56 protein-coding genes (2 of these 56 running past the window's edge) are annotated in these 56,225 nt (G+C 70.6%); 18 read left to right on the top strand and 38 right to left on the bottom strand.

Annotation, left to right across the window (positions count from 1 at the left end):
• The 3 genes from OG841_RS09010 to narJ all read left to right on the top strand — a co-directional run.
• Positions 1–846, top strand: partial view of a helix-turn-helix domain-containing protein gene (locus OG841_RS09010; RefSeq protein WP_328641913.1) — the 3' portion only. 18 nt of this gene lie to the left of the window's left edge; 846 of the gene's 864 nt are visible here — the last part of the coding sequence; the start codon falls outside the window, past its left edge; the stop codon is at positions 844–846.
• Between the two features lie 39 nt (positions 847–885).
• Positions 886–1,680 carry an SAM-dependent methyltransferase gene (locus tag OG841_RS09015; protein WP_328641912.1) on the top strand — a complete coding sequence of 265 codons (795 nt, stop codon included), beginning with the start codon at positions 886–888 and terminating at the stop codon, positions 1,678–1,680.
• Positions 1,681–1,984: 304 nt separating this feature from the next.
• The gene (gene narJ, locus OG841_RS09020; protein WP_328641911.1) at positions 1,985–2,470 is read left to right on the top strand and encodes a nitrate reductase molybdenum cofactor assembly chaperone; all 486 of its coding nucleotides are present in this window, start codon (positions 1,985–1,987) and stop codon (positions 2,468–2,470) included.
• A gap of 6 nt (positions 2,471–2,476) precedes the next feature.
• Here narJ and dnaK read toward each other — a convergent pair whose 3' ends face one another.
• From dnaK to OG841_RS09060, 8 genes are all read right to left on the bottom strand, one after another.
• A complete protein-coding gene (dnaK, locus tag OG841_RS09025; protein ID WP_328641910.1) occupies positions 2,477–4,333 on the bottom strand; it encodes a molecular chaperone DnaK in 1,857 nt (618 codons plus the stop codon).
• Positions 4,334–4,428: 95 nt separating this feature from the next.
• The gene (locus tag OG841_RS09030) at positions 4,429–5,187 is read right to left on the bottom strand and encodes a glycerophosphodiester phosphodiesterase family protein (protein WP_365122368.1); all 759 of its coding nucleotides are present in this window, start codon (positions 5,185–5,187) and stop codon (positions 4,429–4,431) included.
• Between the two features lie 7 nt (positions 5,188–5,194).
• Positions 5,195–6,541: a hypothetical protein gene (locus tag OG841_RS09035; protein WP_365122371.1), complete on the bottom strand. Its 1,347-nt coding sequence runs from the start codon at positions 6,539–6,541 to the stop codon at positions 5,195–5,197.
• A gap of 94 nt (positions 6,542–6,635) precedes the next feature.
• Positions 6,636–7,064: an OsmC family peroxiredoxin gene (locus OG841_RS09040; RefSeq protein WP_059209520.1), complete on the bottom strand. Its 429-nt coding sequence runs from the start codon at positions 7,062–7,064 to the stop codon at positions 6,636–6,638.
• Positions 7,065–7,128: 64 nt separating this feature from the next.
• Entirely contained in the window at positions 7,129–8,859 is a 1,731-nt protein-coding gene (locus tag OG841_RS09045; protein ID WP_371570630.1) for a vWA domain-containing protein, read from the bottom strand.
• Positions 8,860–8,918: 59 nt separating this feature from the next.
• Positions 8,919–9,980, bottom strand: coding sequence for an ATP-binding protein (locus OG841_RS09050; protein WP_266391880.1), 1,062 nt, complete (start codon positions 9,978–9,980; stop codon positions 8,919–8,921).
• A gap of 95 nt (positions 9,981–10,075) precedes the next feature.
• Entirely contained in the window at positions 10,076–12,151 is a 2,076-nt protein-coding gene (locus tag OG841_RS09055) for a phage holin family protein (RefSeq protein ID WP_371564372.1), read from the bottom strand.
• A gap of 68 nt (positions 12,152–12,219) precedes the next feature.
• Positions 12,220–12,621, bottom strand: a complete 402-nt coding sequence (locus tag OG841_RS09060) for a hypothetical protein (RefSeq protein WP_031045739.1) — start codon at positions 12,619–12,621, stop codon at positions 12,220–12,222.
• An 83-nt stretch (positions 12,622–12,704) separates the two neighbouring features.
• Here OG841_RS09060 and OG841_RS09065 point away from each other — a divergent pair, with 83 nt between their 5' ends.
• Both OG841_RS09065 and OG841_RS09070 read left to right on the top strand, forming a co-directional pair.
• Complete coding sequence (locus OG841_RS09065; RefSeq protein ID WP_328641904.1) at positions 12,705–13,478, top strand: MBL fold metallo-hydrolase; 774 nt, start codon at positions 12,705–12,707, stop codon at positions 13,476–13,478.
• Positions 13,475–14,089, top strand: coding sequence for a DedA family protein (locus OG841_RS09070; RefSeq protein WP_326662245.1), 615 nt, complete (start codon positions 13,475–13,477; stop codon positions 14,087–14,089). Before OG841_RS09065 ends, OG841_RS09070 begins: the two co-directional genes overlap by 4 nt.
• Here the strand turns inward: OG841_RS09070 and OG841_RS09075 are convergent.
• From OG841_RS09075 to OG841_RS09090, 4 genes are all read right to left on the bottom strand, one after another.
• Positions 14,086–15,162: an MBL fold metallo-hydrolase gene (locus tag OG841_RS09075; protein ID WP_328641903.1), complete on the bottom strand. Its 1,077-nt coding sequence runs from the start codon at positions 15,160–15,162 to the stop codon at positions 14,086–14,088. The genes OG841_RS09070 and OG841_RS09075 overlap by 4 nt on opposite strands.
• Positions 15,159–16,403, bottom strand: a complete 1,245-nt coding sequence (locus OG841_RS09080) for an aminotransferase class I/II-fold pyridoxal phosphate-dependent enzyme (protein ID WP_328641902.1) — start codon at positions 16,401–16,403, stop codon at positions 15,159–15,161. The genes OG841_RS09075 and OG841_RS09080 overlap by 4 nt, the downstream gene beginning before the upstream one ends.
• A 156-nt stretch (positions 16,404–16,559) precedes the next feature.
• Positions 16,560–17,261, bottom strand: a complete 702-nt coding sequence (locus tag OG841_RS09085) for a hypothetical protein (protein ID WP_328641901.1) — start codon at positions 17,259–17,261, stop codon at positions 16,560–16,562.
• A 234-nt stretch (positions 17,262–17,495) separates the two neighbouring features.
• Complete coding sequence (locus OG841_RS09090; protein ID WP_371564377.1) at positions 17,496–18,293, bottom strand: RNA polymerase sigma factor SigF; 798 nt, start codon at positions 18,291–18,293, stop codon at positions 17,496–17,498.
• Between the two features lie 238 nt (positions 18,294–18,531).
• On the opposite strand from OG841_RS09090, the gene OG841_RS09095 reads away from it, so the two are divergent.
• From OG841_RS09095 to OG841_RS09115, 5 genes are all read left to right on the top strand, one after another.
• Positions 18,532–20,328, top strand: a complete 1,797-nt coding sequence (locus OG841_RS09095) for a thiamine pyrophosphate-requiring protein (RefSeq protein WP_328641899.1) — start codon at positions 18,532–18,534, stop codon at positions 20,326–20,328.
• Between the two features lie 256 nt (positions 20,329–20,584).
• On the top strand, positions 20,585–20,971 hold the full coding sequence (locus tag OG841_RS09100; RefSeq protein ID WP_328641898.1) for a DUF2795 domain-containing protein: 387 nt from the start codon (positions 20,585–20,587) through the stop codon (positions 20,969–20,971).
• Positions 20,968–21,402: a CBS domain-containing protein gene (locus OG841_RS09105; RefSeq protein WP_328641897.1), complete on the top strand. Its 435-nt coding sequence runs from the start codon at positions 20,968–20,970 to the stop codon at positions 21,400–21,402. Before OG841_RS09100 ends, OG841_RS09105 begins: the two co-directional genes overlap by 4 nt.
• A gap of 143 nt (positions 21,403–21,545) precedes the next feature.
• Complete coding sequence (locus OG841_RS09110) at positions 21,546–22,088, top strand: type 1 glutamine amidotransferase domain-containing protein (RefSeq protein ID WP_328641896.1); 543 nt, start codon at positions 21,546–21,548, stop codon at positions 22,086–22,088.
• Positions 22,088–24,187: a catalase gene (locus tag OG841_RS09115; RefSeq protein ID WP_365122389.1), complete on the top strand. Its 2,100-nt coding sequence runs from the start codon at positions 22,088–22,090 to the stop codon at positions 24,185–24,187. The genes OG841_RS09110 and OG841_RS09115 overlap by 1 nt, the downstream gene beginning before the upstream one ends.
• A gap of 79 nt (positions 24,188–24,266) precedes the next feature.
• On the opposite strand, the gene OG841_RS09120 is transcribed toward OG841_RS09115, so the two are convergent.
• Positions 24,267–24,548 (bottom strand): DUF6158 family protein, encoded by a 282-nt coding sequence (locus tag OG841_RS09120; protein ID WP_365122392.1) that lies wholly within the window; start codon positions 24,546–24,548, stop codon positions 24,267–24,269.
• A gap of 78 nt (positions 24,549–24,626) precedes the next feature.
• Between OG841_RS09120 and OG841_RS09125 the strand changes: the two genes are divergently transcribed.
• Positions 24,627–25,730 carry a baeRF2 domain-containing protein gene (locus tag OG841_RS09125; RefSeq protein WP_371564382.1) on the top strand — a complete coding sequence of 368 codons (1,104 nt, stop codon included), beginning with the start codon at positions 24,627–24,629 and terminating at the stop codon, positions 25,728–25,730.
• Positions 25,731–25,760: 30 nt separating this feature from the next.
• Here OG841_RS09125 and OG841_RS09130 read toward each other — a convergent pair whose 3' ends face one another.
• On the bottom strand, positions 25,761–27,383 hold the full coding sequence (locus OG841_RS09130; protein ID WP_371564384.1) for an ABC-F family ATP-binding cassette domain-containing protein: 1,623 nt from the start codon (positions 27,381–27,383) through the stop codon (positions 25,761–25,763).
• Positions 27,384–27,474: 91 nt separating this feature from the next.
• On the opposite strand from OG841_RS09130, the gene OG841_RS09135 reads away from it, so the two are divergent.
• The 3 genes from OG841_RS09135 to OG841_RS09145 all read left to right on the top strand — a co-directional run bounded on the left by OG841_RS09135 (position 27,475) and on the right by OG841_RS09145 (position 30,091).
• Positions 27,475–28,956, top strand: a complete 1,482-nt coding sequence (locus tag OG841_RS09135; RefSeq protein ID WP_371564386.1) for a bifunctional phosphatase PAP2/diacylglycerol kinase family protein — start codon at positions 27,475–27,477, stop codon at positions 28,954–28,956.
• A 100-nt stretch (positions 28,957–29,056) separates the two neighbouring features.
• Positions 29,057–29,878 (top strand): class I SAM-dependent methyltransferase, encoded by an 822-nt coding sequence (locus tag OG841_RS09140; protein WP_371564388.1) that lies wholly within the window; start codon positions 29,057–29,059, stop codon positions 29,876–29,878.
• Between the two features lie 42 nt (positions 29,879–29,920).
• Positions 29,921–30,091: a hydrophobic protein gene (locus tag OG841_RS09145; RefSeq protein ID WP_266557339.1), complete on the top strand. Its 171-nt coding sequence runs from the start codon at positions 29,921–29,923 to the stop codon at positions 30,089–30,091.
• 13 nt (positions 30,092–30,104) lie between these two features.
• Here OG841_RS09145 and OG841_RS09150 read toward each other — a convergent pair whose 3' ends face one another.
• The 13 genes from OG841_RS09150 to OG841_RS09210 are packed head-to-tail and all read right to left on the bottom strand — an operon-like array spanning position 30,105 to position 40,077.
• Positions 30,105–30,389 (bottom strand): gas vesicle protein K, encoded by a 285-nt coding sequence (locus OG841_RS09150; RefSeq protein ID WP_057608230.1) that lies wholly within the window; start codon positions 30,387–30,389, stop codon positions 30,105–30,107.
• On the bottom strand, positions 30,386–30,574 hold the full coding sequence (locus OG841_RS09155; protein ID WP_057608231.1) for a gas vesicle protein: 189 nt from the start codon (positions 30,572–30,574) through the stop codon (positions 30,386–30,388). The genes OG841_RS09150 and OG841_RS09155 overlap by 4 nt, the downstream gene beginning before the upstream one ends.
• On the bottom strand, positions 30,571–31,341 hold the full coding sequence (locus tag OG841_RS09160; protein ID WP_371564391.1) for a GvpL/GvpF family gas vesicle protein: 771 nt from the start codon (positions 31,339–31,341) through the stop codon (positions 30,571–30,573). Before OG841_RS09160 ends, OG841_RS09155 begins: the two co-directional genes overlap by 4 nt.
• Positions 31,338–31,673, bottom strand: a complete 336-nt coding sequence (locus tag OG841_RS09165; protein WP_328641888.1) for a gas vesicle protein — start codon at positions 31,671–31,673, stop codon at positions 31,338–31,340. Before OG841_RS09165 ends, OG841_RS09160 begins: the two co-directional genes overlap by 4 nt.
• A complete protein-coding gene (locus OG841_RS09170; protein ID WP_328641887.1) occupies positions 31,670–32,791 on the bottom strand; it encodes an SRPBCC family protein in 1,122 nt (373 codons plus the stop codon). Before OG841_RS09170 ends, OG841_RS09165 begins: the two co-directional genes overlap by 4 nt.
• Positions 32,791–33,513 carry a DNA primase gene (locus tag OG841_RS09175; RefSeq protein WP_365122405.1) on the bottom strand — a complete coding sequence of 241 codons (723 nt, stop codon included), beginning with the start codon at positions 33,511–33,513 and terminating at the stop codon, positions 32,791–32,793. Before OG841_RS09175 ends, OG841_RS09170 begins: the two co-directional genes overlap by 1 nt.
• A complete protein-coding gene (locus OG841_RS09180; RefSeq protein WP_266391806.1) occupies positions 33,510–33,773 on the bottom strand; it encodes a gas vesicle protein GvpG in 264 nt (87 codons plus the stop codon). The genes OG841_RS09175 and OG841_RS09180 overlap by 4 nt, the downstream gene beginning before the upstream one ends.
• 7 nt (positions 33,774–33,780) lie before the next feature.
• Positions 33,781–34,551 carry a GvpL/GvpF family gas vesicle protein gene (locus OG841_RS09185; protein WP_328641885.1) on the bottom strand — a complete coding sequence of 257 codons (771 nt, stop codon included), beginning with the start codon at positions 34,549–34,551 and terminating at the stop codon, positions 33,781–33,783.
• Positions 34,548–34,979 (bottom strand): gas vesicle structural protein GvpA, encoded by a 432-nt coding sequence (locus OG841_RS09190; protein WP_328641884.1) that lies wholly within the window; start codon positions 34,977–34,979, stop codon positions 34,548–34,550. The genes OG841_RS09185 and OG841_RS09190 overlap by 4 nt, the downstream gene beginning before the upstream one ends.
• A 58-nt stretch (positions 34,980–35,037) precedes the next feature.
• The gene (locus OG841_RS09195) at positions 35,038–35,406 is read right to left on the bottom strand and encodes a gas vesicle protein GvpO (protein WP_365122409.1); all 369 of its coding nucleotides are present in this window, start codon (positions 35,404–35,406) and stop codon (positions 35,038–35,040) included.
• A 44-nt stretch (positions 35,407–35,450) separates the two neighbouring features.
• A complete protein-coding gene (gene ligD / locus OG841_RS09200) occupies positions 35,451–36,383 on the bottom strand; it encodes a non-homologous end-joining DNA ligase (RefSeq protein WP_371564399.1) in 933 nt (310 codons plus the stop codon).
• On the bottom strand, positions 36,380–38,227 hold the full coding sequence (locus tag OG841_RS09205; RefSeq protein WP_371564401.1) for a transketolase: 1,848 nt from the start codon (positions 38,225–38,227) through the stop codon (positions 36,380–36,382). Before OG841_RS09205 ends, ligD begins: the two co-directional genes overlap by 4 nt.
• Positions 38,224–40,077: an NAD(P)/FAD-dependent oxidoreductase gene (locus tag OG841_RS09210; RefSeq protein ID WP_371564403.1), complete on the bottom strand. Its 1,854-nt coding sequence runs from the start codon at positions 40,075–40,077 to the stop codon at positions 38,224–38,226. Before OG841_RS09210 ends, OG841_RS09205 begins: the two co-directional genes overlap by 4 nt.
• A 138-nt stretch (positions 40,078–40,215) precedes the next feature.
• Between OG841_RS09210 and OG841_RS09215 the strand changes: the two genes are divergently transcribed.
• Positions 40,216–41,175, top strand: coding sequence for an LLM class F420-dependent oxidoreductase (locus OG841_RS09215; protein WP_328641879.1), 960 nt, complete (start codon positions 40,216–40,218; stop codon positions 41,173–41,175).
• Positions 41,176–41,178: 3 nt separating this feature from the next.
• Positions 41,179–42,270, top strand: coding sequence for an enolase C-terminal domain-like protein (locus tag OG841_RS09220; protein WP_371564405.1), 1,092 nt, complete (start codon positions 41,179–41,181; stop codon positions 42,268–42,270).
• A 58-nt stretch (positions 42,271–42,328) separates the two neighbouring features.
• Here the strand turns inward: OG841_RS09220 and OG841_RS09225 are convergent, their stop codons facing one another.
• The 10 genes from OG841_RS09225 to OG841_RS09270 all read right to left on the bottom strand — a co-directional run bounded on the left by OG841_RS09225 (position 42,329) and on the right by OG841_RS09270 (position 53,001).
• The gene (locus tag OG841_RS09225; protein ID WP_371564407.1) at positions 42,329–43,336 is read right to left on the bottom strand and encodes an SDR family oxidoreductase; all 1,008 of its coding nucleotides are present in this window, start codon (positions 43,334–43,336) and stop codon (positions 42,329–42,331) included.
• Between the two features lie 32 nt (positions 43,337–43,368).
• The gene (locus OG841_RS09230; protein WP_328641876.1) at positions 43,369–43,833 is read right to left on the bottom strand and encodes a phage holin family protein; all 465 of its coding nucleotides are present in this window, start codon (positions 43,831–43,833) and stop codon (positions 43,369–43,371) included.
• A 335-nt stretch (positions 43,834–44,168) separates the two neighbouring features.
• Positions 44,169–44,492: a 2Fe-2S iron-sulfur cluster-binding protein gene (locus OG841_RS09235; RefSeq protein ID WP_327722104.1), complete on the bottom strand. Its 324-nt coding sequence runs from the start codon at positions 44,490–44,492 to the stop codon at positions 44,169–44,171.
• A 1-nt stretch (position 44,493) separates the two neighbouring features.
• Positions 44,494–45,735: an NAD(P)/FAD-dependent oxidoreductase gene (locus tag OG841_RS09240; protein WP_371564410.1), complete on the bottom strand. Its 1,242-nt coding sequence runs from the start codon at positions 45,733–45,735 to the stop codon at positions 44,494–44,496.
• Positions 45,732–47,132: a cytochrome P450 gene (locus OG841_RS09245; RefSeq protein ID WP_371564412.1), complete on the bottom strand. Its 1,401-nt coding sequence runs from the start codon at positions 47,130–47,132 to the stop codon at positions 45,732–45,734. Before OG841_RS09245 ends, OG841_RS09240 begins: the two co-directional genes overlap by 4 nt.
• Positions 47,068–48,411: a D-arabinono-1,4-lactone oxidase gene (locus OG841_RS09250; protein WP_328641873.1), complete on the bottom strand. Its 1,344-nt coding sequence runs from the start codon at positions 48,409–48,411 to the stop codon at positions 47,068–47,070. The genes OG841_RS09245 and OG841_RS09250 overlap by 65 nt, the downstream gene beginning before the upstream one ends.
• A 46-nt stretch (positions 48,412–48,457) precedes the next feature.
• Complete coding sequence (locus OG841_RS09255) at positions 48,458–49,729, bottom strand: MFS transporter (protein ID WP_371564415.1); 1,272 nt, start codon at positions 49,727–49,729, stop codon at positions 48,458–48,460.
• A gap of 42 nt (positions 49,730–49,771) precedes the next feature.
• Positions 49,772–50,974 (bottom strand): amino acid deaminase/aldolase, encoded by a 1,203-nt coding sequence (locus OG841_RS09260; protein WP_328643702.1) that lies wholly within the window; start codon positions 50,972–50,974, stop codon positions 49,772–49,774.
• A 112-nt stretch (positions 50,975–51,086) separates the two neighbouring features.
• Positions 51,087–51,953 (bottom strand): SDR family NAD(P)-dependent oxidoreductase, encoded by an 867-nt coding sequence (locus tag OG841_RS09265; RefSeq protein ID WP_328641871.1) that lies wholly within the window; start codon positions 51,951–51,953, stop codon positions 51,087–51,089.
• Positions 51,954–52,029: 76 nt separating this feature from the next.
• A complete protein-coding gene (locus OG841_RS09270) occupies positions 52,030–53,001 on the bottom strand; it encodes an SMP-30/gluconolactonase/LRE family protein (protein ID WP_266530350.1) in 972 nt (323 codons plus the stop codon).
• A 143-nt stretch (positions 53,002–53,144) separates the two neighbouring features.
• Between OG841_RS09270 and OG841_RS09275 the strand changes: the two genes are divergently transcribed.
• On the top strand, positions 53,145–54,686 hold the full coding sequence (locus OG841_RS09275; protein ID WP_371564418.1) for an aldehyde dehydrogenase family protein: 1,542 nt from the start codon (positions 53,145–53,147) through the stop codon (positions 54,684–54,686).
• A gap of 40 nt (positions 54,687–54,726) precedes the next feature.
• Positions 54,727–55,533 (top strand): class II aldolase/adducin family protein, encoded by an 807-nt coding sequence (locus OG841_RS09280; protein ID WP_371564420.1) that lies wholly within the window; start codon positions 54,727–54,729, stop codon positions 55,531–55,533.
• A gap of 140 nt (positions 55,534–55,673) precedes the next feature.
• Here the strand turns inward: OG841_RS09280 and OG841_RS09285 are convergent, their stop codons facing one another.
• Positions 55,674–56,225: the 3' portion of a TetR/AcrR family transcriptional regulator gene (locus OG841_RS09285; RefSeq protein ID WP_328641867.1), read on the bottom strand. 39 nt of this gene lie beyond the right edge of the window; only the last 552 of its 591 coding nucleotides appear in the window; its start codon lies off the right edge, out of view; the stop codon is at positions 55,674–55,676.

Raw genomic sequence — 56,225 nt, forward strand, 5'->3', positions numbered from 1 at the left:
GCGCCGACCGTGGGCCAGGTGGTGCTCGGCAGGCGGCTTCAGGAACTGCGGGAGGCGGCCGGCCTCAAGCGCGAGGAGGCCGCCCAGGTACTGCGGGTGGCCCCCGCGACCGTGCGGCGCATAGAAATGGCCGAGGTCGCCCTGAAGATCCCGTATGTCCAGGTGCTCCTGGAGACGTACGGCGTCTCCGAGGAACAGGTCGAGGCCTTCGTCCAGCTGGCCGAGGAGGCGAACAAACCGGGCTGGTGGCAGCGGTTCCACGACGTGCTGCCCGAGTGGTTCAGCCTGTACGTGAGCCTCGAGGGCGCGGCCGGGATCATCCGGTCCTACGAGCCGCACTTCGTGCCCGGACTGCTCCAGACCGAGGACTACGCGCGTGCCGTCATGGAGGCCGGGACCATCGGGCAGGCGGGTTCTGAGGCGCTGGAACGGCATGTGTCACTGCGCATGGCCCGGCAGCAACTGCTGGAGCGCCCGAACGCACCCCATCTGTGGGTGATCATGGATGAGACGGTGCTGCGCCGCCCGGTGAGCATCCGCTCCGAGGTGATGCGCGAGCAGCTGGACAAGCTCCTGGAGTTCACCGAGCGCGACCGGGTCACGCTCCAGGTGTGCGAGTTCGAAGAGGGCCCGCACCCGGGGACGTACGCGCCCTTCTCACTGTTCCGCTTCTCCGAGCCGGAGCTGCCCGACCTGGTCTTCACCGAGTACCTGACCGGTGCGCTGTATCTCGACTCCCGCCAGGAGGTCGCCACGCACCTGGAGGTCCTGGACCACATGTCGGCGCGGGCCGCGTCGGCCGAGCGCACGAAGAAGCTGCTGCGGGAGCGCCGCGAGGACTTCTGAGCGGGCAGCACGACCACATCACAGGGGAGAAGGCACCGCATGACCGGATCCGACGCACCCGGAATCGACACGAGCCGCCCGCACCCGGCGCGGGTGTACGACTGGTGGCTGGGCGGCAAGGACAACTACCCGGTGGACGAGGCACTGGCCCGCAAGATCCTCGAGGTGGACGCCACCGTGGTGCGTGGGGCGCGTGCCAACCGCCGCTTCATGCACCGGGCGGTGCGGACGGCCGCGGAGGCCGGTGTCCGCCAGTTCCTCGACATCGGCACCGGCATCCCCACCGAGCCCAACCTGCACCAGGTGGCGCAGGAGATCACCCCTGAGGCGAAGGTCGTGTACGCGGACAACGACCCGATCGTCCTGAGGCACGCGCAGGCCCTGCTGCACAGCACCCCCGAGGGCGCCACGAACTATGTGCACGCGGACGTCCGCGACCCGGACACCATCCTGCGGGCGGCCGCCGAGACCCTGGACTTCTCGGAGCCGATCGCGCTGTCCCTGGTGGCGCTCACCCACTACCTCGACGACGACGCGTACGGGCTGCTCAAGCGGTACGTCGCCGAACTCGCCCCGGGCAGTTTCGTGATCCTCTCCCAGGTCACCCCCGATCTGAGCCCCGAGGCCATCGAGAAGGCCGCCGAGCAGTTCCGTCGCAACGGCACCCCCTTCTTCCCCCGCACGCTCGCCGAGTTCTCCCGCTTCTTCGACGGGCTGGAGCTGCTCGGCCCCGGCGTGATCCCGGTGTCGGGCTGGCGTCCGGGTCCGGAGGACGTGGCGGCCCAGGCGGAGGGCATCGTGCCGGTCTACGCGGGGGTCGCGCGCAAGGTCTGACCCGTACGGGTGCCGTGAACGGGTGCGCTCCCACGCCCCGCCCTAGGTTCGAAGCAGCCACGGGCAAGCAAGGGAGCGCACGTGACGGACACCAGGACACCGCCGAGGGCGCCAGGCGCGCCGCTGCTGCGGGCGGGGCGGTCTGCCGGCCCGGCAAGGCCGCCCCCGACCTGCACGGCATGGGGCTGACCGGCGGACGCGACGGACGTCGTCCACCGCGACCGTGGTACGAGGACCGGTACGTGATTCCGACGGCGGCCGGGGGCGCACGCCCGGAGAACACGGACGACGCTGAGGAGATCTGATGCCCTCGGACGCAGTGCTGTACCAGGCGGCGGCGCTCTGCCTGACGTATCCCGACAGTGACTTCCGCGCGCGGCTGCCGCTGCTGCGTGAGGCGGCCCCGCAGCTGCGGGAGTTCGTCGACCACGCGGCGGTGACGCCCGCGCGGGACCTGGCAGCGCACTACGTCCAGGTCTTCGACTTCTCCCATCGACACAGTCTGTATCTGAGCTCGTGGCAGGACGGGGAAGCCCGACGCGAGGTGTCGCTGGTGCGGTTCAAGGACGTCTACCGGGCCGCCGGGCTGGAGTTCACCGGTGAGGAGCTGCCGGACTTCCTGCCCTCGGTGCTGGAGTTCGCCGCCCGCACCGGGGACATCGACCTGCTCACCGAGCACCACGACGCGCTGAAGCAACTCCGTTCCCGGCTCACCGACTTCGGCACGCCGTACGCGACGGTCCTCGACGCCGTGTGCGCCACGCTCCCGACTGCGGGGACACAGATCTGACGGGCCTCAGGCGGCCCCGCCCTTCTGGTCCTTCTCGTCGTCGACGATCTCCGCGTCGACCACTCCCTCCTCCTCGTGTTGCGGTGCGGACGGTTCGTCCTGCGGCGGCTGTTGGGCCTGTGCGTACATCGCCTGACCCATCTTCTGGCTGACGGAGGCGAGTTGCTCGACGCCGCCCCGGAGGGTGTCGGTGTCGGCGTTCTCCTCCAGGAGCCGCTTCAGTTCCGCGACCGCCGACTCGACCTCCGTCTTCGTGTCGGCGGGGACCTTGTCGCCGTTCTCCCGGACGAACTTCTCCGTCTGGTAGACGAGTTGCTCGGCCTGGTTGCGGGTCTCGGCGGCCTCGCGGCGGTTGCGGTCCTCCTCGGCGTACTGCTCGGCCTCGCGCATCATGCGGTCGATGTCGTCCTTGGGCAGCGCCGATCCGCCCGTGACCGTCATCTTCTGTTCGCGCCCGGTCGCGAGGTCCTTGGCCGAGACGTGCATGATGCCGTTCGCGTCGATGTCGAAGGCGACCTCGATCTGGGGGACGCCTCGCGGGGCGGGCGGCAGGCCGGTCAGGTCGAAGACGCCCAGTTTCTTGTTGTACGCGGCGATCTCCCGTTCCCCCTGGTAGACCTGGATGCCGACCGAGGGCTGGTTGTCGGTCGCGGTGGTGAAGATCTCCGAACGGCGGGTGGGGATCGTGGTGTTGCGCTCGATGAGCTTCGTCATGATGCCGCCCTTGGTCTCGATCCCCAGGGACAGCGGGGTGACGTCGAGGAGGAGCACGTCCTTGACGTCGCCGCGGATGACGCCCGCCTGGAGCGCCGCGCCGACCGCCACGACCTCGTCCGGGTTGACGCCCTTGTGCGGGTCCTTGCCCGTGAGTTCCTTGACCAGATCCGTGACCGCGGGCATCCGCGTGGAGCCGCCGACGAGGATCACGTGGTCGATGGCGGCGAGCTTGATGCCGGCGTCCTTGACCGCCTGGTGGAAGGGGGTCTTGCAGCGGTCGAGCAGATCGGCGGTGAGCTCCTGGAACTGCGCGCGGGTCAGCTTCTCGTCGAGGTGCAGGGGCCCCTCCGCGGAGGCGGTGATGTAGGGCAGGTTGATCGTGGTCTCGGAGGACGACGAGAGCTCGATCTTCGCCTTCTCGGCCCCCTCGCGCAGCCGCTGCAGCGCCATCTTGTCCTTGCCGAGATCGACGCCGTACTGCCCCTGGAACTTCTTCACGAGGTGCTCGACGACCCGCTGGTCCCAGTCGTCGCCGCCCAGGTGTGTGTCGCCGTTGGTGGCCTTGACCTCGATGACCCCGTCGCCGATCTCCAGCAGGGACACGTCGAAGGTGCCGCCGCCCAGGTCGAAGACCAGGACCGTCTGCTCCTCGCCCCGATCCAGGCCGTACGCGAGCGCGGCCGCCGTGGGTTCGTTGATGATCCTCAGGACCTTCAGCCCCGCGATGTCCCCGGCCTCCTTGGTGGCCTGCCGCTGGGAGTCGTCGAAGTAGGCGGGCACCGTGATCACGGCGTCGGTGACGTCCTCGCCGAGATAGGACTCGGCGTCCCGCTTCAGTTTCTGCAGCACCCGCGCCGACAGCTCCTGCGCCCGGTACCGGGTGCCGTCGACGGAGCCCTGGTCCGGGAAGCGCCAGCTTCCGTCGCCCATGTGCCGCTTCACGGAGCGCGCGGTGCGCTCGACGTTGGTCACGGCCTGCCGCTTGGCGACCTCGCCCACCAGGACCTCGCCGTTCTTCGCGAAGGCCACGACCGACGGTGTGGTCCTGGCCCCCTCCGCGTTGGCGACAACCGTGGGTTCACCGCCCTCCAGCACGGCGACCACCGAGTTCGTGGTCCCGAGATCGATCCCGACCGCACGTCCCATCGCTGTCCCCTTCCGCCAGGGATGTCCACGGGAGCCATCCCGCACTCCAGCACAAAACTTGAGTGCGCTCTTGTCAATGGCGCGGATGGCCCTGCTCAGTGGGACGAGTACCCCGGTGGACGCTCCTTGAGCGGCTCCCCGCGCAGCGCGACGGCCCGTCTCGGCCGGTCGGTGATCAGGACGTCCACCCGCGGATGGCCGAGGAAGGCCCGCATCAGGGTGTCGTCGTTGACCGTCCAGACCATGGTGAACAGGTCGTGCCGGGCCGCCTCGCGCAGCACGTTGGCGCGGGCCAGCCGCTGGTGCACGGCCACCCCGCTCGCGCCGCAGGCGCGCACCCGGCGCATCGGCAGCAGCTCGCTGAGCCGGGTGCCGGCAAGGCGGGCCCGGGCGATCTCCCTGCGGTCGCGCCCCAGCGACAGGGCGGTGCGCACGCGCGGGAAGGCTCGTGCGATGGCCGCGACGGAACGGTCCTCCAGAGTCGTGGCGACGAAGCCGTCCGCGCCGAGCAGGGCGACCGCCCGGTCGATCAGCTCCCGCTCGTAGCCGCTCTCCTTCAGGTCCAGGTGCCCGATCAGCTTCCCCGCGATCAGGGACATCACCTCGTCGACGACCGGCACGCGATGACCGGACCGTTCGCTGAGCTCGGCGTGGGTGATCTCGCTGAGCAGTGGGCCGGTGTGCCCCACCCGAGGGTCGTGGTGGACGACGAAGACCCCGTCCGCCGTACGCCGGATGTCGAACTCGACGTACTCCGCCCCGGACCGGATCGCGTCCTCGTAGGCCTCCCAGGTCGCCGCGCCGGCACGCTCGGATCCACCCCGGTGGGCGGAGACGGCGGGACGTCGAGGCATACGGCTCTCAGCTTCCGGACGGTGGACGGGACGGCGACCGCGGGGCGGCCGTCGGAGTCGCCAGCAGCGCGCCGGAGCGCCTGCTGACCCGCCTGAGCAGGAGGTACCCGATCACGGCGAGGGCGATGAAGGGAAGCCAGGCCAGCAGGTAGGCCGGGAGGTAGTAGGCGTCGAAGATGGACCGCCGATTGTCGACGTCGGAGGCGTTGGCCCCGAAGAACGCCAGCAGCAGCGTCGGCGGCAGAGCGATGCCGGTGGCCACCGCGACGAGCGCCGACACCGTACGGTCCCTGCGGTCGTCGCGCTCGGCGAGCTGGGCCTCCAGGGCGGCCGAGCGGGCGCTGATCACCGAGGTCAGACGCTCGACCATCCTGGCGGAGTTGTCCAGGCTGTCGGGGATGCCGAAGACGTCGCGCAGCGAGGACTGGAAGGCCTCCATGACCATCTCGGGGATCAGCAGGCTGTCGATGTACGCCTCGACGCCGAAGGCCAGGTCCAGCTGGAGTTCGTTCACGCCGTCGGAGAGCCGGGAGATCAGCCTGCGGATCTCGTACGGCGACTCGGCCGCGGCCCGTTCGTTGGCGCGCATGGTCTCGAAGGCGGCCAGCCGGGTGCGCTGGAGGACGGCGAGGGCGGAGATCATGCCGACGGCGACCAGGATCAGGCCGTTCTCCACGTGCGCGGCCCAGCCGGCGTGGACGGACACCCCTCGGCCGTGCGCGGAGAGCGTGCGGCCGTTCTTGTGGAGGTGGGGCGCCTCCGACGTGGACAGCCGGCCGCGGTACACGATCTCGTTGAGCAGGGTCGGCGGGCCGGTCTCGTCGGGGCCCAGCAGGTCGTTCGCCAAGTCGCCACCGGGAAAGACCAGTTGGTGGACGTTCTGGCCGAAGGCGAGCGGCTCCCGCGGGGCGAGCCGGCCGCCCAGCGCGTCGAGCAGGGCTCTGCTGCCGAGCGTGATCCGCTCCCGGTCGAAGCAGGTGTCGGCGAGCCATGCCGCGAGGGCGGCGGGAGGCGTCTGTCCGGCGAATTCGCAGTCCAGGGCCAGGGTGATGTCCCCTCGCGGGGTGGCGAGGACGGCGATCTCGACGGACGCGAGGTCGAGTCCGTGGTCGCCGTGCGGCAGCCGCAGGTCCTCGGGGGCCACGTCCTCGACGAGCACCGGCACGGGCAGCACCGCCTCACTGGACTTCAGGTGCAGCGCGAAGCGGCCGAAGTCGAATCTGTCGACGAGGCTGCCCAGCGAGGGCCGCCCCGGGTCCAGGCGGCCGGTGAGGCTGAACAGCACGACGACACGGGTGAGTTCACGGGTGCCGGAGTCGAGTGCCGCCGTACCCCCGGCCGTTCCCACAGTCATCGCGTTCCCTCCCGCGCCACCGAACCGACCCCCGAACCGCGCCGCGCGCAGACCGCCCCGGACGGGCGGCCTGCGCGACCTGGTGCCTTCGGGTTCAGGCGAGCTTCGCGTCCAGTGTGATCGGGACGGACTTCAGGGCCTGGCTGACCGGGCAGTTGGCCTTGGCGTCGTCCGCGGCGGCGGCGAAGCCCTCCTCGTCCAGGCCCGGCACGGTGCCCTCGACGGTGAGGTGGATGCCCGTGATCCCCTCGCCCGGCTGGAAGGTGACGTCGGCCGAGGTGACGAGCTTGGTGGGCGGGGTGCCCGCGCCGTTCAGGGCGTGCGACAGTGCCATCGAGAAGCAGCTGGAGTGCGCGGCGGCGATCAGCTCCTCGGGGCTGGTCTTGCCGTTGGCGTCCTGGGAGCGCGAGGCCCACGTGACCGGCTGTGCCTCGATGGCACCGGAGGAGTCGAAGTTGACGACACCGCTCCCCTCGAGGAGGTTGCCTTCCCAAACGGTGTGTGCGGAGCGCGTGGTGGCCACGGTCAGTCCTTTCGTGTGGTCCCGCTGACGGGGGTGTACGGGAACCATCCGATCACACTACGGCTCAGCTCACGCGGAAGACCGGCCCCCGTGCGGTGAACGGCAGTCTGGCCCCCTGCGGGATCAGGTAGGCGTGCTCGCGCCGCACCCGCAGTACATCGCACCAGCCGTCGGTGATCACCAGCACGGGCGCGCTCGTGGGGAAGTCGTCGGCGCGGTGCAGCAGGTCGATGCCGGGCTGCAGGACGGTGCCGCCGCGGCCGTGCACCCGGACCCGTTCGGCGATCTCGGTGACGGGCAGATAGCCGGCGTCGTGCGGGGCGGCGTCGCAGAAGACGACCCGGGCGGCCGGTACGTCCCGGGCCTCGGCGTACGAGGCGATCGCGCCGAGTGCCTTGCCGAGCAGGGTGCGGTTCATCGAGCCGGAGGTGTCCAGGACCACGCCGAAGGTGCAGCGGGCGATCTCCTCGGGCGGGAAGTACCGGCCTGCGCGCGGGATGTCGGGGGTGGACGACTGACGGCGCGAGGGACGGGCGTAGGACCGCACGGGCTGTGGGCTGGGCACGAACTCGTCGAACCAGCGGGCGAGTTGTGCGTCCCAGGGCAGCGGCGGATGGCTGAGCGCGCGGATCTCCTCGACCAGGCCGCCGGGCAGGAACCCGCGCTCCTGCCGCTGGTGCAGGTCGAGGCCCTGGGCGAGGCCACGGCGGTAGAACTCGTCGAGGTCGACGTAGTCGCGGGGCGAGCCGAGCGGGCCGCCGAGGATGTCGCCGGCGCCCTTGCCGCGGAGCGTGGCGAGCCGGCGCATGCGGCGCAGATCACCGGCGATGCGGTCGTAGACCTCCTCGGAGGAGAGGCCGGCGAGCTCGGGGTCGTACAGCAGGCCCTCGGGCATGGTGCCGATGCGCATGTCGTTGAGCCAGCCGTTGATGACGTAGTCGCAGGCGATGTTGAAGAGGTAGGGGTCGCGGGTGCCGCAGCGGTCGCCGTGGCGCAGGGCGGCGTGCAGCATCTCGTGGGCGAGGATGAACCGCCATTCCTCGTCGTCGAAGCGGCGCAGCGGGTTGATGTAGATCTCGGCGGCCTCGGCGTTGACGGCGGCGATCGCGATGCCGTGGGCGCGGGCGAGTTCGGCGTCGGCGACCAGCTTGATGCCGGCCGCGATGCCGCCGAGCAGCGGGTAGGAGGAGACGAACCAGCTCAGGGCCCGCTGCCAGGGGCGCAGCGTGGGCGCCTCGCCGTCGAGGGAGTCGCGGCGGCCGCCCGCCATGTCCATCGCCGCCGACACGGTCCGGGTCAGGGCGGTGGCGAACGCCAGCTGCCAGTCGGGCGGCTGGGACCAGCCCGCCCACCTCAGCAGCAGCTGGTCGGGCTCGGAGCCCGCCGTACCGCAGTGTTCGTAGACGCCCGGGATGCCGTCGCGCCGCCAGCGGGCGGCGAGTTGCTCCTCGTCGCCGTCGGGGTAGGAGGCGGGCAGGTGCTCGGGGGCCCTGCCGACGGGGAAGCCGAGCAGGAAGCGGTTGACCACGAGACACCGGGCGGCGAGGTCGAAGCGGTCGGGCTGGGTGCGTTCGCCCTTCACCGACGGGACGTGTCCGAAGCCGAGGTGCAGGACGGCGTGGGCGAGCGCCCAGGCCCAGGCCGTGGGCTCGGCGAGCCGGTCGGGGTGGGCGTGGAGATCGCCGTCGGAGTCGACGACCACGAGCCCGTCCCGGGGCGCGAACCGGCACTCCTCCCGGCGGCAGACGTCGAACTCGACGGCCGCGAGGGCGGGGTTGGCCCGCATCAGCTTCATTCCCTCGGCGAACGCCTCGCCCGCGAGGTCCCGCTTCTTCTTCTTTTCCGGGCTCCGGCTCACCGCCGCGCCTCCACCAGCCGGGGCATGTCACGAGCCGCCTCGACGAGGAACCAGGAGGGCAGTACGGGGTTGCCGTCGGCATCGGAGGCGATGACGGTCTGGGCGACCTCGACGGAGATCTCGGCGAGCTGGACGAGCAGCGACTTGGCTCGGTACGCCGTCTGGCGACCGGCCGCCGACATGTGCTCCTTGCTGACCGGGAGTTCCTTGATCAGACGGCCGCGGAAGGATTCGGCGAGGTAGTAGAGCAGGTCGCGGTCCTCCAGGCGGTTCGGCCAGCGGGCGTCGCCCTTGATGATCGCCTCGATGCCGAACCGGCTGCGCACGATCTTGACGTAGCCGCAGAACGCGGTCGCGTGCCTGGGCGTCAGGGTGCCGTGCGCGAGAACCTTCAGGGTCTCCTCGTCGAGGTCGCGGCCGAAGGAGTGCAGCGCGTCGGAGAGCATGTGCCAGGAGCGGGGCGTGGAGAAGGGCTCCTCGGTCTTCGGCGGCTTGGACCACAGGTGGTCGGGCCGGTCGGTGAGGTGGTCGAGGATCCAGGGGTGGATGCCGTTCTCGGCGGCCCAGACCAGCCAGTCCTTCGCGGACGCCTCCAGGTGGACATGGGTGAGGCGGTTGACGAGGGCGGAGGCGATGGGCCGGGCGAGGGCGTTGTCGGTGGCCCGGTTCCCGGCACCGATGACGATGGAGCCCTTGGGGAGTTCGTAGTCGCCGATACGGCGGTCCAGGATCAGCGAGTAGAACGCCTTCTGCACATCCGGCGTGGCCGCGTTCAGCTCGTCCAGGAACAGACAGTACGGCTCGTCGCGCGCGATGGATTCCGGCGGGCAGAACACCGACCGCCCGTCCCGGATCTGGGGCACCCCGATGAGGTCCTCGGGAGCGAGCTGGGTACCGATCAGGCTCACGCACTCCAGGCCCAGCGAGGCGGCGAACTCCCTGACGAGGGACGACTTGCCGATGCCGGGGGCACCCCAGACGAAGACGGGCCGCACGGTGGCGAGGCCGAGGAGAAGCTCGGGGATACGGGAGGGCGAAACGGTGACGGCAGCCTGCAAAGCGGTGGCTCCAGGGAGGTGTTCGAGGAGGGGATGACTCGAACAGTGTGTGCGTGGCCCCGAACGGACGCAGCTGATTTTCCCGGGCCGAAGGTCTACGCGGCCTTCTCCTCCGCCTTCCCCAACGGCACTTGAGGACCTCCCGCTTCGTCGAGCCACCCCCGCAGCACCCGGTGCACCTGCTCGGCCCCGGTGATGTCCTCAGGAGGCTCGGACAGGGCGAGCGGCGACAGCAGGAACGGCTTGGCCTGCGCACCCCCCAGCCCGCCGTGCGACCCGATCTGCTCCTCGAAGGCGAGCACCTCCCCCTCCGCCGGGTCGTACCAGGAGTTGACCATGATGTCGGCGGTGTGCGGAAAGGAGTGGGTCCGGCGCACGACATCGGCCGCCCCCGGCCCGAAGTCGGCCAACGGCCCCGGTGTCTCGTCCAGTTGCTCCAGCGGGATCTCCGTACCGAACGGCCCCAGCACCACCCCGCCGTACTCCTCGCTGCGCACCAGGAGGAAGCCGACACCAGGATGATTGGCGAGAGTGGTCAGCAGAGCCGGGTGCCTCGCGTCCATCTCCTCCTTGCTCATCCGGTGATGCACGTCCGGGAAGGAGACCAGCCCGAGGTTGCCGGACGCCAGCACGATCGGTTCGGAGTCGCGCGCGGGCCGGTACTGCTCACGCCCCTCCTTGCCCGGCCGGCGCAGCGCGGCACGGACGGCGGCGCGGGCCTCGGCCCCGCTGTGGGTGCGCTCGGCCTTGCGCGACACGGGCAGCCCGCAGCCGGCCCGGACCAGGTCGCCGAGGGTGAGCCCGTAGCGGGTGCGGAAGGTCTCGCCGGGGCTCTGGCCGTGGTCGGAGAGGACGACGATCCGGTACGGGCGCGGAGCGTGCTCGGCGACGTTCTCGATCAGCGCGAGCGAGCGGTCCAGGCGCTCCAGGACCTTCGCGGCGTCGCGGCTCGTGGGCCCGGAGTGATGGGCGACCTCGTCGTAGGCGACGAGGTCGGCGTAGACGGCCGTGCGCCCGGCGAGCATGTCGCCCATGACGGCGGCGACCACGACATCGCGTTCCACGACGGTCGCGAAGGCGCGGACGAGCGGGTACAGGCCCCCGCGGCCCACCCGGGGGCGTTCCTTGCGTATCCGGGCGCGGGTCGACTGGCCGATCTCGCGGCCGACCTCGGCGAAGAACGACATGGCGGTGCGGACGGCGTTGGCGGGGTCGGAGAAGTAGGCGAAGTAGCCGGCCCGGGAGCGGGTCTCGCGGCTGCGTCGGCGGGTGGCGATGGACAGGACGAGGGCCTGTTCCTCGGCGCCGCCGGAGAAGAGGTTGCCGCGGCTCGCGCCGTCGACGGCGAGCAGTCCGCCGTGTCCCGCCTGTTCCACGGCCCGGTGCTGGAGTTCGACGGCGCTGGTCGGACGGTTGCAGACCATCACCTCGCCGTGGTCCTTCTCGTACCAGCGGAAGGCGGGGACGTCGTGGTTGCTGCCGTGCAGGATGCCGAGCTGGCTGGCACCGGTCTGGCTGGACCAGTCGGTGCGCCAGGACGTGAGCCGGTGGGTGGGGCGTACCCCACGGCCGGAGTGGTCGCCGTGGCCCAGCCATCGGGCGATCGTCGGCATGAGTCCCTCACGCACCGCGGCCAGCAGGACGTCGTGGCCCACTCCGTCGAGCTGGAGGAAGACCGTGCCGGGGGTGGCCGGACCCAGGGGGCCGCCTCGGCGGCGGCGGTCGGCGAGACGGTACAGGCGGCGCCGGTAGGCGTCGTCGTCGCGCACCGCGAGGGCACCGCCGGTGGCGGAGGCGACCGCGGACATCACGGCGGCCACCACGACCGCGGTCTCCGGGGCTGCGTCGCCGCGCTCGGCGGGGTTCAGGCGCAGGGCGAGCAGCAGCAGCGCCCCGTTGAGGAAGAAGACGAGGAGCCCGAGCACCAGGGTCGGTACGAGCAGGAACAGCCGTACGAGCAGGGGCCATACGACGGCCGACAGCACACCGAAGGCACCGGCGCCGAACGCCGCCGTGACAGCGATCCGGGTCGCGCTGTCACCGGTCGGGGACTGGAGCCGGAAGTCCGGCAGGATGCCCGCCAGCACCAGCATCGTCAGGGTGGAGACGACCCATACCGTGACGCTCCGCCCGACCTGACTGGCCACCCGCCGCCAACGCCCCGCACGCACGCCCCGTACACCTCACGTCCCGGCCCGTCGTCGGTGCGGGCGCTGGGACCAGCGTGTCATACGGGTGGCTAACGGCCGTCGTATCCCGCCGTCGGCATCGACAGCCTGCGATGCACCCTGGCCTTCATCTGGGCGTCGTAGAGGGGCTCCGCGAAGCCCACCGTCTCGACCCGCACCCCGCGGCGGGCGCACTCTGCGGTGAACTCCTCCACGGAGGACAGGGCGCTCTCCAGGACCCTGCGGCTCGGGGCCACGAAGAGATCCCGCCCCGCCCGCACCCCGTCCCACAGCACGCAGTGGTCGGCCCTGAGCCCTCGCACCAGCAGTTCCCTGCGCACGGTGTACCCCCGCTCCGCGGCCCAGCGCGCACACATCGCGTGCTGGCTGCGGGAGTCCACCAGGAAGGGGTCGGCGTCCAGCTCCTCCAGCGGCGTCAGACTCGCGATCGCCGTGACATGGACCGCTCCCATGGTGTCCCCCTCACCTCCGGGTTTCGCCGCCGACCCTACTCCAGCCCGTAGGCTTCGGGGAGTCGCGCGAAGGAGGCAAAGAGGTGCCGGTGGAGATCGCCTGGTGGGGCCACGCCACCTGCACGGTGACGGATTCGGACGTACGTGTGCTCACCGACCCTCTGTTCGCTCGCCGTCTCGCTCATCTGCGCCGGCGCCGCGGTGCGGTACCGCCGCCCGGCGCCCGGCGTGCGGACGTGGCCCTCGTCTCCCATCTGCACGCCGACCACCTGCACGTTCCCTCGCTGGCCCGGCTCGAGCCGGGCACGCGCCTGCTCGTGCCCCGGGGCGCACCACGCCAGGTGCCGGGGCTGCGCCGGCTCACCCACCTCCGGGTGGACGAGGTGGCGCCCGGCGACGAGCGACGCGTCGGCGACCTCCTCATACGCGTGGTCCCGGCCTGGCACGACGGGCGCCGGCTGCCGGTCGGGCCGCACCGCTCCCCCGCGCTCGGTTACGTCGTCGAGGGCTCGGCGCGGACGTACTTCGCCGGGGACACCGGGCTGTTCGACGACATGGCCAAGGAGGTCGGGCCGGTCGACGTGGCGTTGTTGCCGGTCGGCGGGTGGGGGCCGTATCTCGGGGAGGGGCACCTCGACGCCGGGCGCGCGGCCCAGGCCCTGGCCCGGTTGGCGCCGCGCAGTGCGGTGCCGGTGCACTACGGAACGTACTGGCCGATCGGGATGGACGCGGTGCGGCCGCATGAGTTCCATGCGCCGGGTGCGGAGTTCGTGCGGCTGGCGGCGCAGTTCGCGCCGGGCGTGGATGTGCACCGGTTGGAGCACGGGGAGAGCGTGCGGCTGGAGGTCGCGCGGTGACGTGGCTCGCGGCCGCCACCACGGGGGCGACGCCGGGGGCTGCCGGACAGGCGATCGGGTACCCGACGTTGTTCCTGCTGGTGTTTCTGGGGGCGTTGGTACCGGTGGTTCCCACGGGGGCGCTGGTGAGTTCGGCCGCCGTCGTGGCGTTTCATCAGACGGCGCCTCTTTCTCTGCTGTTCGTGTTCGTCACGGCCTCCACCGCCGCGTTTCTCGGGGACGTCGCCCTGTACTGGCTGGGGCGGCGCGGGATGAAGTCGAAGAACGGATCGCGGTGGCTGGAGGCGCTTCGGTCCCGGGCGCCGGAGGAGCGGCTCTCCCAGGCGCAGGGAAAGCTGGCCGACCACGGGGTGGCCGTCCTCGTCCTTTCCCGGCTGGTGCCGGCGGGGCGGATACCGGTGATGCTGGCCTGTCTCATGGCCGAGTGGCCGTTGCGGCGGTTCGTTCGGGGGAATCTCCCGGCCTGTCTCGCCTGGGCCGTGACGTATCAGCTGATCGGGATTCTGGGTGGATCGCTGTTCCCGGAGCCTTGGCAGGGTGTGGTGGCGGCGGTCGCGCTGACCGTGGCGATCAGCGCGGCACCGACGGTGTGGAAGCGGGTGCGCTCCTAGGGGCGCGCAGAGGGGTGCTCATAGGGGTGCTCCAGCACCCGTGAGCCTCCGACCGGCAGGTCCCACAGGTCCTCGCGTGCCAGGCCCGCCTTCTCCCACGCCTCCCTGACCCTGGTCAGCGGTTCCAGCACCGGTTCGGCCGACAGCACGAACGTCGCCCAGTGCATGGGGGCCATGCGGCGGGCGCCCAGGTCCTGGGCCGCTCGCACCGCCTCCTCCGGGTCGCAGTGCACGTCGCTGAGCCACCAGCGGGGGTCGTAGGCGCCGATGGGCAGGAGGGCGAGGTCGATGCCGGGATAGCGGTGGCCGATACGGGAGAACCAGTGGCCGTAGCCCGTGTCGCCCGCGAAGTAGACGCGCTGCCCGTCCTGCGCGGTGAGGACCCAGCCGCCCCACAGGGTGCGACAGGTGTCCGTGAGGGAGCGCTTGGACCAGTGGTGGGCGGGGACGAAGTCGAAGCGGACGCCGTTCAGTTCGGCCGCCTCCCACCAGTCCAGTTCGGTCACCGCGGTGAAGCGGCGGCGGTGGAACCAGCGGGCCAGTCCGGCCGGGACGAAGACCGGGGTGTCGCGCGGGAGGCGTCGCAGGGTCGGGGCGTCCAGGTGGTCGTAGTGGTTGTGGCTGATGACGACCGCGTCGATGCGCGGCAGGGCGTTCCAGTCGATGCCGACCGGGGTGATGCGGGCCGGGGTGCCGAGGATGCGGCGGGACCAGACCGGGTCGGTGAGGACGGTCAGGCCGCCGATCCGTACCACCCAACTGGCGTGTCCCGCCCAGGAGACGGCGACCGTGCGGGCGTCGACGGCGGGGATCGGGGCGGGCGCGTAGGGCAGTTTCGGGATGTCGGCGAGGCCCTCGGGTCCGGGGCGTACGGCGCCCTCGCGGGCGAAGCGGGCCATGGCCTTCAGACCGGGCAGCGGGGCGGTCAGTCGGTCGTGGAAGGACCGCGGCCACACTCTCCGCTCCCCCAGCTGGCGGGGTTCGGCGAGCGGCGGGGACGGGGACGCGAAGGAGGGGGCCGAGGGCTCGTCGGCCACTCGCGTGCTGGTGGTCGACTCGGACTGCTGCGTCATCGAGGAGGCTCCCATCGCTGAGCGTCGTCGCGGAGGTCGTCGAAGACCGACTCCAGGGTGATCAACGCGCGTTGCACGTGTGGCAGTTCCAACGGCGTGGGTGAGGTGAGGCATTCCGCGCGTTCCTCTTCGGAACCGCCGAGCAGGGGGCCGGTGGACAGCCGTACGCGCAGGGCGCCGAGGTCGTCGCCGAAGCGGTGGCCGCCGGGTGCGGGCATGCCGAGCCGGGCGGTGAGGAAGTCCTCCAGGTCCTGGGCGTCCCCGACGCCGCGCGCGGTGAGCGCGGGGCGCAGGGGGCCGAGGTCGACGTAGAGGTGGCGGCCGGCCCGCGGGGGCCGGGAGAGGGCGCCCGCGCCGACGACGGTGGCGTGCGCCGCGGCGGCCACACGCGCGTGGAGGCGTCCTACGGCGGCGCGGTGGGCGGTGACCGGTTCGGGCTCGGTGAGGGCGTGGGCGGCGGCCGCGGCGACGGGGGCGGCGACGCGGGCGCCCAGGGCGGTCAGGACGTCCAGCACGCGCGCGTGGAGGCCCTCGCCGTCGCCGTTGGCCGGGAAGCGGGCGAATGCGGCCGGCCAGCCGGTCGGGAGCAGGCTCCCGGCCAGGTCGGTGACGACGGTGACCCGGTCGGGCAGCATCTCGGCGGGACTGAGCCAGACCGTCTCATGGGGGGCGTGCACGGTGTCGCGCCAGGTCTCGTCGCTGACCAGGTGCAGGCCCTCGCCCGCGGCCGCCTCGACGGTCTCGTGCAGCACCTCGGGCGGGGCGACGGTGGCGGTGGGGTCGTCGGCGACGGACAGCACCAACAGCCGCGGGTCACCGCCCTCGGCACGCACTCGGCGCACGGTCTCCAGAAGCGCGTACGGATCCGGGACGCCGCCGCATTCGGCCGGTGTGGCCACGTGGAAGACGGGTCTTCCCAACAGGCGTGCGTACGGCGCCCACCAGGCGGCGCAGGGACGGGGCACCAGGACGTCGCCGCCGAGCGCGGCGGTCAGGGCGAGCAGGAGGGCGGGGGCGCCGGGGGCGGCGGCCACATGGTCGGGTTCGGCGGGCAGACCGCGCCGGGCCGCGTAGCCGCAGGCGGCCTCCAGGAGCGGGGTGCCGCCGCCGACCGGTTCGGCGCGGGGGCGGCCCGCCGCGGCGGCGAGGACTGCGGTGAGTTCGGGCAGTACGGGAAGCCCGTCGTCGGGCAGCGGAGGGCCGTAGCGGACGGGGCCGTGGCCCTCCGGGTCGGTCCGCATCGGTCACCTCCGTAAGGCGCTGTCCGGTGGCTCGTCCGGTCCGCCGTCTCATGTTCTCGCGCCTGGCGCGCTCCTCGCGCTCTGAGTACCCACGGTGCCGCCCGGCCATGGGCACCCGTGCGGGTTGCGCCCGTCACACGGACCTGACGTTTCGCCTCAGGTGTTCGCCCCGGGGGCCTTGCGGCGCAGCCGGTAGACGGCGCCCGCGGCGGCGCCCGCGATCAGCAGGGCTCCGGCGGCCAGAGCGGGCACGGAATCGGTGAAGCTGCCGCCCTGACCGGCGTGGACCGGGCTCTGGATGACCGCGGGGTCGCAGCTCTCGGTGCGGGGCTCGGTACGCGGCTCTGTTTGCGGCTCGGTTTGCGGCTCGGTGCGCGGCTCGGTTTGCGGCTTGGTGCACGGGCGGTGGCTGCTGCCGGTGGCGGGGCCGCGGGTGACGGTGAAGGTGGCGCTCCAGGCCTGGCCCGGTGCGCGGTCCGCGGTCGGGCAGGTGCCGTCGACGGTCCACGCGGAGTCCGGGCCGACGCCGCCGGCACCTTCCTGGAGTTCCTGGTCGGCGGAGATGTGCGCGGTGCCGCTGTAGGCGGGGCCGGAGACCTTGTCGTCGTTGCCGGGCACCAGCTGCAGCCGGACGGTCTGCGTCTCGAAGGCCTCCGAGGTGGCGTCGACGGTGGCGGGCGGCGTCCCGGTACCGGGATCGCAGGAGACGGACACGGTGACGCTGCCGCCCGGCTGGACACTGCTCGGGCTGACCTCCGCGGCCGGTTCCGCGAAGGCGCTCGGCGGGGCGACGCCCAGGGTGACCCCGAGTGCGGGGAGGACGACGGACAGGGCCCGGAGACGGGCGGTGCGGCGCATGGGGTGGACTCCTTCGGCCGGCGGCTGCGGGGCCCGTCGTCGGGCGTCGGAGTGACGACGACCGGACGGTGACGACGGACCGAGGGCACGACGGTCGCACCCACAGCCATCACAGCCCGGCCCTCCCCGTCCCGCGCGCGGCGGAGGCCATTGGCGGGACGGGGAGGGCCGAGTGGGTGACGTCGGGGCGCCGGGGGGCCGTGGCGCCGGGGGCGCTCCCTCAGAGCGGTCCCGTCACGCGGCGGCGTCCCGCATGATCTGCTCACGCAGCCGTCCGCAGCAGCGGCTGATCAGGCGGGACACGTGCATCTGGGAGACGCCCAGCTGCTCGGCGATCCGGCTCTGGGTCATGTCGCCGAAGAAGCGCATGTAGAGAATGGCGCGCTCCCGCTCGGGCAGCGAGGCCAGCCGGGGCCTGACGGACTCGCGGTCGACGACCGTGTCCAGTGCGGGGTCGGGCGAGCCGAGGGCGTCGGCGAGCGAGTAGCCGTCCTCGCTGCCGGGCAGTTCGGCGTCGAGGGAGAGGGCGGTGAAGCTCTCCAGGGCCTCGAGGCCCGCCAGGACGTCCTCCTCGCTCATGTCCGCGTGCTCGGCGATCTCGGCGACGCTGGGCCTGCGCCCCGGGATGGTCTGGGCGAGGTCCTGAGCGGCGAAGCGGACGCGGTTGCGCAGGTCCTGGACCCGGCGCGGCACGTGCAGGGTCCACATGTGGTCGCGGAAGTGCCGCTTGATCTCGCCGGTGATGGTGGGGACGGCGTAGCTCTCGAAAGCGTGGCCGCGCGCGGGGTCGTAGCGGTCGACGGCCTTGACCAGGCCGAGGGCCGCGACCTGGCACAGGTCCTCGAAACTCTCGCCGCGGCTGCGGAAGCGGCGGGCGAGCCGGTCGGCCATGGGCAGCCATGCCTCGACGATCTGTCCGCGCAGTGTGTCGCGCTCGGGTCCCGGGGGGAGGTCGGCGAGCCTGCGGAAGGAGGCGGCGGTGTCGGGTGCGTCGTCGTGCGGGTGGTGCTTCGCGCTCACTGAAGTGGGCATGTGCGTCGCAACTCCCTTGATAATGCTCTGGGTTGGACGATCGGCGGGGAGCGCGTCCGCGTTCGGACAGGCGCGGCCGGCGCGGCCGGGCGCCGCTCCCCCACACGTGCCTCCGGTCCGAAGCACTGTGACGCGCCTGCCCTCGGCCCCCGGCGGCAAACCCGGGCAGGTTTTCCGGGGCCGCGCAGGGTGACTCGTAGGGCTGCTGCCTGTGCCATCCATGTCGGGAGGTCAGCCCATGAGCACCAAGGTGTCCGATCACATCCTCGAGCGGCTGCGCGAGTGGGGTGTGGACCATGTCTTCGGCTATCCGGGCGACGGCATCAACGGCCTGCTGGCGGCCTGGGGCCGGGCCGACAACCAGCCACGGTTCGTGCAGTCCCGGCACGAGGAGATGTCCGCGTTCGAGGCGGTCGGTTACGCCAAGTTCAGCGGTCGTATCGGAGTGTGCGCGGCGACCTCGGGGCCCGGGGCGATCCATCTGCTGAACGGTCTGTACGACGCCAAGCTGGACCATGTGCCGGTGCTGGCGATCGTCGGCCAGACGCACCGCACCGCGATGGGCGGTTCGTACCAGCAGGAGGTCGACCTGCACACCCTGTTCAAGGACGTCGCCTCGGAGTTCGTGGAGACGGTGACGGTCCCCGAGCAGCTGCCCAACGTCCTGGACCGGGCGATCCGCACCGCGTACGCCCGCCGTTGTCCCACGGCGATCATCATCCCCGGGGACGTGCAGGAGCTCGACTACTCGGCGCCCACCCACGAGTTCAAGATGGTGCCGTCCAGCCTGGACCGCAGCGACTGGACGGCGGTTCCGTCCCAGGAGTCGCTGGAGCGGGCCGCGGAGATCCTCAACTCCGGTGCCAAGCCCGCGATCCTGATCGGCCAGGGTGCGGCCGGGGCGCGGGCCGAGGTGGAGCGGATCGCCGAGCTGCTCGGCGCGGGCGTCGCCAAGGCACTGCTCGGCAAGGACGCGCTGAGCGACGAACTCCCGTACGTCACCGGCTCGATCGGTCTGCTGGGCACGCGGCCGTCGTACGAACTCATGCGGGACTGCGACACCCTGCTGACCATCGGCTCGTCGTTCCCCTACACGCAGTTCCTGCCGGACTTCGGCAAGGCGCGGGGTGTGCAGATCGACATCGACCCGCACATGGTCGGGATGCGCTATCCGTACGAGGTGAACCTCGTCGGCGACGCGAAGGCGACGCTGCAGCGGCTGATCCCGATGCTGGACGTGGAGCGCGGCGGGCGCGAGTGGTACGACACCGTGTGCGACAACGTCTCGCGCTGGCGTGAGGTGATGGAGCGGCGGGCGCAGCAGTCGGCCGACCCGATCAACCCGGAGTACGTGGCCCGCGCACTCGACCCGCTGCTGCCCGACAACGCGATCGTCACCTCCGACTCCGGTTCCACCGCCAACTGGTACGCCCGGCACCTGACCATGCGTCCCGGCATGCGCTCGTCGCTGTCCGGCACGCTGGCGACGATGGGCCCCGGGGTGCCGTACGCGATCGGCGCGAAGTTCGCGCACCCGGACCGGCCGGCGATCGCGCTGGTCGGGGACGGGGCGATGCAGATGAACGGCATGGCCGAGCTGATCACCGCGGCCAAGTACCGGGATCTGTGGGAGGATCCGCGGCTGATCGTCGCCATCTGGAACAACCACGACCTCAACCAGGTCACCTGGGAGATGCGGGCCATGGAGGGCGCCCCGTCCTTCCTGCCCTCGCAGCAGCTCCCGGACGTCCAGTACGCCGCGTTCGCCCGCTCCCTCGGTCTGACCGGGATCCGGGTGGAGAAGCCGGAGGACGTGGAGGCGGCCTGGCGGGCCGGTCTCGAGGCGGACGGCCCCGCGGTCCTGGAGTTCCTCACCGACCCGGCCGTACCGCCGATCCCGCCGCACGCGACCTGGGAGCAGATGGAGGCCACGGCCGCGTCGGTCCTCAAGGGTGACGCGGACCGGGCGTCCATGGTGAAGCAGGGCTTCAAGGCGAAGGTGCAGGAGTTCCTGCCGGGGCGGGAGAAGAAGTAGCCACCGGGAGGGCGACCGGTTCGCGCCGGTCGTCCTCCCGCTCCGGAAGCATCAGCTCCTCGTACCGGCCGAGCGCGAGCACGACGCCGAGCATGAGGATCGGTATGAGCGCGACGAGGACCACCATCGCCATGTCCTTCCCGGGGGAGGTACGCGGGGGGTCCGGGCCGGGTCTCCCGGCTTCGGTCCGGCAAACCCTGTGTCGGCCTCCGGTGCACGGGTACGCGGTGCGGACCCCGAGGATCTGGAGGGAGACATGCAGCGAGGCAGCGACCGGCTGAGTCGCCACCGTGACGACGAGATGAAGCACGAACTCCAGGGTCTGCTCCGTTCCGGGCATCCCACCCGGAGTGAGGAGTGGAACGACCCGGAGCCGACCGCCGACGACGATCCGCAGGTCTGGGGCGGGCCCGTGGCGCCGGGCAGCGACGGGGCGTCCCTGGAGACCGTCCGACTGGAGCTGGCCCGGCTCCTGGGCCGCAGCTCGTTCCCCGCCACCTCCGTGGAGCTGGGGCGGGTGCTGCGCCGCAAGAACGCCCCCGACGCCCTCGTGGAGGCTGTGGAGGAACTGCCACGCAAGGAGAACCACGCCAACGTCCAGGAGCTCGCGCGGGCACTCACCCGGACGGAGGGCACCCCGTGACGGCGGAGCTCGTGAGGGACGTGATGACCCCCGGTGTGGTGGCCGTCCGCCCGGACGCCTCGCTGGTCGAGGCGGCGCGGCTGATGCGCGCGCAGGACATCGGCGATGTCGTGGTGGCCGACGGTCAGCACGTGGTGGGACTGCTCACCGACCGGGACATCACGGTGAGGGCCGTCGCCGACGGCGCCGACCCGCTGACGGTGAGTGTCCAGTCGGTGTGCACGCCGGATCCGCTGACCGTCGCCCCCGGCGACCCGGTGACGCAGGCGGTCGCGCTGATGCGCGCGCACGCCGTACGGCGGCTGCCGGTCATCGAGGACGGCCTGCCCGTCGGCATGGTGAGCCTCGGGGACATCGCCGAGGGCCGGGACCCGGGGTCGGCGCTCGCCGACATCAGCCGTGCGGATCCGGGCGACGGAGCCCCCGTATGAACCGGGGCCGGTCTGCCCATCGCGCTCACCCTGCGCTGCGAGGTCAACCCCGGTGAGGAGCAGGGGCCGGTCGAGCAGCACATCCACAGCTGCGCGCTTCCCGAGCAAGGAAAAAGCTTTCCAGGAAAGGACGTTGAACCATCATGCGTATCGCGTTTCTGACCGCACCCGAGGGGGTCGAGCAGATCGAGCTCACCGATCCGTGGCAGGCGGCGGTGAACGCGGGGCACGAGCCCGTGCTCGTGTCGACCGAGCCCGGCAAGATCCAGGCGTTCAACCATCTCGACAAGGCGGACACCTTCCCCGTGCAGGAGGTCGTGGGCGAGACGTCCGCGGACTCCTTCGGCGGGCTGGTGCTGCCCGGTGGGGTGGCCAACCCGGACTTCCTGCGGATGGACGAGAAGGCCGTGGCGTTCGTCCGGGACTTCTTCACCCAGGGGCGCCCGGTGGCCGCGATCTGCCACGCGCCGTGGACGCTCGTCGAGGCGGACGCCGTACGGGGCCGGGTGCTCACCTCCTGGCCGAGTCTTGAGACGGACATCCGCAACGCGGGCGGCACCTGGGTGGACGAGCAGGTGAAGGTCTGCGACCACGGGAACAACAAGCTGGTCACCAGCCGCAAGCCGGACGACCTCAAGGCGTTCTGCGAGACGTTCCTGGACGTGTTCGCGAAGGAGGCCGCCTAGTGGACTCCGCCGACCGCAAACAGCGTCAGCGCGAAGGTTTTCACGCCGACGACCCGACTGCCGGGCCGCTCACCACCGACCAGGGCGTCGGGGTCGACCACACCGACGACTCGCTCGCCGCCGGTGAGCGCGGTCCGACCCTCATGGAGGACTTCCACTTCCGGGAGAAGCTCACCCACTTCGACCACGAGCGGATCCCGGAGCGGGTGGTGCACGCGCGGGGCGCGGGCGCGTACGGCTACTTCGAACCGTACGAGTCCTGCGCGGAGTTCACCCGTGCCGCCTTCCTCCAGGACCCGGCGGTCCGCACCCCCGTCTTCGTGCGGTTCTCCACCGTGCAGGGACCCAAGGGTTCCGCGGACACCGTACGGGACGTGCGGGGCTTCGCCACCAAGTTCTATACGTCGGAAGGCAATTACGACCTCGTCGGGAACAACTTCCCGGTCTTCTTCATCCAGGACGGCATCAAGTTCCCGGACTTCGTGCACGCGGTGAAGCCGGAGCCGCACAACGACATCCCCACCGGCGCCTCGGCGCACGACACCCTGTGGGACTTCGTGTCGCTCCAGCCGGAGACCCTGCACGCGATCATGTGGCTGATGTCGGACCGGGCGATCCCGCGCAGTTACCGCATGGTGCAGGGCTTCGGCGTGCACACCTTCCGGTTCGTGAACGCGGAGGGCAAGGGCACCTTCGTGAAGTTCCACTGGACGCCGAGGCTGGGCGCGCACTCGCTGGTGTGGGACGAGGCGCAGGAGTGCCAGGGCCGAGACCCGGACTTCAACCGGCGCGACCTGTGGGACGCCATCGAGGCCGGCGAGTACCCGGAGTGGGAGCTCGGCGTGCAACTCGTGCCGGAGGAGGACGAGTTCGCGTTCGACTTCGATCTGCTCGACGCCACGAAGCTGATCCCGGAGGAGCAGGTGCCCGTCCGGCCGATCGGCCGGATGGTGCTCGACCGCAACCCGGAGAACTTCTTCGCCGAGACCGAGCAGGTCGCCTTCCACACCGCCAACGTCGTGCCCGGTATCGACTTCACCAACGACCCGCTGCTCCAGGCCCGCAACTTCTCCTATCTGGACACCCAGTTGATCCGGCTGGGCGGGCCGAACTTCTCGCAGCTGCCGGTGAACCGGCCGGTCGCGCCGGTGCGCAACAACCAGCGCGACGGCTACCACCAGAGCGCGATCCACCGGGGCACGAACTACTCCCCGAACTCGCTCGGCGGCGGCTGCCCGGCCCACGCCGGTGTCGACGGACACGCGTTCACGCACTACGCCGAACGCGTGGACGGACACAAGATCCGGCGGCGCAGCCCGAGTTTCCAGGACCACTACAGCCAGCCCGCGCTGTTCTGGAACAGCATGGCCGACTGGGAGAAGCAGCACATCGTCGAGGCGTTCCGGTTCGAGCTGGGCAAGGTGGGCGCCCGGACCGTGCGGGCCCGGACCGTCGAGCACCTCGCGAAGGTGGACGGCGAGCTGGCGACCCGGGTGGCGCGCGGTATCGGCGTACCGGAACCCACCGCCGGCGAGACGGCGTACAAACTCTCCTCCCCCGCCCTCAGCCTGGAGTCGCTGCGCGGCGACGGCTCCATCCGCACCCGGCAGATCGCGGTCCTCGTCACCGACGGGATCGACGCCGAGCAGGTGACCTCGGTGCGGGAGCGGCTGGCCGCCGAAGGCGCCGTCGTGGAGGCGCTGGCACCGACGGACGGCGAGGTGCGGGGCGCCGACGGCGAGCTGTACACCGTGGACCGCGCGCTGCCGACCGTCGCGTCCGTGCTGTACGACGCCGTCCTGCTGCCCGGCGGTCCCGTGGGCACCCCGCCGACGGCCGCCGACCAGGACGTCATGCGTTTCGTGCGGGACGCCTACCGGCACGGCAAGCCGATCGGCGCGCTCGGCTCGGGCGTCGGGATCCTGTCGTCGCTGGAGCCGGAGGGACTGCGACTGTCCACCGAGTTCCACCGTGTGGAGTCCGACCAGGGCGTGGTGACGGAGACGTCACCGGGTCCGGCGGGCGAGGAGTTCCTGAACGCGTTCGTGGCCGCGATCGCGGCACACCGGCACCCGGACCGGCTGCCGACACGCCACTGAGCCTTCGGGCACGTCATAGGTGGCCTGCTGATCAGGTGATCGGCAGGTCACCGTCGGCTGTCCGCGCAGGGTTTCCTGGTCAGTCCAAGTCCGGTGTGGCCGAGTCCCCCGGCCCGCGCTCCCGCGCGCCCTCACGCGTGCGGCCCGCGGCCACCGTCCGGCGCGGGTTGCGGCGCAGATACTCGCCCTCAAGACGGGCCATGCGCTCGTTGTGGGTACTGAGCGCGTCGTTCGAACCGTAAAGCAGCGTTTCGTGCCGGGTGCGATGGATCGTCTCCAGCTCTTTCATGAGCTGCTGGTCGTCCAACCTGCTGGGGTCGACTCCGGTCATGGCGGTACCCCGCTCGTCGTGTTCGTTCATGCGCTTCGGGTACCCGCCCGGCAAGCAATACCGCAAGCATCACCGCACCGCCCCCGAGCGGCATCCGGGAGGGAACCCATGGATCTCGCCTTTCTGCATCCACTCTACGAACATCCCGGCCCCTGGGCCTCTGTGTACGTCGACGCCCCCCGCCCCACGGAGGACACACTCCACGAACGGCATCTCGCGGCGGTCGCGGTCGCCCGCGAGCTGTCCACGCAGGGGGCCGACGAGGAGACCTGCGTGGCCGTGCGGGAGGCGATGGAGGAAATGCGGCACTCGTCCGAGCCGCACGGCCGGGCCCTGTTCGCGCGGGCCGGCAAGGTCGTCCTGGACCCGGCGCTGACCAGGCCCCCCGAGGACAGCCTGGTCCGCTGGGCCCCGCTGCCGCACACCGCGCCGCTGCTGGAGCTGGCCGGCGAGGACCCGGTGTGCGTGGTGGCGTACGTCGACCGCAAGGGCGCCGACTTCGAGCTGCGCGGGGCGCTCGGCCGGCAGGGCGCCGGCTCGGTCACCGGCAAGCAGTGGCCCGTCCACCGGACGGCCAGCTCGGACTGGTCGGAGCGGCACTTCCAGCTGCGGGTGGAGAACACCTGGGAGCACAACGCGGCCGAGATCGCCGACGCGCTCGCCGTCTGCCAGGAGGAGACCGGCGCCGACCTGCTGATCCTGGTCGGTGACGAGCGGGAGAAGCGGTCCGTGCACGAGCGGCTGCCGAAGCGGCTGCAGGGCCGGGTCGTCGAGGCCGAGCACGGCGCCGGCAGCCGGCTGCTCGACGAGGACGTGGAACAGGCCCGTGCCGCGCATGTACGGCAGCGCGCGGAGCGGGAGCTGGAACGGTTCCTCGCGGCCCGCACACCGGGCGACGACGGGCAGCCCGGAGCCGTGGAGGGCGTGCCCGCGCTGGTCGAGGCGGCGCGCGAGCACCGTATCGACGAACTCCTGATCCGCCCGGACGGGCCGGACGCGCACCGCGAGGTGTGGATCGGGGAGGACCCGGACCAGGTGGCGGTCCGCCGCACGGATCTGAAGATCCTCGGCGAACAGAACTCCTGGTCGGCCCGGGCGGACGACGCGCTGATCAGGTCGGCGGTGGCGACGGGCGCCCCGGCGCTCTCGGTGACACCGGTGAGCGAGGAGGCCCCGGTGGGCGGTCTGGGCGCCCTGCTGCGCTGGGCCTGAGGCGCCTCCGACGGGCCCGGTGACCTGCGGTTACCGGGCCCGTTCCACGCGTCGCTCGTCCCACACCGGCTCCGCCGTCTCGCGCACCCGCCCGTCCGAGCCGAAGACCAGGTACCGGTCGAAGGAGCGCGCGAACCAGCGGTCGTGGGTGACCGCGAGGACCGTGCCCTCGAAGGCCTCCAGGCCCTCCTGGAGGGCCTCCGCGGACTCCAGGTCAAGGTTGTCCGTGGGCTCGTCCAAAAGGAGCGCGGTGACGCCCTGGAGCTCCAGGAGGAGGATCTGGAAGCGGGCCTGCTGGCCGCCGGAGAGCCGGTCGAAGCCCTGCTCGGCCTGGCCGGTCAGCTCGTAGCGGCGCAGCCGGGACATCGCGGCGCCCCGGTCCTGGGCGTGCTCCTTCCAGAGGATGTCGAGAAGGGTGCGGCCGAAGAGCTCGGGGTGGGCATGCGTCTGCGCGAAGTGCCCGGGCACGACCCGCGCCCCGAGCTTCCACTGCCCCGTGTGCGCCACGGTGGAGTCCCCCGCCAGCAGCCGCAGGAAGTGCGACTTGCCGGAGCCGTTGGAGCCGAGGACGGCGACGCGTTCGCCGTAGAAGACCTCCAGGTCGAAGGGCTTCATCAGGCCGGTCAGTTCAAGTCCCGTGCAGGTGACGGCCCTTATGCCGGTACGACCGCCCTTGAGCCGCATCGTGATGTCCTGCTCGCGCGGCGGCTCGGGCGGCGGGCCGGCCTCCTCGAACTTGCGCAGCCGGGTCTGGGCCGCCTGGTAACGAGAAGCCAACTCATGGCTGATGCTGGCCGCCTGACGGAGATTCAGCACCAGTTTCTTGAGCTGCGCGTGCTTCTCGTCCCAGCGCCGGCGCAACTCCTCGAAACGGGCGAAGCGTTCGCGCCGCGCCTCGTGATACGTGGCGAAACCGCCGCCGTGCACCCAGGCGTCCGCCCCGGCGGGCGATGGCTCCACCGACACGATCTTCTCGGCGGCCCGGGAGAGCAGCTCCCGGTCGTGGGAGACGAAGAGAACCGTCTTGCGGGTCTCCTTCAGCCGCTCCTCGAGCCAGCGCTTGCCGGGCACGTCGAGGTAGTTGTCCGGCTCGTCGAGCAGCAGCACCTGGTCCGTGCCGCGCAGCAGCGCCTCCAGCACCAGCCGCTTCTGCTCGCCGCCGGACAGGGTCCGCACCTGCCGGAACTGTGCCTTGTCGTACGGCACCCCGAGCGCGGCCATGGTGCACATGTCCCAGAGCGTCTCGGACTCGTACCCGCGCACCTCGGCCCAGTCGGACAGAGCCTGCGCGTACTTCAGCTGGGCGGCCTCGTCGTCGACGGTCATGATCAGGTGCTCGGCCCGGTCGACGGCCTGCGCGGCCTCCCTGATCCGCGGGGGCGCGACCGACACGAGCAGGTCCCGTACGGTCGTCTCGTCCCGTACGGACCCCACGAACTGGCGCATCACCCCGAGGCCGCCGCTCACGGTGACCGTCCCGCCGTGCGGTTTCAGCTCGCCGGAGATCAGCCGCAACAGGGTGGTCTTGCCTGCACCGTTGGGCCCCACGAGGGCCACGACGGCCCCTTCTCCCACCCGGAAGGACACGTCGCCGAGCAGCGCCCTCCCGTCGGGGAGGTAGTACTCGAGGTGCGCGGCTTCCAGATGTCCCATGGGGCGCATTGTCGACGCGAGGACGGGACCAGGGCAAACGCATATCTCTCGGCACCGAACAAGCACCCCGAGTGCGGGCACCCGCAACGGCATGAATCCCGACGTCGACCTCACCCTGCTGAAGGACGGCCGCCATCGCCTCCTGACCCTCGACTCCCGCCTCTTCGGGTTCGCGGCCGTCCGGAACTGGCCCGCGGCCGAGCCGATCCTCCCCCGGCTGAGCAGAAGCGCGAACCACGGCGTGCTCTGGTTCGCCGCCGCCGCCGTGATGGCCGCGAGCCGCACCCCGCGCTCCCGCCGTGCGGCGGCCCGGGGCCTCGCCTCCCTGACCCTCGCGTCCCTGACCATCAACACCCTCGGAAAGCGCTCGGTCCGCCGCACCCGCCCCCGCCTGGACCCGGTCCCGCGGGTCCGGCAGCTGAAGCGGCAGCCGATCACGACCTCGTTCCCCTCCGGCCACTCCGCGTCGGCCGCGGCCTTCGCGACCGGCGTCGCGCTGGAGTCCCCGGCCTGGGGCGCCGCCGTGGCCCCGGTCGCCTGGTCGGTCGCGCTCTCCCGGGTCTACACGGGTCTGCACTTCCCGAGCGACGTCCTGGCCGGTGCGGCGCTGGGCGCGGGCGCCGCGTTCGCCGTACGGGGCCTGGTGCCGACGCGCGCCCAGATCGTGCCACCGGCCCGGCCCCGCGCGGCGGTTCCCGCGCTGCCGGACGGCGAGGGTCTGGTGATGGTGGCGAACACCGCCTCGGGCACCGCCGACCGGGTGCGCGCCCTGCACGACGGACTGCCGCTGGCCGAGATCGTCGCGTGCGAACCGGCCCAGGTGCGGGCCGAGTTGGAGAAGGCGGCGGCCCGCGCCACGGTGCTCGGCGTGTGCGGCGGCGACGGCACGGTCAACGCGGCAGCCGAGATCGCCCTGCGCCACGGCGTGCCGCTCGCGGTGCTGCCCGGCGGCACCCTGAACCACTTCGCCTACGACCTCGGCGTGGAGGGAGCGCGGGACCTGACCCGGGCCGTCCGGCAGGGCGAGGCCGTGCGCGTGGACGCGGGACGGTTCAGCAGCGACGGCCGGGAGGGTGTCTTCGTCAACGCGTGCAGCCTGGGTGTGTATCCGGAGCTGGTGCGCGAGCGGGAGCGCTGGTCGCGCCGGATCGGCGGCTGGCCTGCCGGGGTGCTCGGGGCACTGCGGGTGCTGCGGGCCGACCGGCATCCGCTGGAGGCCGAGTTCGGTGGCCGGGCCAGGCCGTTGTGGCTGCTGTTCGTCGGCAACGGCACCTACCACCGGATGGGGCTCGCCCCCGGCCGCCGCACCGACCTCGCCGACGGCCGGTTCGACGTGCGGGTCGTGCACGGCGGACGCCGGCCCGCGCTGCGTCTTCTCGCCGCCGCGGTCGCGGGTCCCCTTACCCGCTCCCCAGCCCACGCGGCGGTCCAGGTGGGGCGGCTGCATCTGTCGGGCGTCGCGCCGGGCACGCTCCTCGCCTACGACGGTGAGGTGACCGACGTGGAGGGCGAGGTGACGCTGGAGAAGCTGCCCGAGGCGCTCACCGTGTACCGCCCGCTTCCCGGGAACTGATCATCCATCAGTCCACATGGCAATACGCAGGTCTCATCATTCGACATGCGAGCGTACGGTTCCGAGTACCGACGCAGTTGTCGAGAAGGGGAGATCAGCCATGTCGAAACCGCGGGAGACCGCCGTCTACACGCACGGCCACCACGAGTCCGTGCTGCGCTCGCACACCTGGCGCACCGCCGCCAACTCGGCCGCCTACCTGCTCGGTTCACTGAAGCCCCACATGAAGATCCTGGACATCGGCTGCGGGCCCGGCACGATCACCGCAGACCTGGCGGCCCTGGTCCCGGACGGGCATGTCACGGGCGTCGACCACGCGCCCGGCATCCTGGACCAAGCCCGCGCCACGGCCGCCGAGCGGCAGCTGACGAACGTCGACTTCGCGGTCGCGGACGTGCACGCCCTGGACTTCGAGGACGACACCTTCTGCGTGGTCCACGCCCACCAGGTGCTGCAGCACGTCGGGGACCCGGTGCGGGCGCTGCGCGAGATGAAGCGGGTCACCAGGCCGGGCGGATTCATCGCGGTACGCGACTCGGACTACGCGGCCATGACCTGGTACCCGGCGTCCGAGGGGCTGGACGACTGGCTGGACCTGTACCGCCGGGTGGCCCGGGCCAACGGCGGCGAGCCGGACGCCGGGCGGCGCCTGAAGTCCTGGGCGCTGCGGGCGGGCCTGACCGACATCACGGCGAGCTCCGGCACCTGGACCTACTCCACCGCCGAGGAGCGGGAGTGGTGGAGCGGGCTGTGGGCGGACCGCACGGTGGCCTCGGCCTACGCGCAGCGGGCCACCGAGGGCGGCCACGCCACCGCGGAGCGGCTGCGGGCCGTCTCGGACGCCTGGCGGGACTGGGGCAAGAAGGACGACGGGTGGTTCTGTGTGCTCCACGGAGAGATTCTGTGCCGAAAGGAAGTCTGAAACGCAGATTCCGGGAAACTCAGAATGCAGGAGGTTCACATTATGATTGCCATCCTGCTCGTGCTGCTTCTGGTGCTGATTCTTTTCGGCGCCGGTTTCGCACTGAAGATTCTCTGGTGGATCGCATTGGCCGTGCTCGTGCTGTGGTTGCTGGGGTTCCTGATGCGCGGGACGACATCGGCCGGAAACAGGGGTCGTTGGTACAGGTGGTGACATTCCCGGGAATTCATTCCCGGGGAAGCAACGGTCCCAGCGGCCCGAGGTCCAGGTTCAGGTCCTCGGGCCGCAGTCCGTACCGCTCGCGCAGTTCGGTCATGCGGTCGTCGAGGAGCATCAGAGTGAGCCCGATCCGCTCCTCCTGCTCCTCGTTCAGGTCGCCCTCGTCGAACCGGCGCAGCGCCTGGCGCTCCATGAGCTGCCGCAGCAACTCCACGACGGTCAGCACGAGCTTGACCAGGTCGCGCTCGACCGTGTCGGGCTCCAGATCCAGCCGGTTGCGTCGAGCCGTCACGACAACTCCTCAAACGGTGAGGGAACTTGCGCGTTGACCGAGCTGATCAGCGCGTTCAGGTCGATGCGCACGAGGTCGACGTCCGCGATGCGCAGGGTGATGTCCCCCGTGATGACGACCCCGCCGGCCAGCAGCCGGTCGAGAAGGTCCACGAGGGCCACCTCGCGGCGTTCGATGACGGTCACGGCTGTTGTTCCTCCCCCGCGAAGGAATAGGCCGCCCAGGGGCCGGTGAGTTCCACCCGCATTCCCGGGACGTCGTCCTTCGTCCGGTCCACCATTTCCACGAATTCCTCGGACTCGCCGCGCGGCACAAGATAGGCGGCGTTCAGAATGTTCTGTCCTGAGGCTCCGGAAAGCGTGGGGTTCTGCGGGGCGTGCAGCCGCGCGTCCTCGGCGTATCCGGAAAGCGTTTCGTGCAGCCGGGTCGCGAAGGCCTCCGCCTGCTGCCACATGTCCTCGTGCGAACGCACCCGCTCGCGTCGCTGCCGCAGATAGTCCCGGCCCGAGACCGGCTTCGCCGGCGTCTCCGTGGGCTCCTCACGGGCCGGGGCCGCCTGCTCGGCGTACACCTTGACGCCCCACTCCACCCGGCCCTGAAGCCGGTCGAGGATGCGTCGGAAGCCTTCCTCGCGTTCTTCGATCATCACCCGGACGCCGCTGTCGTCACGGAAGACGGTGCCGAGCCGGAGCGGCAGCGGAGTGGTGACGACGGTGAGCGCGTCGATCACGCTCTGGTGGGCACGCACGGTCGTGCTGAGCCACTCCAGGTCCTCCAGATGCCTGTGGAGCGGTTCTTCGGCGAAGTCCCGCTCCGGCACATGACTGACGACGGCCACCAGGCCGTGGTGGTTCAGCAGTCTGGGCGGATCACCGGCCACCCCGCTCAGCTGGGCCTGCAACGGGGTGCCGAAGGGGCGGCAGACGGCGTACACGTAGCGCAGTCCGGTCACGAACTCTCCTCCTCGGCACGGCGGGGCTCCAGCTCTTCGAGACGTGCGAGTCGCTCGCGCAACTCGGTGTTCTCCCGGGCGAGTTCGTTACGACGGGCGCGGGAGGACAACGCCGGGTCGTCCTCCCACCAGTCGATCCCCATCTCCTTGGCCTTGTCGACCGAGGCGACGATGAGCCGCAGTTTGATGGTGAGCAGCTCGATGTCGAGCAGGTTGATGCGGATGTCGCCCGCGATGACGATGCCTTTGTCCAGCACACGCTCCAGGATGTCGGCCAGGTTGGCGCCGCTCCCCTGGCCGTAGGGATCCGGGAGCCGGCTGGGCATGCTCATCGTCGGCTCCCGCCCTCGGCGTACTCGTAGTCCTCTTCCTCTTCTTCCTCGGGCACGTCTTCCTCGTCCGCGGGTGCCTCGTCCTCGGCCTCCTCCGCCTCGGGCTCCTCCTCGGCCTCCTCGTCGTACTCCTCGTACTCGTCCTCGGGCTCGCCCTCGCCCCCGTCCTCGGTCTCGTCCTCGGCGTACGGGCCTTCCTGCTCTTCCTCTTCTTCCTCGGTGCCCTCGGCCTCTTCCTCTTCCGCCACCGCGTCCTCGTGGCTCTTGACGACCTCGCCGTCCTCGATCTCCCCGCGCCAGCCGTCCTCCGCCTCTCCCTTGAGGGTGATGAAGCGGGCGAAGTGCTTGAGGTCCAGCCGGGTCCGGCGGCCCTGGGCGCGCCAGATGTTGCCGGTCTTCTCGAACAGGCCCTGCGGGTAGTACTCGATCACCAGCAGGACACGGGTGAGGTTGTCGGCGAGCTTGTGGAAGGAGACGACGCCCTTGGTCGTGCCCTTGGCGCCCTCCGACGTCCACCGGATCCGCTCGTCGGGGACCTGGTCGGTGGTGGTTGCCTTCCAGCCGCGACTGGACCAGAAGATCTTCGCCTGCCAGTCGCTGTGGGTGTCGTCGGCGCGGTTCGCGCTCTTGACGCCCTTCGCGAAGGTGGAGAAGTCCTGGTACTGGGTCCACTGGTCGTAGGCGGTGCGCAGCGGCACGCCGACGTCGATGAACTCGATGATCACCGTGGGCTTCTGGCCCGCGCCGCCCTTGCCCTTGCCTTTGCCCTTGCCGCCGCCGAGGTTCTTCAGCGCGCCGACCACGTTGTCCTTCGCGCGGGTGGCGCCGACCTCCAGCGCGGAGCGCACTGGTCCCTTGCCCTCGGCGAGCTTGCGGCCGCCGTCGAGGGCGAGCTTGGCAAAGCCGGGGCTGTTGCCCTCGGCGATGTCGTTCAGCTTGCCGGTGGTCTCGCCCAGCTTGCGGCCGACGCCGACCAGCATGCGCTGGGCCTGCGCGGAGACGTACTCCTGCAGCTCGGCCTTGAGCCGGTCGGCGGCCTCGCTGTGGGCCACGTCGGTGAGCGGGTTGTTCTTCGCCTTGTCAGTCGCCTTGCCGGCGGATCCGAGCGTTTCGGTCATCACTCACCGCCTCCCTTCGGCAGCCGGGCCCGGGCGCCTCGACCGGCCCCGCCGCCCGCGGTCGCCTTCTTGGCGGCCGTCTTCTTCGCCGTGGTCTTCCTGGCCGCGGTCTTCTTGCCGGTCGTACGGCCCTGGCTCTGCGCCGCCTTCTTCGCGGGCGGCTTGCCGCCCGGCTCCCTCTTCGCGGCCGTCTTCTTGGCGGGGGCCTTCTTGGCGGTCTTCTTCACCGCGGCCGGAGCCTCGTCCTGCTCGTCCCCGGCCTCGTCCGCCTCGTCGTCCTCGTGCTCGTCCGAGGGCTCCTCGTCGGCCTCGGCCTCCGTGTCCCCAGTCTCCTCCTCGCGGGGCTCCTCGTCGCCCTCGGACTCCTCGTCCTCGTCCTCGGAGAGGCCCGGTACCTCCGGCACCACGCCCGAGAGCTGGTCGCGGACCTCGGCGGTACGGCCGTGCAGCCGGTCGGCGATCGCGTCGATCTGCCGCTCCACCATGGCACCCGACGCCGCCTTGCCGACGCCTCGCAGGTCCTCGCGGAGCGTGTCCCCTATCTCCTTGAACTGCGGGTTCTTCAGCAGTTGCTGGGAGACCAGGTCAGCCACGGCCCGCGGGCTCAGGTGCATCCGCTTGCCGGCCACGAGCGTGCCGACGGCGAACGCGAATTTCAGTTTCTTCGTACGTCCGAGGACGTATCCGGCCCCTATCGCGAGGCCCATTCCCACTCGGTTCATCGTGTCGTCCCGTCGCCAGTCCCCGCGCCGCCGCGCAGGCCGATCTCCAGTCGTTCGAGGAGCTCGTCCTCCTGTCGGTCGAATTCCTCCTCGTCGATCTCGCCCGCCTCGAGTCGCTCCTCGAGCCGGGCGAGTTCGGCCCGGACCGTGGCCGGGTCGTAGTAGAGGCGCTCCGCTTCGTTCAGCACCTGTCTGATCACCCAGCCGCTGCCGCGGACCGGGGCGAACGGCAGCAGCAGTACCTCTCCGATGAGACCCATCGCCGCCTCACTCCTCCGCGTGGTCGATGCCGACCGTGGTGCCCGCGGGTTCGGCCGGACCCGGGTCGACGAAGCTGTACGGCGGCAGCGGGCCGTTGACCCGCAGGTCGAGGTGCGGATGGTCCTTGCGCACTTGGTCCACCGCTTCCAGGAAGGACGCCGCCGCGTCGCGCTCCACGAGGAAGGACACGTTGGCGAGCCAGCCCGAGGACTCGGGGCCCACGCTGATCGCGTCGGCGACCGTTTCCAGGGCGCGCTGCACCTCGCCGGCGTCCTCGGCCTCACGGGCCTTGACCGCGGCCACGACCATCTCGCCGAGCCTGAGACGGTCGTCGTAACTGCCGCCGCCCGCCTTCCGGTTCGCCTCGGTCACGGCGCGGATCTCCGGGTTGTCGGACATCACGCGGTGCAGTACGGCCTCTTCGTCGTGGGTGGCCTTGACGTTGTACTCGACCTTGCCGTCGAGGGTCCGCAGGCGCTCCTTGTAGTGCTCGGAGTGTTCCGCGAGCACCCCGGTGACGGTGCCGTCGTCGGGTGCCACGCTGCCGAACCGCATGGGCAGGATGCAGCCGCCCGCGCCCGCCTCGCTCAGGACGTTCTGGTGGGCGAGGAGGTCACGGCGCTTGGGCCGCAGCCCTTCGGGAGCGTCACTGACGATGGCCGCCAGATCGCCCTCCGTCAGCACCCGCACCGGAAGTGCGGGGTTGCCGACCCCTCCCATGTCCTCGGGCAGCGCGGGGTGGGAAGCGGCGGTGATGCCGTACACGTACGTGCTCACTCCTCTTCCTCCTTCCGGCGCGAGGACGAGGACGTCGCCTTGCGGGCTCGTGGCCTGGACTCCGTCTGGCCTTCGTCACGGGCCTGCTTGAAAGCACCGGAGATGGTCTCGGCGGCGCCGGAGAGCGCTCCCTTGGACTTGCCGCGGGCGCCGGACTCGGTGATCTCGCCAACCAGGTCGGGCAGTCCGGGGTCCTTGCGCGGCCCGGCCTCCAGGTCCAGCCGGTTGCACGCTTCGGCGAAGCGCAGATAGGTGTCGACGCTGGCCACGACGACCCTGACGTCGATCTTCAGGATTTCGATGCCGACAAGGGAGACCCGTATGAACGCGTCGATGACGAGACCCCTGTCGAGGACCAGTTCCAGAACGTCGTAGAGGCCGCTGGAGCCGCCTCCGCCACCGCCCTGTTGTGCCGGGACAACGGTCATGTCGACCGCGCCTCCTCTTCTGTGTGCTGGTGAATGAATGTCTGTGCGGTGGGGCGGCCTAACGGCCGCCCTGCCGGTGTGCGTCCGCGCGCCCGCGTTCGTAACGGCGAACGCGCCGATAGCCGGTGAGCTGTCCTTCCGGGTCGAGTTCGACCTGATAGCTCGCCATCAGGCTCATCGTGTCGGGCACGCGGGACAGTTCCAGGACCTCGATCTCGAGCGCCCAGCCGTCCTCGGTCTGTTCGAAGGACGACACGTTCTCGGCGGTCATGCCGGTCAGCTCGGCGAGCTGGGTGCGCGCGTTGCGCAGCACCTCCATGGGCTTCGGCCGCCGGTCCTCTGCCACGTTCTCTTCCGTGTCCTCTTCTGTCCGTCTGCGGGAGTTTCGTGAATTCTGTGATTCGGATGAGCTTTTTGTGTTCGACATGGCACCTCTCACCTCGGGTGGCCGTTCGTTCCTTCGCCAAACCTTCAAGAGGGCATCAACGCGTTCAGCCTGCGCCGGGCGGGACCGAGGGCGCGCCCCTTGGCCATGACCCCGGCCCACGGATTGCTGCGGGCCTGTTCGACCGCGTCGGCGATGGTCCAGCGGCGGGCGTCCAGGTCCGGGTCGTCCAGCTGGTCCCAGGCCATCGGGGTGGCCACGGGAGCGCCGGGTTTCGCCCGTACGGTGAAGGGTGCGACGGCGGTCTGCGCATAGCCGTTGCGCTGTACGTCGAGGTAGAGGCGGTCACCGCGGTCCTTCTTGCGGGCGGCGGTGGTGAGCCGGTCGGGGTGGCCCGCGACCAGGGTGTCGGCGACGTCCTTGGCGAACTCCCTGACCTCGTCGAAGTCGTGCCGGCCGTTGAGGGGCACGATGACATGCAGCCCGCGCGAGCCGGTGGTCATCAGCGCCGAGGGCAGGTTCAGCTCGTCGAGCAGTTCCCCGAGCAGCCGCGCCGCCTCGTGGACCGCGGCGAAGTCGTCGTCCCCGGCCGGGTCGAGGTCGAAGACCATCCGGTCGGGCCGCTCGACGCTGCCGGCCCGGGACAGCCAGCGGTGCAGGGTGAGGGAGGCCTTGTCGGCGAGGTACAGGAGGGTGGCGGTGTCGTCACAGACGGTGTGGCAGACGGTGCCGCCCTCCTTCGCCACCTCGACGCGGCGGATCCACTCCGGGTAGGTGTCCGGGGTGTTCTTCTGCATGAACCGGGGGCCGGTGACGCCGTCCGGATGCCGTTCCAGCATCAGCGGACGGCCCCGCAGGTGCGGCAGCATGAAGGGCGCGACGGACCGGTAGTAGTCGACGAGATCGCCCTTGGTGTACTCCTTGGCGCCCTCGCCGCCGGGGAAGAGCACCTTGTCGGGCCGGTGCACCTCGACGGTGTGCATCCCCGCCCGTACGGTCCGTACGTCGTCCCTGGTCACGGCACGATCGCCTGCTCCACCAGCAGCCGGCCGGCGGCCGCGATCGACTCGGCGTCGATGCCCGCGGCATGCAGCTGCTCCTCGGGCGAGGCCGAGCCCGGCATCGTACGGACGGCCAGGCGCACCAGGCGCGGTACCGGCCGGCCGTCGGCGAAGGCCTCGAGGACGGCGTCACCGAGACCGCCCTCCTCGCGGTGGTCCTCCACGGTCAGCAGACAGCCGGTGTCCTCGGCGGCCTGCCGCAGGGTGGCGCGGTCGACGGGCTTGACCGAGTACAGGTCGACGACCCGGACGCGGATGCCCTCCTGGTCCAGCGCCTCGGCGGCCTTCAGTGCCTCGTGCACGGTGACGCCCGCGGCGACGATCGTCAGCCGGTCGCTCTCGGAGGAGCGCAGCACCTTGCTGCCGCCGATCGGGAACTCCTCGTCGGGGCCGTAGATCACCGGGCTCTCGCCGCGGCCCGTGCGCAGATAGCGGATGCCGTCCAGGCCCGCCATCGCGGCGACCAGGTGGGCGGTCTGGTTGGCGTCGCACGGGTACAGCACGGTGGAGCCGTGGATCGCCCGCATCATCGCGAGATCCTCCAGGCCCATCTGGCTGGGCCCGTCCTGCCCGATGGCCACGCCCGCGTGCGAGCCGACCAGGTTGATGCCGGAACCGCTGATGGAGGCCATGCGCACGAAGTCGTAGGCGCGTGTGAGGAAGGCCGCGAAGGTGGCGGCGTACGGCACCCAGCCGCGCGCGGCGAGTCCCACGGCGGCCGCGACCATCTGCTGCTCGGCGATGTAGCACTCGAAGTAGCGGTCGGGGTGTTCCTTGGCGAAGAACTCGGAGCGGGTGGAGTCACCGACCTCGCCGTCGAGGGCGACGATGTCACCGCGTCCGGTGCCGAGGGCGGTGAGGGCCTGCCCGTAGGCGTCGCGGGTGGCCACTTCCTCACCGGTGTCCCATCGGGGCAGTTCCAGGTGCCCGGCGCGGACGGCGTGCAGCATGCGGGCGGCCGGCGGCTCGTGCACCTGGACACGGAGGTCGCGTACGCCGCCGAGCTCCTCGATGGCGTCGTCGGCGTTCTTCAGCGGCTTCCCGTGCAGTCCCTCGCGGTCCTCGACGTCGGCGACGCCCTTGCCTTTGAGCGTGCGGGCGAGGATCGCGGTGGGCTGGCCCTTGGTGGACTCGGCCTCGCCGTACGCGCGGTCGATGGCGTCCACCTCGTGCCCGTCGACCTCGATCGTGTGCCAGCCGAAGGCCTGGAAGCGGCGGGCGTAGGCGTCGAGGTCGTGGCCGTGCCGGGTGGGGCCGCGCTGGCCGAGCCGGTTGACGTCGACGATCGCGGTGAGGTTGTCGAGGTGCTCGTGCCCGGCGTGTTCGGCGGCCTCCCACACCGAGCCCTCGGCCATCTCGCTGTCGCCGCACAGCACCCACACGCGGTAGCCGGTGCGGTCCAGCCGCTTCCCGGACAGTGCGATGCCGACGCCCACCGGCAGTCCCTGGCCCAGGGATCCGGTCGCTGTCTCGACCCAGGGCAGTTTGCGCGGCGTCGGATGTCCTTCGAGTCGGCTGCCGAGCTTGCGGAAGGTCAGCAGCTCCTCGTCGTCGACGACACCGGCCGCCTTGTACGCGGAGTACAGCAGCGGCGAGGCGTGGCCCTTGGACAGCACGAAGCGGTCGTTGCCGGGGTGTTCGGGGCGGTCGAAGTCGTAGCGGAAGTGGTTCGCGAGGAGTACGGCCATCAGGTCCGCGGCGGACATCGACGAGGTCGGGTGCCCGGAGCCCGCGGCCCCTGCGGCGCGCACACTGTCCACGCGCAACTGCTGGCCGAGTTCGACGAGTTCACCGGTGTTCATGAGTCTCCTTCTGCGGGGTCCGCGTCGGTGCGCTTGACGGGGCCGGGGGCTTGAGCCGGCTCACCGTGGGGTTGGTTCTTGGCGGGCTTGGGGGCGGGTTGGCTCTTGGTGGGTTCGGGGCTGGGGCGGTTCTTGGCGGGCTGGGGGCCGGGCTGGCTCTTGGCGGGCTCGGGGCCGGGCTGGTTCTTCGCCGGTTCACCACCAGGCTGGTTCTTCGCCGGTTCACCACCAGGCTGGTTCTTCGCAGGCTCGGACGCCTTCTGCTCAGGCGCCTGCCGCTCAAGCAACTCCCGCTCAGACACCTGCCGTTCGGGCGACTTCTGCTCGGCCGCCTCGCGCGCCTTCGCCTCCGAGATCACCGCCTCGCCCGCGCTCGCCACCACCGTCGGCTCCTGCGCATCGGTCTGCTCCACAACGGGCTCTCCCGGCTCGACCTGCTCCACCGCCGGCACGGGCGGCTCGGTCGGCCTCCATCCCGGCCTCGTCTCCTGCTCCGTCGCCGCCCCGGGACCGGAGCGCGCGTCTGCTTCCTGGCGGGCCTGCGGTCGGCCCGGGACCCGTGCCAGTTCCGGCGAGGCCGTGTCCAGCGGTACCGACCAGGAGCGTACGAGGCCCAACTGGACGGCCTGGCGCGGAAGTACGGCGTCCAGCAGCCAGTCGGCGGCGACCCGGACACGGTTGCCCGGCATCGCGGCGAGGTGGTAGCCACGGGTGACCGCACCGGCCGCGAGGCCGGACAGCGGGACGCCCAGTGGGTTGGCGGCGGCCTTCACTCCGCCGAGGTCCACGACGAAGCCGAGGTCCCGGTGGTCGTAGGGGCGGCGCACACCGGCTCCCAGGGAGGCGGCGACGTTGAGGGCCGCCGTACGCCCCTGCCGCCAGGCGTGCTGCGCCGTCATCGGCGTGAACTGCCCCGGATTCTCCAGATCGGGCACCGCGGCCGCGTCACCGCACGCGAACACCTCGGGCCGCCCCGGTACTTGCAGGTTCGGATCGACGAGCAGCCGGCCGCGTTCCATGGGCAGCCCGAGAGATTCGGCGAGCGGATCGGGCCGTACGCCCACGCACCACACCAGCGACCGTGTCGCGACGAACTCGCCGTCGGTCAGCAGCACTCCCTCCGGCGTGGCCTCCTTCACGGAGGTGCCCATCCGCACCTCCACACCCCGTTCCCTGAGCGTGCGGTCGGCGGTGCGGGACAGATGCACGTCGAGTTCGGGCAGGACCCGCTCCGCGAGGTCCAGGAGGAGCCAGCGCGGCCGCATGCCCTTCCGCAGCGGATGCCTGCGCACCTGCGCGTCGGTGAACAGCTGTCCGTGCGCGGCGACCTCGGTGCCCGTGTAACCGGCGCCGACCACGACGAAGGTGCACCGGGCGGCGCAGGTCTCGGGATCGTCGGCTGCTGCGGCGAGCTCCACCTGCCGGGTCACGTGGTCCCGCAGGTACAGCGCCTCGGGCAGGCCCCGGAAACCGTGCGCGTGCTCGGCGACGCCGGGGATGGGCAGCAGTTTGTTGACGCTTCCGGCGGCCAGCACCAGCCGGTCGTAGGAGAGCGTGCCGCGGGTGCCCTCGGGATCGGTGTAGTGGACGGTGCGGCCGTCCAGGTCGATGCCGTCGGCCTCGCCGAGCACCAGCCGCACCCGGGGCAGGGTGTCGGAGAGGGAGACGGTCACCCGCCGGGGTTCCAGGATCCCGGCGGCCACCTGGGGCAGCAGGGGCAGATACAGGAAGTAGTCGGTCGGGTTCAGCAGGGTGATGTCGGCCTTGCCGCGGGCTTTTCGGGACAGTTCCTTGGCCGTCCGGTACCCGGCGAAGCCGGCACCGACGATCACGATGCGGGGTCGACTCACGGTTCGCCTCCGGGGCTGTCGCGTACCTCGGGAGCCTTCCGCGTCCCCCTGGCCAGGGCGCCCAAACGCCGGTTTCCGTACGGGCCGCCGGGTACTCGGACGAAGCCCACTGTTCATGGAGCCGCCGGAGGTACCCCCATGCCCGAATACGGCTATTTCCTGTCGTGCGAGGAGTTCGGCCCCGCGGAGCTGGTCGAACAGGCGCGGATGGCGGAGCAGGCGGGCTTCAGCTCGCTGTGGATCTCCGACCACTACCACCCGTGGAACGACGCGCAGGGCCAGAGCCCCTTCGTCTGGTCGGTGATCGGCGCGCTCTCGGAGGCGGTGTCCCTTCCGATCGAGACGGCCGTGACCTGCCCGACCGTGCGGATCCACCCGGCGGTCGTGGCGCAGGCCGCGGCGACCTCGGCCGTGATGACGAACGGCCGCTTCCGCCTCGGCGTCGGCTCCGGGGAGGCCCTCAACGAGCACGTCCTCGGCCACGTCTGGCCGCCCGCGCACATCCGGCTCGAGATGCTGGAGGAGTCGATCCAGGTGATGCGGCGCCTCTTCACGGGCGAGGAGGTCAACCACCACGGCCCGCACTACACGGTCGAGAACGCCCGCCTCTACACGATCCCCGACGAGCCCGTGCCCATCGACATCTCCGGCTTCGGCCCGGCGGCCACGGCGCTCGCGTCCCGGGTCGGCGACGGCTACATCACGATGACGCCGGACGAGTCGATGGTCGAGCAGTTCCGCAAGGGCGGCGGGGCCGGGAAGCCGGTCATCGGCGGTACCAAGCTCTGCTACGGCGTCGACCGGGACGAGTGCGTCCGTACGGTCCGCAAGCTGTGGTTCAACCAGTTCCTGCCCGGCGAGATGGCCCAGATCCTGCCCTCGCCGAGCCATTTCGAGCAGCTGGAGCCGCTGGTCACCGAGGAGATGGTGCGGGAGAAGGCGGTGTGCGGGGACGACGTGGACGAGCATGTCGCGGCGCTGAGCGCGTTCGCCGACGCGGGCTTCGACCGCGTCTACGTCAACCAGATCGGACCCGACCAGCGCGGCTTCTTCGACTTCTACCGTACGAAGGTGCTGCCTCAGCTCCAGCAGGGATGAACGATGAAACTTCTCAAGCCGGTCGTCTCGGTGTACACGGTGCCGACCGACGCCCCCGAGGCCGACGGCACGCTGTCGTGGGACACCACGACCATGGTGATCGTCGAGGTGACGACGGGTGACGAGACCGGCACGGGCTGGACCTACGGCCCGGCCGCGGTCGGCGACTTCCTCACCGAGCACCTCGCCCCGCTGGTCGAGGGCCGCAGCGCGCTGGACATCCCGGCGCTGCACGAGGCGATGTGCCGTTCGGTCCGCAACGCGGGCCGCCCCGGCATCGCGGCCTGTGCGATCTCGGCCCTCGACATCGCCCTGTGGGACCTGAAGGCCCGCCTCCTGGAGCTCCCGCTGGCGCACCTGCTCGGCGTCGCCCGCGAACGCGTTCCCGTCTACGGCAGCGGCGGCTTCACGACGTACCACGACACGCATCTGGCCGCGCAGCTCAACGGCTGGGTGCACGGTCAGGGCATTCCCCGCGTCAAGCTGAAGATCGGCGAGAGCTGGGGGCACGCGGTCCACCGCGATCTGTCCCGGGTCCGGACGGCCCGCGAAGTCATCGGCCCGGACGCGGAGTTGCACGTCGACGCGAACGGCGCGTACACCCGCAAGCAGGCCATCCGGGTGGGCAACGCCCTGGTGGAGCACGGCGTCGGCTGGTTCGAGGAGCCGGTGTCCTCCGACGACCTGACCGGTCTGCGCCTGGTCCGCGACGCGCTGGTCTGCGATGTCACGGCCGGTGAGTACGGCTACGACCTCCCGTACTTCGCCCGCATGATCACGGCCGGCGCGGTCGACTGTCTCCAGGCGGACGTAACCCGCTGCGGCGGCATCACGGAGTTCCTCCGTGCGGCGGCCCTGGCCCAGTCCCACGGCCTGGAGATCTCCACCCACTGCGCCCCGCACGCGCACGCTGCGGCGGCCGCCGCGATCCCCAACATCCGGCACATCGAGTGGTTCCACGACCACGTCCGCATCGAGGACATGTTCTTCGCCGGGGCACTGGACCCGACGGGCGGCACGGTCCGCCCGGTGGCGGGTGTGGGACACGGCCTCACGCTGCGCACGGAGGAGGTGGAGGAGTACCGGGTGGCTTGAACCCCCACTGCTCTCACCGCACGACCAGCCTGCACCGCACGACCAGCCTGCGTCGGGTTCAGCCCCGACGCCGCAGCCCGACGGTCACCGCGGCGCCCAGCCCACCGGCCGCGGCGGCCACGAGCATGCGTCCCCGGTTCCTGGACAACCAGTCCTGCGGGCTGCTGGAGAGGGCCTCCTCGTCGAACCGCCCGTGCGCCCCGAAGTCCCGCCCGTGCGGCCCGTCCGCGGGCACCCACAGGTTCCAGGGACCACCGTGCTCCCCCTCTTCCTGCTGCGCCTCGACGTTGGTGCGGGCGAGGTAACGGTCCAGCACCCCCGGCGCGACCGCGTTGGCGATGAGCGTGGCCACCGTGGACCCGCCGACCCAGTACTCCCGCCGCCGCGCGTGGAAGGCCGCGTGCACGATCGCGCGAGCGGCGACCTCCGGCTGATACACCGGCGCCACAGGACGCGCCCGGCCCGGCATCCGGTTCAACACCCAGTCGAACTGGGGTGTGTTGAGGCCCGGCAGCTGCACCATCGTCGTACGGACACCGCTGCCCGTGTGCAGCAGCTCGCACCGCAGGGACTCGTTGAAGCCCTGGATGGCGTGCTTGGCCCCGCAGTACGCCGACTGCAGCGGAATACCCCGGTAGGCCAGCGCGGATCCCACCTGCACGACAGTCCCGCGGTCCCGCGGCAGCATGTGGTGGAGGGCGGCCCGGGTGCCGAACACATAGCCCAGGTACGTCACTTCGGTCACCCGGCGGAACTCGTCCGGCGTGATCTCGGTGAACGGCGCGAAGACCCCGGAGAAGGCGTTGTTGACCCAGACGTCGATGTGCCCGAAGGCGTCCACGACCTGCTGGGCCGCGTCGTCGACCGCCTTGGAGTCGGCCATGTCGACGCTCACGACGAGCGCCTCGCCGCCCGCCTGCTGCACGTCGTCGGCGGCGGCCGCGAGGCCCTCGCGCCCCCGGGCCAACAGGGCGACCCGGGCCCCGCGTTCGGCGAAGGCCCGGGCCGTGGCCCGTCCCACCCCGCCGCTGGCCCCGGTCACCACGACGACCTTGCCGCGCTTCACGCCCGTTCCTTCCGTGCGTCGCGCACCACGCGTCACGCCCGGTGGTGCGGCTGCTCGGGGTCGATGTCGTCCTGCCGCGGCGCCGCGGCCGGTTCCGGTGTGCCCGCTGCCTCGGGGGCGACGGGCGGCATGGGCGGATACGGCGTCCCGAGCCCGCTCGGCGGCGCGGCCGGCGTCTCCGCCCGCCCGGCCGTGGGCCGGGACGCGGCGGGCCTGGCGGCACCGCGCAGCACATACGCCACGGCCCCCAGGATCACGGCGGTGATCAGCGCGGCGGCCCAGTCGGGCAGCCCGAGAGCGAGGGCGAGTCCCACGGCAAGTGCCAGTGCCGCTCCCGCGTACAGCGCAACGGCACCGGAGGCGGCGTACAGCATGGCCGTACGGCGCTGCTTGCGCGTCTGCTCGCGCAGCTCGTCCCGTACGGTCTCGCGTGCCACCTGCGCCAGCTCGTCGACCAGATGCTTGTCCAGATGCTCCAGGTGATCCAAGCGCTCCATGGCCGCCGGGTACCCGCACAGGCGTGCGCATAACTCCAGGTTCGCCTGTGCGGAAGCGCACGTGTTCGCGGATTCTTGCAGGGGCCAACCGCTGAACCCGCGCGTTGTCCCCTGGTTGGGGACAGGAACGGGGACGGGTTCGTCCGTGCCTGCAGGGGATGAGGGCTCGTACGCGCCGGACTCTTCGGGGGCCGTGTCGTCTTTTTGCTCGCCCTGTGACTCTCGACTCTCCTGGTCGACGTCGGCGCGCCGCTCGTCGAGCCGCTTACTCAGCTCGGTGAGCCCGGCACCGAGCCTGCCCGAGCCACCCTGGCACTCGAGACATGACCCGTCCCTTAGAACTGAGTGTCAGGAATGTGTACTTCCATCCCGGCCATGTCGGCTGTCACAGGGATTTGGCAGGTGAGGCGGCTGTTGGAGGTGCGTGACGCCGGTACCCCCTCGAGGATCATCTCCTCGTTTTCGTCAGCCGGAGGGAGGAGCGGCAGGTGCTTTTCGTCGATGTAGGCGTGACAGGTTCCGCAGGAAGCGCAGCCGCCGCAGTCGCCGATGATGCCGGGCACGAGATGGTCGAGTGCCGCTTGCTTGAGGCTCTGGCCGACGATGGCCTCCACGGGGTGCGGTGTTCCGTCGGCCTCGATGAACTTGATCACTGGCACGTCAGGCACGCCTTTCTGCGGTGGATTGGTGTCGCTTCATCAGTTCGGACAGCGGGAGGTCTTCGGAGGCGGCTTCATCCCCGGTCATGGCGGCCCGCGCCGTGACGAGTTGCCGGGCGGCCGTGAAATCCCGCGGCCGGTTGACCGCGTGCAGGCCGGTGATGATGCCGTTGCGCAGATACACCACGCTGAAGGAGTTCGATGACGGGTCGCCGCGGACGACATCTGTGTCGCCGGTCTGCGGCAGGCCGGCCGTCTGGATCTTGTGGTCGTACTGATCGGACCAGAACCAGGGCGCCGTAAAACGCTCGGTCGGCTTTCCGCACAGGGTCCGGGCCGCGGTTCTGGCCTGGTCAGTGGCGTTCTGAACGGATTCGAGGCGTACGCTGCGGCCGAGGAAACCGTGCCACTGTCGCGTGCAGTCGCCCGCGGCGACGATGTCGGGGTCCTCGGTCCGGGCCACGGCGTCGACCAGGACACCGTCGTCGACGGCCAGTCCCGCGGTGGCGGCGAGGGTGTCGTTCGGAGCGATCCCCACGCCAGTCAGGATCAGGTCGGCTCTGACCACGGTGTCATCGCTGAGCTCCGCAAGGAGGGCTCCGTCGCGCCGGGCGACGCTGCGCACGGACACGCCTGTGCGCAGATCGACACCGTGACTGCGGTGCTCGCGTTCGACGAAGGCGGAGACGGCCGGTGGGCACGTCCGGGCCAGGACTCGCGGCTGGGCCTCTACGAGCGTCACCGCGATCCCCATGTCGGTCGCGGCGGCCGCCGTCTCCAGGCCGATGAATCCGCCACCGACGATCAGTAGGGTGCCACCGGACTGCAGTTCCTGCCGCAGCGCGATCGCGTCGTCGAGGTGATGCAGAGTCCTGCCTGGGACGTGGCCGGAGCCGAATCGGAGAGGACGCGGACTGCCACCGGTGGTGAGAGCCAGCTTGTCGTAGCGCAGCGTGCGCCCGTCGGCCAAGGCGACGGATCGTGTCCGGCGGTCAATCCCGACCGCGGCAGTGTCGAGTTCGACCTCGATGCCGGCGTTGGTGTAGGTGTCCAGGGCGCGAATCCGCAGTGCCACCTGATCGACTTTGCCGTGCAGGAACGCCTTGGACAGCGGCGGGCGCTGGTAGGGCAGGTGGGGTTCGGCTCCGACGAGCAGGATTCGGTCGCTGAAACCGTTCTGCCGCAGTGCCACGGCCAGTTCCGAGCCGGCCTGTCCCGCACCGACGATGACGACGGTCTTCACCGGTGCACCCGTCGGATGGTGACCGGCAACGCCGTCAGCTGCCGCATCATGGAGTGGGCCGCCCATTCGTGATCGTCCCCGACCAGTGCGATATCGACATCGGGCGCGGTCAGGGCGGTCACGGCGATCTCGGTGAGCATCCGGGCCACGTTCCTGCCTGGGCACAGATGGGCACCGCCGCCGAAGGTCGCGCCGTGCTGGATCTGCCGGGTCAGCCGGTAGCTGTCGGGGTCGTCGAAGACCTCGGGATCGCGATTGGCCGCGGCCCACATCATGAGGACCGGTGTGCCGGCGGGGACGGAGACGCCGTTGTACTCGACGTCCTGCAGCGTCAGTCGCTGACTGAGCATCAGCGGGGACTCCAGACGTGTGCCCTCGTAGAAGGCACTGGTGACCAACGCCGGGTCAGCACGGACCTGTTCCAGGGCCGTCCCGTCGCTCAGCATCCGGAAGACCACGTTCTCGATCGCCACACCGATCGTGTGGAAGCCGTCGAAGAAGTTCGAGGCCACCAACGAGCCGATGTCCTCCGGCTTGCCCTCCATGTCGATCGTGGTGAGTTCGGCCGCCATGTCGTCGAGAAGCGCGTTGCCTCCGTCCGACCAGGCCTTCCGAACGGCTTCTCCGACCACGTCCATGTACGTCGCCGCAGCAGAGAACAGGCGCTGCGACTGCTCGGGCGTGCGGGTGAGCAGGAACGTCAGGCTCATCTCCTCCATGAGGTGCTGGACGTGCGCCGCCTGGTCGCTGCTCAGCCCGAGTTGCTCGGCCCAGAAGCGGGTGACGAACCGCCCGGCGAACTCCCGGGAGAAGTCGGTCCGGTCGCGCCCGGCGCACTCCTCGACAAGTTCCTGTGCGAGGCGTGCGGCGGCGGGAGCGAAACGGAGGATGTTCCGGGGCAGCAGTTGCCGGACCAGGAGATTACGGTACGGCTGATGCAGCGGAGGGTTGGAGGTGAACACCTGGTTCCGCAGGAACCTGCCGTACCCTTCGGTCTGTTCGGGATCCGGTTTGGTCACGGGCCCGGAGCCGAGATCCGCTTCGGTGGCCATCCACAGGACGATGTCCGCGGGCACGTTGCCCAACGCCGGATTCGCCGCGAGCGTTCTGGCGTCTTTGTTACGGAGCACGACGAGACTGTTCATCGGGCCCCGGAGAAAGTCGGTTCCTTCTCGGCCCCGCAACTCCCATGCCGCTTTAACGAAGTTGCGTGAGAAATTGTCGAATGTGATGAAGTCCTCAATGGCGGGTAGATCTGCCACCGAAGTCAGCTGTGTGGAGGACATGGGTTTACCTACCACCTTTCGGTAATGAGCTGTGGACAGGGCCGGGTCAGTCGCCCAGGACTCGTCGAAGGTATGCGTTGCCGAAGCGCCGATCCGGATCGAGGCGGTCACGCAGTGCGGTGAATTCACCGAAGCGTGGATACGCCGCCGCGAAGTAGTCGGCGTCACGTGTGTGCAGCTTGCCCCAGTGCGGGCGTCCGCCGTGCGCGGTGAAGATGCGCTCCGCCGCGGCGAAGTACTCACGGAAGGGCATGCCCGGGTAGGTGTGGACGGCGATGTATCCGCTCTCACGGCCCGACGCCGTGGAGAGGGTGATGTCGTCCGCGGGTGCCGTACGCACTTCGACGGGAAAGCTGATCCGCAGATCCGAACGGTCAACCATGGCCTTCAACTCGCGCAGGGCGCCGATCAGTGCCTCGCGCGGGAGGGCGTACTCCATCTCGATCATCTTCACCCGGCGGGGGGATGTGAAGACCTTGTACGGGATGTCCGTGTAGGTGCGGGCGGAAAGAGCCCGGCTCGACACCCTCGCTATGGCCGGGACGGCGGCCGGCACGGCACGTCCAAGCGAGTTGGCTGCCTGGAAAACACCGTTGGAGAGAAACTCGTCCTCGAACCAGCCTCTGAACCGGCCCATCGGGGCGAGCGGACCTGTGCTGCGGTTGTTTCGCAGGGTGTTGCAGTTTCCGGTGTGCGGGAACCAGTAGAATTCGAAGTGATCGTTGGCCGCGTGGAGTTCGTCGTAGGTCGCGGTGACCGTGTCGAACGTCATCGGTTCGTCCTGCGCGGTGAGAAGGAACAGTGGTTCCACGGCGAACGTGATGGCACTGACAACCCCGAGCGCGCCCAGCCCGATGCGTGCAGCGGCGAACACGTCCGGGTTCTCCTTCTCGGAGCAGGTGAGCAACGAGCCGTCCGCCGTCACCAGTTCAAGGCCGCGTATCTGGGCCGCGATCGCTGCCGAGCTGCGGCCCGTGCCATGGGTGCCCGTACTGGTCGCGCCGGCGACGGTCTGCTCCATGATGTCGCCCATGTTGGTGAGTGACAGGCCTTCCCGGGCCAGGGCGACGTTCAGGTCCCTGAGGCGTGTGCCCGCTTCCACGGTCACGGTTCCGGCCTCCCGGTCGATGGCGCGAATGCCGGTCAGGCGGTCAGGCCGTATCAGCACGCCCTCGGTCGCGGCAGCGGCGGTGAACGAGTGGCCGCTGCCGACGGGCTTCACCGGCAGGCCGTCCTCGGCCGCCTCGCGCACAACGGCGCAGAGCTCATCGACCGAGGCGGGTGCGACGTCCCTCACTGGGCGGGCCGTGACGTTCCCGGCCCAGTTCCGCCACACACTCCTGTTCGCGCGGTTCTTGCCCGTGTGCGCGCTGTAGCGGGTCGTTGCCACGTCCTACTCCTCCTCGGTGAGCTGGGCGGTGGTGCCACGCGCGTATCTAGCGGACGGAACGGATGCGGTACACAAGGAGCGCTCCGACGGCGGCGGCCGCACCCACGAGCGCGAAGAGAAGCGGGTAGCCGTGTTGCGAACTGATGATCGCTCCGGCGATCAACGGGGCGATTGCCGGGGGAACGACCGAGCCGATGTTCATGATGCCGAGGTCCTTGGCCCGACTCTCGGCGTCGGGGAGTACTTGTGTGATCAGAGCCTGGTCGACGGCCATGTACGCACCGAAGCCGCCGCCCATGAGAGCGGATGCCACCATCATGACGGTGAGGCTCGGGGCGCTCGCCAGCAGGAAGCCGGAAGCAGCCTGGAGCAGCGCCGCCAGGGCGACGAAGATCCGTCGTCGGCCGAGGCGGTCGGACAGCACACCGGCGGCGGCGGTGGCCACAAGGCCGGCCAGGAGATAGAGAACGGTGCAGACCAGCAGGCTGCCGGCCGGATCGGTGACTTTGAGATCGTCGGTGAGGAAGTAGAGCGTGTAACACGTGCCCAGCGAGTTCGCCAGATTCACCAGGAGCCGTCCGCCGAAGGCCCAGGCGAATTCCCGGTTCCTGAGCGAGCTGCCCATCGATACGAGCAGTTCCCCGATGCTGAGCGGTGCCTCGGCGTTGAAGGCGATGTCGCGATGGGCGGCCAGGAACGGCACCAGGCAGACGATCAGCAGGACCGCGATGACGGCGAACCCGGACATGGGGGAGAGTCCGAAAGCCGACACGAGGGCGATGCCGACGACCACGCCGAGGGCCTGGGGACCGTAGATGGCGCTGGAGATCATGCCGCGTTGGTCTTCGGGAACGCGGTCGGCGATGATGGCGGTGAGCCCGGCGGTGGCTGCGCTGAGACCGATCATGCCGGCCGCCCACGCCACGACCACACCGGTCACGGTGGTCTGCGCGCCGGTGACGATCAGCCCGACGGCGAAGGCGACAGCGCCCGCCGTGAGCCAGAGTCTGCGCCGGCCGAAGCGGCTGCGGGAACGGTCGCACAGGGCGCCGCACAGGGGCAGGGCGACGAGTGCGACCAGCCCGGAGACACCGTTGACGATGGCGAAGTCGTAGACCTTAGAGGCCGGATCGATCGCTTCCAGCTGCTGGGGGAGCAGCAGCTGGAGGGGGACGAGGTTGGCCATCCAGAAGCCGAACCACACCAGACCGTACAGACTGGTCCAGCGGCGCGAGACGGGCGCGGCCGGTCCTTGGCCGGTGGCCGGGCCGAGGGGGCTTGCAAGGGCAGGAGCGGGTGAGTTGACGTCGGGGAGCATCGGGCCTCCGGCAGAAGGTGGGCCGCGGACAGAGGAAATGGGTCAGAGGAAGGCGTGCCCTTCACCCCGGTACGTGGGGGCCTGGCCGACGATTTCGCTGCCGGACACCAGGTGGAGGGTGTTCACCCGCTCGCACAGTTCGCCGGCTTTGGCGTGCCGGAACCACACGTGGTCGCCGAGGCGCAGCCCGTGAGCTGCCGGACCGAGCACCGGTGTCTGCACTTCCCCCGCTCCTTCCAGCGGATTCATCCGCAGGCCCCGGGGCCAGCTGAGACTGGGCAGGCGGTCGCGGCCGGGCGGGCCGGAGGCGACCCAACCGCCCCCGAGTACGGTGGCGATCTCGTCCGTGGGACGGCGTACGACCGACATGACGAAGTAGGCGGCGGGCCGGGGACGGAAGCGTCGGTAGAAGTCGAACAACCCCGGTCCGTACAGGCCCGAACCCGCGCCGATCTCGGTGATGACGTGCTCGGCCGAGGTCTGCTCCACGGAGCCGGTGCCGCCGCCGTTGACGAACTCCAGCGGGGCGACGGTCTCGACTGCGGCGATCGCGGCGGCGCGCCGGTCGGCCAGTTCACGTGCCGACAGACGCTGCATGGCACGGAGTGCAGCGCGCTTGAGAGGGGATCCGGGCTGGTTGTCACCCATGCCGGCGATCTGTCCTTCGTAGGACATGACCCCGGCCAGGTGGAACCCCTGACGGCTCTGGATCGCCCGGGCAAGCGTGACGGCCTGGTGCGGGGTGTGCACGGGAGAGCGGTAGGGGCCCAGGTGGATGCGCCCGCCGGCCAGTTCCAGGGAGGCGTCCAGATCGATGCACAGCCGCAGAGGGGGGCGGGCGGCACCGATGGCCTCGTCGATGAAGTCCAGCTGGGCGACGGAGTCGATCATGAGGGTGATGCGTGAGGCCGCCCGCTCGTCCTTGGCCAGCTGCTGCAACGCGGTGCGGTCCGCGGTCGGGTAGCCGATGACCACGTCCTCGTGGTCCTCGGCCAGCCACAGGGCTTCGGGCAGGGTAAAGGCGAGAATGCCCCGGTAGCCCTGGCGCCGGAGGACGCGCTGGATCAGGTCGCGGCTGCGGACCGACTTGCTGGCCAGGCGGATCGTGGCGCGGCCGCCCGCGCGGTGCACCAGATCGCCGGCGTTGGCGTCGAAGGCATCGAGGTCCACCACGGCGAACGGCGGATCCAAGTGCTGGGTGGCCCACTCCAGTTGGGCCATCCGGACCTCGCTGAATCCGGCCATGGCGGAGGCGGCCGATTTCACGTCCGGCCAGGACGCCACATGTGCGCTCACATCCGCACCCTTTCTCGGTAGTTCAGTGGACCGGCCCGGTAAGCGGCGGCCGGGAACCGCGTCAGATGGTCGAGCGGTCCGAAGGCCGCGCCGCATCGGACCGGCGGCGGCCGCTGGGGGCGATGATCCGCTCTCGTTGCTTTCTTCCCTTGGCCTCGGCGAGCGGGATCACCCATCGCATCAGGCGGGGGAAGACGCCGGCGATCCGCTGGACGCGTCCGCCCAGGGGAGGGAACACGACCTCGACCGGCTTGGAGACGATCGCGTCGACGACGGTCTTGGCGATCTCCTCCGGTGCGTAGGACTTCTCGGCGAAGGAGATGGCGCAAGCGGGGTCGGCCAGTTCCTGCTCAAGCATGTCCGTGCGCGTGGACGGAGGATGAATGATCGTGAAGTCCAGTGGCCCGTCGCGTTCCTCCAGGGCCACGCTGTGATGGAAGGCCCGCAGCCCGTGCTTCGAGCCGCAGTACGTCGCGTATCCGGGCAGCGGGAGGAACGACGTCATGCTGCAGACGGTGATGATGTGGCCGCGGCCCTGCACGGTCATCCGCTCGATCGCCGTGCAGGTGCCGGTGATGGCGCCGAGCAGGTTGACCTCCAGGATGTTGCGGTGCTGTTGGGGGCCGAGGTCACTTGCGTGACCGGTGTGGGTGATGCCGGCGTTGTTGACCAGCACGTCGACGGCTCCGAACGCGGCCTCCGTTGCTTCGAAGGCCTTGACCCAAGCCGCCGGATTCCGGATGTCCAGGACACAGCCGGCGGCCCGGCTGCCCAGACTGAGCGCCCTGGCCCGTACCGCCTGCTCGTTGACATCGGACAGCATCACGCGGTGACCGCGTGCGACCGCCGACTGCGCGATCGCGGCCCCGATGCCGGAGGCTGCGCCGGTGACGAGAAGGACCCGGCTGTTTTCAGACACTTCGCTCATGACCAACAGAGTCTCCTGGTCGTATGTCCAAGTCAACTGTCCGACACGAGATTGTCCTCGGTTGTTACTCGGGGATTCACAGCCGGAGCATCTCGATGCGGCCACCGTTCAGCTCTGCGGCACGGACGGGATCGTCGGTCGGCACGGTCGCGGCGAACAGGGTGCGCCCGTCTTGACCTGCGACCAGGCAGCTCAGGGTGTTCTGGCTCGTCGTGACCCGGTCGAGGACGCGGCCGCCCTCGGCCACGTGCACGCATTCGCCGCGCAGTGCGTTCGCGATCCACATCGTCTCGCCGTCGCTGTGCCAGGCGATGCCGTCGGGGGCGATCGGTGAGGCGGAGCGCTTGGCGATGGCCGGGTGGTCCAAGAGTGCCGAGATCCTGCGGGTGATCCGGCCGAGAAGCCCCGGATGGTTCACCGCATGCCACAGGAACGGTGAGATCAGCGGGGCCCAGGGGCGCGGCTCCCCGAGTGTGCCGTCGGGGAGCACGGGGAAGGCGGTGAGCCGCATGGCCAGGGTTTCGGCCGCCACCATGGTGGTGCCGTCGGCCGTCAGGACGCATCCGTTGGGGAAGAGCACCGGCTCGGTCACCCCGAGCAGGGTCCCGTCCGCAGCCAGGCACGCGATCGGCGCCTTCGTCGGGCCGGGCGGCGCGTAGAGCATGGCGTTCGCGTGCTCGCGGGCGAACGCGTGGTAGTCAAAGCCGAAGTTGCCCACGTATGCACGCCCGTGCGGGTCGACGAGCATGTCGTTGACCGGGCCGCCGACAAGGTGCCGCAGATCCGCGTGCTCGACGAGCTCGCCGTCCGCTTCCAGTCGGTACACGACGCCTCCGTCCATGGAGGCGACGAGCATGCGCCCGTCCGGAAGCCAGCCGAGTCCGCCGGCCCGGCCGGGAACCTTGAGGACCGTCTCGGCCTCTCCCGTGCCGTCCCAGCGGTGCACCGTGCCGTGTGCCAGGTCGGAGAACCACAGGGCTCCCTGATGCCAGCGCAGTGACTCGGGAACGCCGAAGCCGCTCAACGCGAGTGATGTCGTCCGTTTCATTCCAGCCGCTCCTTGGTGACGGGCCTTGGGCGTGGTGTCTCTGCCGCACAACAAGTTGGTCATCTGTACAAGACACTTGACTTGTACGGGTGACCGTCTCATTCTGGGCAAACCGAAGTCAACGTTCCGGCAGGAGTTTTTCCGTGGCTCAGACTCGATCGCTCACGCCCGACGGCGCCCGGGCGGACGCACACATCGCAGTGGACAACCCGGCCACCGGAGCAGTGGTCGGCCATGCCGCAGACGCGTCGGCGCAGGAGGTGGCGCAAGCGGTCGCACGAGCCCGACAGGCACAGCCGGGCTGGGCTGAACTGAGCGCCCGAAGCCGTGCGGAATTCTTCACGCGTGGTCGCCAGTGGCTGCTGACTCACCGGCAGGAGATCATCGACTCCATCGTCGCGGAGAACGGCAAGACCGAAGAGGACGCGATCGTCGAGATCGTCTACTGCGTCAGCGCCTTCGCCTACTGGGCCAAGCGAGCACGGCACCACCTCGCCGACACGAAGATCCGCTCGCTCTCGCCGTTCGTACTCGGCCGCAGCATGTACACCCGGCGGGTCCCCCTCGGTGTCGTCGGAGTCATCGGCCCCTGGAACAACCCGTTGATCAACTCCTTCGGTGACGCCATCCCCGCCCTGGCCGCCGGCAACGCCGTCGTCCTCAAACCCTCGGAGTACACACCGCTGACCGCGCTGCTCATGGAGAAGATGACCCGTGAGTGCGGCTGGCCCAAGGACGTCTTCCAGGTCGTGACCGGCGCCGGCGCCACCGGCCAGGCCCTGGTCGACACCGCCGACTTCGTGATGTTCACCGGATCCACGAAGACCGGCCGGGCCGTCGCCGCGCGGGCGGGCGAGCGGCTCGTCCCGTGCTCACTCGAACTCGGCGGCAAGGACGCTCTGATCGTGCTGGCCGATGCCTCGCTGGAGCGGGCGGTGAACGTCACCCTGCACGGTGCTCTGTGCAACGGGGGGCAGATGTGCACCTCGGTGGAGCGCGTCTACGTCGAGGAGCCGGTGTACGACGCGTTCGTCGCCAGGCTGCGCCAGCGGTTCGAGGAGGTCACCTCCGGCAGGCCGGCAGGGCTGGGCAGCACCGATGTGGGCGCCATGACCTTCCCGCCTCAGATGTCGATCGTCGAGGACCACGTCAAGGACGCCGTGAGCCGAGGAGCGCGCGTCCTCGTGGGGGGCCACGCCGCCCCCGGCCCGGGCCGGTTCTTCGAACCAACGCTGCTCGTCGACGTCGACCACACCATGAAATGCATGCGTGAGGAGACCTTCGGACCCACGCTGCCCGTGATGAAGGTCGCAAGTGCCGAGGAGGCCGTCCGGCTCGTCAACGACAGCACCTACGGCCTGCAGGCCTCCATCATCAGCTCGAACATGAAGCGTGCCCGACACCTCGCGGAGCGTCTCGAGGCAGGCTGCGTCACCATCAACGACGCCCAGACCAACTACATGGCCTTCGGCCTGCCCATGGGCGGCTGGAAGGAGTCGGGCCTCGGCGTACGGCACGGCGCCGAAGGAATCCGCAAGTACACCAGGCTCCAGGCCGTCAGCGTGAACCGCTTCCCGACCCGCCGCGACCTTCACATGATCCCGTTCGACCCCTCGGCCTACCGGTCCATCCTGCGCCTGGTGGACCTCATGTACGGCAACCGCCTGCGCCGCCGGAGCAAGTAACCGCGCCACCGCCCACCAGATCACGAAAGGCCAGATCCCGATGACCACGACACCCGCCGCCCCGCACATGTCCGTCGGCGCCATGCCCGAGGGCGTCACCCTGCCGCTGCCCCAGCAGAACCTGAGCACCGAGGAGGAGCGTCAGGTCCGCAAGCAGGAACTCGCGGCCGCCTTCCGCCTGTTCGCTCGCTTCGGCTTCTCCGAGGGCGTGGCCGGACACATCACGGCCCGCGATCCGGAGAACCCCTCGGCCTTCTGGGTCAACCCCTTCGGGATGTCGTTCAGCCAGATCCGCGTCTCCGACCTGATCCTCGTCGACCATGACGGCAAGCTCCTGGAGGGCAAGCGCCCGGTCAACAACGCTGCGTTCTGTATCCACTCCGAGGTGCACCGGGCCAGGCCGGATGCGGTCGCGGCCGCACACACCCACTCCCTGCACGGCAAGGCCTTCTCCAGCCTCGGCGTCCCGCTCGAGCCGATCACCCAGGACGCCTGTGCCTTCTTCGAGGACCACGGCATCTACTCCGACTACCGCGGAGTGGTGAACGACACCGAGGAAGGCCGACGGATCGGTGTGGCGCTGGGCAAGGGAAAGGCCGTCGTTCTGCAGAACCACGGGCTGCTCACGGTCGGGGCCTCCGTCGCCGAGGCGGCCTGGTACTTCATCACCATGGAACGCTCCTGCCAGGCGCAGCTGCTGGCCATGGCCGCGGGTGAACCGAAGCTCATCGATGCGGAAACGGCGCGGATGGTGAGGGACCAGATCTCCGGCCCCCTCCCGGGCTGGTTCCAGTTCCGCCCCCTGTGGGACCAGATCACCGCGGAACAGCCCGACCTGTTCGACTGACATGACGCGCTGATCCCGGGAAGCCAAGTCGGGTGGGTGCGACGGCCACGGCCGCCGCACCCACCCGACTTCTTGGTGCGGCCGCCATCCGATGAGGAGGCGGCCAGCGTCGATGAGCGTGCGCTCACCGGCGACTCACCTCACGCCTCCTTGGCGGCGAGGCTCACGAGGTGCTCGCCGGTCAGGCGGAGCACCTCACGGGTGTTCTCGCTGTTACGGTCTGCCAGCCAGCACAGCGTGACACCGTCCAGCACCGCGTTGAGGTAGCGGGCCAGAACGGGAAGGGGCACCGTCCACTTGATGCCCGCGCTCTCGGCAGCTTCAGCCAGGAGCTGCTCATGGACTTCCAGGTAATGCTCGTACTGCCGGCGGGCCAGATCCTCAAAGCCCTCCTGGCGCAACGCGTAATGGGCGAGTTCGTACCCCACCTGATGCTCTCCCGGGCTGAGCTCAACTCCCTCCCAGAAGGCGTAGAGGCTCCTGGCGATGCGTGCGCCGAGGTCGCCCTCTCCCTCGAACACGTTCCGGGCCTTGGCCACGCCGCTGTCCGTGATACGGGTGATGACTTCCTGGAGGAGTTCCTCACGTGAGTTGAAGCAGTAGTGGAAAACGCCCAGCGGCATCTTCGCCTCGTTGACGACAGCGCGTGTCGTGGTCTTGACGACTCCGTCGCGGACCATGACGCGGAACGC

The organism is Streptomyces canus (genome assembly GCF_041435015.1).
Classification (GTDB): Bacteria; Actinomycetota; Actinomycetes; order Streptomycetales; family Streptomycetaceae; genus Streptomyces; species Streptomyces canus_G.

Coding starts and splice junctions, on each gene's coding strand:
- OG841_RS09220 (WP_371564405.1), top strand. CDS start 41,179: ATGAAACTTCTCAAGCCGGTCGTCTCGGTGTACACGGTGCCGACCGAC.
- OG841_RS09170 (WP_328641887.1), bottom strand. CDS start 32,791: ATGACCGAAACGCTCGGATCCGCCGGCAAGGCGACTGACAAGGCGAAG.
- OG841_RS09230 (WP_328641876.1), bottom strand. CDS start 43,833: ATGGAGCGCTTGGATCACCTGGAGCATCTGGACAAGCATCTGGTCGAC.
- OG841_RS09205 (WP_371564401.1), bottom strand. CDS start 38,227: ATGAACACCGGTGAACTCGTCGAACTCGGCCAGCAGTTGCGCGTGGAC.
- OG841_RS09045 (WP_371570630.1), bottom strand. CDS start 8,859: ATGAAGCTGATGCGGGCCAACCCCGCCCTCGCGGCCGTCGAGTTCGAC.
- OG841_RS09015 (WP_328641912.1), top strand. CDS start 886: ATGACCGGATCCGACGCACCCGGAATCGACACGAGCCGCCCGCACCCG.
- OG841_RS09100 (WP_328641898.1), top strand. CDS start 20,585: ATGCAGCGAGGCAGCGACCGGCTGAGTCGCCACCGTGACGACGAGATG.
- OG841_RS09175 (WP_365122405.1), bottom strand. CDS start 33,513: ATGAACCGAGTGGGAATGGGCCTCGCGATAGGGGCCGGATACGTCCTC.
- OG841_RS09190 (WP_328641884.1), bottom strand. CDS start 34,979: ATGACCGTTGTCCCGGCACAACAGGGCGGTGGCGGAGGCGGCTCCAGC.
- dnaK (WP_328641910.1), bottom strand. CDS start 4,333: ATGGGACGTGCGGTCGGGATCGATCTCGGGACCACGAACTCGGTGGTC.
- OG841_RS09110 (WP_328641896.1), top strand. CDS start 21,546: ATGCGTATCGCGTTTCTGACCGCACCCGAGGGGGTCGAGCAGATCGAG.
- OG841_RS09030 (WP_365122368.1), bottom strand. CDS start 5,187: ATGCCTCGACGTCCCGCCGTCTCCGCCCACCGGGGTGGATCCGAGCGT.
- OG841_RS09095 (WP_328641899.1), top strand. CDS start 18,532: ATGAGCACCAAGGTGTCCGATCACATCCTCGAGCGGCTGCGCGAGTGG.
- narJ (WP_328641911.1), top strand. CDS start 1,985: ATGCCCTCGGACGCAGTGCTGTACCAGGCGGCGGCGCTCTGCCTGACG.
- OG841_RS09145 (WP_266557339.1), top strand. CDS start 29,921: ATGATTGCCATCCTGCTCGTGCTGCTTCTGGTGCTGATTCTTTTCGGC.
- OG841_RS09265 (WP_328641871.1), bottom strand. CDS start 51,953: ATGAGCGAAGTGTCTGAAAACAGCCGGGTCCTTCTCGTCACCGGCGCA.
- OG841_RS09080 (WP_328641902.1), bottom strand. CDS start 16,403: ATGCGGACCGACCCGGAGGGCCACGGCCCCGTCCGCTACGGCCCTCCG.
- OG841_RS09060 (WP_031045739.1), bottom strand. CDS start 12,621: ATGGGAGCGGTCCATGTCACGGCGATCGCGAGTCTGACGCCGCTGGAG.
- OG841_RS09120 (WP_365122392.1), bottom strand. CDS start 24,548: ATGAACGAACACGACGAGCGGGGTACCGCCATGACCGGAGTCGACCCC.
- OG841_RS09140 (WP_371564388.1), top strand. CDS start 29,057: ATGTCGAAACCGCGGGAGACCGCCGTCTACACGCACGGCCACCACGAG.
- OG841_RS09090 (WP_371564377.1), bottom strand. CDS start 18,293: ATGCCCACTTCAGTGAGCGCGAAGCACCACCCGCACGACGACGCACCC.
- OG841_RS09260 (WP_328643702.1), bottom strand. CDS start 50,974: ATGGCCGGATTCAGCGAGGTCCGGATGGCCCAACTGGAGTGGGCCACC.
- OG841_RS09135 (WP_371564386.1), top strand. CDS start 27,475: ATGAATCCCGACGTCGACCTCACCCTGCTGAAGGACGGCCGCCATCGC.
- OG841_RS09195 (WP_365122409.1), bottom strand. CDS start 35,406: ATGTCGAACACAAAAAGCTCATCCGAATCACAGAATTCACGAAACTCC.
- OG841_RS09270 (WP_266530350.1), bottom strand. CDS start 53,001: ATGAAACGGACGACATCACTCGCGTTGAGCGGCTTCGGCGTTCCCGAG.
- OG841_RS09255 (WP_371564415.1), bottom strand. CDS start 49,729: ATGCTCCCCGACGTCAACTCACCCGCTCCTGCCCTTGCAAGCCCCCTC.
- OG841_RS09165 (WP_328641888.1), bottom strand. CDS start 31,673: ATGAGCATGCCCAGCCGGCTCCCGGATCCCTACGGCCAGGGGAGCGGC.
- OG841_RS09075 (WP_328641903.1), bottom strand. CDS start 15,162: ATGACGCAGCAGTCCGAGTCGACCACCAGCACGCGAGTGGCCGACGAG.
- OG841_RS09280 (WP_371564420.1), top strand. CDS start 54,727: ATGACCACGACACCCGCCGCCCCGCACATGTCCGTCGGCGCCATGCCC.
- OG841_RS09125 (WP_371564382.1), top strand. CDS start 24,627: ATGGATCTCGCCTTTCTGCATCCACTCTACGAACATCCCGGCCCCTGG.
- OG841_RS09035 (WP_365122371.1), bottom strand. CDS start 6,541: ATGACTGTGGGAACGGCCGGGGGTACGGCGGCACTCGACTCCGGCACC.
- OG841_RS09215 (WP_328641879.1), top strand. CDS start 40,216: ATGCCCGAATACGGCTATTTCCTGTCGTGCGAGGAGTTCGGCCCCGCG.
- OG841_RS09085 (WP_328641901.1), bottom strand. CDS start 17,261: ATGCGCCGCACCGCCCGTCTCCGGGCCCTGTCCGTCGTCCTCCCCGCA.
- OG841_RS09130 (WP_371564384.1), bottom strand. CDS start 27,383: ATGGGACATCTGGAAGCCGCGCACCTCGAGTACTACCTCCCCGACGGG.
- OG841_RS09180 (WP_266391806.1), bottom strand. CDS start 33,773: ATGGGTCTCATCGGAGAGGTACTGCTGCTGCCGTTCGCCCCGGTCCGC.